We start from the raw sequence: 47,178 nt of genomic DNA, 5'->3' as shown, positions 1-47,178 counted from the left end.
ATCCTGCACGACCCACCAATGTAAAAAGGCGCCCTAAAGGCGCCTTTTTGCTATGCGCCGAACTCAACGATTCGAACCTGCAGCAGGTTCGGGTCGAACGCAGTGAGACAACGGAGCCGCTTGCGGCGACGGCCCGAAGGGCGAGGCCAAGCCGAGTCATCCTGCACGACCCACCAATGTAAAAAGGCGCCCTAAAGGCGCCTTTTTGCTATGCGCAGTTTGCGGTCTTGCCGCGAGTTCCCCCGCAGCACTCCCCCTGTCAGCGCTGATACAGCGGATCTTCCACCCTCGCAGCGGTTAAATTTGCCCCTTCTTCACGCACAATTTCCCATAACGCCTGAGCGGCGGTCGACAGCGAGCGATTTTTCCGGCATGCCAGCATCAGTTGCCGCTCCATCACCGGGGTCAGCCGCTTCACCGTCAGATGGCTCCCCTGCGGTAACGGCAGCGCCAGCGCCGGCAGAACGCTGATGCCAATTCCCGATTCTACCATCGGAAACAGCGTTGCCGGGTGACCAATCTCCTGCACAATGTTCGCCCGGATAGCCAGCCGGCTAAGGGCCGCATCAATCAGCGGACGGCTGCCGGAGGCATAGTCCTGCAGGATCAGTCTCTCATCCTGCAGCGCTTGCCACGGCACCTCCGTCAGGCCGGCAAAAGGATGATCCTCCCGGCAGAGCAGCAAAAAAGGTTCCGCCAGGACCACTTCACACTGCAGATCTGCCGCCGGGCCGGGGTCGATCACAATGCCGAAATCCACTTCCCCATGGCGAATACTCTCCAGCACCCACTGCTGGGGCCGATCGTGCAACACAAAATCGATATCTGGATAACGACGGTTGCTGTGAGCAATACACTGCGGAATCAGGTGAGCGGAAATCGTCTGACTGGCGGCGACCTTGACGGTACCGCTCATCTGCTGGCCGACGCGCCCGGCGTCGCGCAGGGTAATCGTCAACTCATCGAGCAAACGCTCCAGCCGCCCCGCCAGCTGCTGACCCGCTTCGGTGAGCACGACTTCGCGAGTGGTACGGTCGAGTAGCCGGACGCCGGTCTGATGCTCCAGCTCCTTAACGCTATGGCTGACGGCCGACTGACTTAAGCCAATCATCTCCCCTGCCCGGCTGAAGCTTCTGGCCCGGGCGACGGTGACGAATACTTTTAACTGACGCAGAGAGTAATTCATCTTTTTTATTCATGAATAGATGCAATAAATCAATTTTATTTCTCAAATGAAAAAAAGCACAATAGCGCATCTCTTTTCAGGAGCGTTTATGAAACTTTTCCGCATTCTCGATCCGTTTACGGCAACCCTGGTCACCGTTGTCCTGCTGGCCTCATTCTTCCCCGCCCGTGGCGCTTTCGTTCCCTTCTTTGAACATCTGACCACCGCCGCCATTGCCCTGCTGTTTTTTATGCACGGCGCTAAACTCTCCCGGGAAGCGATTATCGCCGGCGGCAGCCACTGGCGTTTGCATCTGTGGGTGATGTGCAGCACCTTTATACTCTTCCCGGTACTCGGGGTTCTGTTTGCCTGGTGGGCGCCGGTGAATGTCGATCCGATGCTCTACAGCGGCTTTATCTATCTGTGCATTCTGCCGGCCACCGTGCAATCCGCTATCGCCTTTACTTCGCTGGCCGGAGGCAACGTCGCGGCGGCGGTGTGCTCAGCCTCGGCCTCCAGCCTGCTGGGGATCTTTGTTTCACCGCTGCTGGTGGGCGTCCTGATGAACCTTCATGGCGCAGGCGGCAGCCTGGAGCAGGTCGGTAAAATCATGCTGCAGCTGCTGCTGCCTTTCGTACTCGGTCACTTATCACGGCCGTGGATCGGCAACTGGGTGGCGAAGCATAAGAAGTGGATTGGTAAGACCGACCAGACCTCGATTCTGCTGGTGGTTTACTCCGCCTTTAGCGAGGCAGTGGTGAATGGCATCTGGCATAAAGTCGGTCTGGGATCGCTGCTGTTTATCGTGGTGGTCAGCCTGGTGCTGCTGGCCATTGTCATCGCTGTTAACGTGTTCGTCGCCCGCCGCTGCGGCTTTAACAAAGCCGATGAGATTACCATCGTCTTCTGCGGTTCGAAAAAGAGTCTGGCCAACGGCATCCCGATGGCCAATATTCTCTTCCCGACCTCCATCCTCGGCATCATGGTGCTGCCGCTGATGATCTTCCACCAAATCCAGCTGATGGTCTGCGCGGTGCTGGCGCGGCGCTACAAGCAGCAAACCGATGCGCGTCTCGCTGAGGAAAAGGCCAACGCCGCCAAAGCTTAACGCGCTTTCTTCAGGGGCTGAACCAGATCGCTCAGCCCCTCGGTTTTAATCAGCAGGGTCAACGCCATCAGCTCGCCGAGATGGCCGGCAGGAAACTGATCCTTACGCGCAAACCACAGTAAATACTCTTCCGGGACATCGATTAAACGACGTCCCTTGTATTTACCGAACGGCATCTCAGTATTGGCTATTTCGACCAGCTGCGCTTTATCCACGTTATTCTCCCAGCAGACGCATCATTTCGGCTTCGTCAATCACCTCAATGCCCAGCTCCTGCGCTTTCGCCAGCTTAGAACCCGCCGCTTCGCCGGCAATCACCAGGTCAGTTTTCTTCGACACACTGCCTGCCACCTTCGCCCCCAGCGCGACGAGACGCGCTTTGGCGTCATCCCGCGATAGCTGACTCAGGCTGCCGGTCAGGACCACGGTTTTACCCGCAAACGGGCTATCAATCTCTTCCGCCTTCACCACGACTGGCGCCGGCCAGTGAACGCCTTCGGCCAGCAGCTGCGCGATGACATCGCGGTTACTCTCTTCGGCAAAGAAGTTGAAGGTATGGGTGGCAACCACGATGCCAACATCAGGGACCTTTTGCAGCTCCTCAATGGAAGCCTGCTCCAGGGCTTCAAGAGTGCCGAAATGCGCCGCCAGGGCCGCCGCTGTCGCTTCGCCTACCTCGCGAATACCCAGAGCGTAGAGGAAGCGTGCGAAGGTCGTCTCTTTGGCTTTTTCCAAAGCATTGACCACATTTTGCGCGGACTTCGGCCCCATCCGATCCAGCCCGGTGAGTTTCCCGGCGCTCAGGCGGAACAGATCCGCCGGCGTATGGACATACTCTTTCTCCACCAGTTGGTCGATGATCTTGTCACCCATGCCGTCAACGTCGAGCGCGCGACGGGAGACGAAGTGCTTAAGCGACTCTTTACGCTGCGCGCCGCAGATAAGGCCGCCCGTACAGCGGGCTACCGCCTCGCCCTCCACTCGCTCAACGTCGGACTGACATACCGGGCAGTGGGTCGGGAAGACAACATCCCGGGCATCCGCCGGACGCTCGGAAAGCACCACATTGACCACCTGCGGGATCACATCGCCTGCCCGACGAATCACTACCTTGTCGCCGATTTTCAGACCTAAGCGTTCGATTTCATCGGCGTTATGTAGGGTGGCATTGCTCACCAGCACGCCGGCGACATGGACCGGCTCCAGGCGCGCCACTGGCGTGATCGCCCCGGTGCGCCCTACCTGGAACTCCACATCCCGGACGAAAGTCATCTGCTCCTGTGCCGGGAACTTAAAGGCCACGGCCCAGCGCGGCGCGCGGGCCACAAAACCCAACTGCTCCTGCAGCGCCAGCGAATCGACTTTGATCACCACGCCATCAATGTCAAAGCCCAGATGAGGACGATCTTCCTCGACTTTACGATAGTAAGTGAGCACTTCCTCGGGAGTATGACACAGGGTGACGCGATCGCTCACCGGCAGTCCCCATGCTTTGAACTGCTGCAAACGGGCCGAGTGGCTGGCCGGCAGCTCACCGCCCTCCAGCACGCCAACGCCGTAGCAGAAGAAAGTAAGCGGTCGCTTCGCCGTGATGCGCGGATCGAGCTGGCGCAGCGAACCCGCCGCCGCATTACGCGGGTTAGCAAACACTTTTCCGCCGGTGCGGCGCGCTTCTTCATTGATTTTTTCAAACCCGGCCTGCGGAAGGAAAACCTCACCACGCACCTCAAGACGTGCCGGGATATTCTCGCCATGCAGCTTGAGGGGGATAGTGCGAATGGTTCGCACATTGGAGGTAATATCCTCGCCGGTGGTACCGTCGCCGCGGGTCGCGGCCTGCATCAGTACGCCGTTTTCGTAGAGAATACTCACCGCGAGGCCGTCGAGCTTAAGCTCGCAGCAGTAGGTGAGATCGTCAGTGCTTTTCAGGCGATCCTGTACCCGCTTGTTGAAGGCGAGAAAGCTCTCTTCATCAAACACGTTGTCCAGCGACAGCATCGGCACTTCATGGCGGATCTGGCTGAAGGCAGTTAGTGGCGCCGCCCCCACCCGCTGAGTCGGCGAGTCCGGGGTAATCAGCTCCGGATGTTGACTCTCCAGCTCGCGCAGCTCGCGCATCAGGCGGTCATATTCCGCATCGGGCACTTCCGGCGCGTCCATAACGTGGTACAGATATTCATGATGGCGAAGCGTGGTTCGCAGTTCAGTCAGTTGTTGTTCGATCGGTTCCATATCACACCATCAATGATAAAAAACCCCCGACAGGCGGGGGTTGAGAAGGAGTTGAGATAACGCGGGACGTCAGGCGTTCGCGTCTTTCACTTCGCGAATACGATCCTGGTATTCACGCAGTTTTTGCGGCGTCATCATGCGACGCTGATCGTCAAGCACCACGCCGCCCACTTCATCGGCGATATACTGCGCAGACTGCAGCATCAGCTTGAAGTTCTGCAGTTCATCACCGTAGGAAGGGACCTGCATAAAAATAGTCACCCCAGGGGTCATCATATCCGCCATGCTGTCCGGATTGAAGGTCCCCGGCTTCACCATGTTGGCCAGGCTGAACAGCACCGGACCGCTGCCATCCGGGCTCAGATGGCGGTGGAAAATATTCATTTCACCAAACTTGAAGCCGGCCTGCTGGATGCTGTTGATCAGCACCTCGCCGTTAAGCTGTGCGCCGTGATGGGCGGCGACGTTCATCACAATGACCGTCTCTTTACGCTCTTTCGGCTGCGGCGCGGCAGGCTGCGGCGGCTCTACCGGCTGCGGCTCGACCACGGCGGGCTGCGGCGCGGCAACAGGCTGCTGCGGGGCGGCTGGCTGCGGCTGGGCAACGGTCGGCGTCACCGGCTGCGGTGCGACGGGCTGCTGCACAACGGGCTGCGGCTGATGTTGGGGTTGCACGGACGGCTGCGCGGGCTGCGGCTGTTGCCAGCCAGGCTGCGGAGCCGCATGCGGCACAGGCTGCTGTCCCTGCGGTTGAACCGGGGCCTGGCGCGGCGATTGCTGCGGCTGGCGAACCGGTTCATCAGGACGCACAGGCTGCTGCATCTGGCGCTCGTAAGGCGGCTGGTACTGGTGCTGCGGCGCCTGACGAGGGGCTTCATGCTCCCCATGCGCGCCGTGCGGGGCGTGAGTGACCGGATGAACGCGGACTTCACCTACGCCTTCAACATTATCATCAAAGTCTTCGTTTTCCGACTCATCGTCGCGCGACTTCATACGTTTCAGTGGGCGATCGCGAAACATCGAAGAACGTTCTTTACGGCTGGTCCAAAAACCATGTACCAGTAAAGCGATTATGGCGATCGCGCCAACAATGATTAATATCAGACGCAAATCCTGCATCATTATATTCTCTGTTGTTCTAACACCTTGCCACCACGGCAAACATTTACTCACTAAGAGTATTTGCCGATTACCTCAAGTGCAAGTGCGTCGGTCGCTTTCACCACATAAAGATGAACTAAATCGTGCTTTTTGCTGTTTTTTCGAACATTTCCTAACTGGTTATTGTCTGGCGACCCGATAAAATAAGCGAGCATTCACACTGGATGTTAAAAAAGGAGCATTGCCTGGCTATGGTTTCATCATCCGCACCGACCCCGCGTAGCGGCGTTTATTATTTTTCGCAGGGCTGGAAACTCATCGGGCTGCCTGGCATACGGCGTTATGTCTTTTTGCCTTTGCTGGTTAACGTGCTGCTGATGGGCGGAGCCTTCTGGTGGCTATTTACCCGTCTCGACAGCTGGATCCCCTCGCTGATGAGCCATGTGCCGGACTGGCTGCAGTGGCTAAATTACCTGCTGTGGCCGGTGGTGGTGCTCTCGATTCTGCTGGTGTTTGGTTACTTCTTTTCGACTATCGCCAACTGGATAGCTGCGCCGTTCAGCGGCCTGCTGGCGGAACAACTTGAAGCGCGTCTGACTGGCGCCACCCCGCCGGACGTCGGCGTCTTTGGCATCATGAAGGATATTCCGCGCATCATGAAACGTGAGTGGCAGAAGCTGGCCTGGTACCTGCCCCGCGCCATCGTGCTGTTGCTGCTCTACTTTATACCCGGCGTTGGCCAGACGGTGGCCCCGGTACTCTGGTTCCTGTTCAGCGCATGGATGCTGGCGATTCAATACTGCGATTACCCCTTTGATAATCACAAGGTCCCCTTCAGGACCATGCGCGAAGCGCTGCGCAGCCGCAAAGTGATGAATATGCAGTTTGGGGCGCTCACCAGTCTGTTTACCATGATCCCGGTGTTAAACCTGGTGATCCTGCCAGTGGCCATCTGCGGCGCCACCGCAATGTGGGTCGATTGTTATCGCGATAAACACGCGGTCTGGAAATAGCCCCAACATGTTCACCCCGGGAGCGGCTGAGGCCGCTCCTTATATCTCGCTTATTCCTTCTCGCTTATCATTATTTCCCTTCCGCATATAGATATGCTAAATCCTTACTTCCGCATATTCTTTAAGCGGGTATGCTGATGCCGTACCCCCAAATTTCATACAGTTAAGGACGGGCCATGAGTAAGATTTTTGAAGACAACTCCCTGACTATCGGTCACACGCCGCTGGTACGACTGAACCGCATTGGTAACGGCCGTATCCTGGCAAAGGTAGAATCTCGTAACCCGAGCTTTAGCGTAAAATGCCGTATCGGCGCCAATATGATCTGGGATGCTGAAAAGCGCGGCGTTCTGAAACCTGGCGTGGAACTGGTCGAACCGACCAGCGGCAACACCGGTATCGCCCTCGCCTACGTGGCGGCGGCCCGCGGCTACAAGCTAACGCTAACCATGCCGGAAACCATGAGCATTGAGCGCCGCAAACTGCTGAAAGCGCTGGGCGCCAACCTGGTACTGACCGAAGGCGCAAAAGGCATGAAAGGCGCTATTCAGAAAGCGGAAGAGATCGTCGCCAGCAACCCGGAAAAATTCCTGCTGCTGCAGCAGTTCAGCAACCCGGCTAACCCGGAAATCCACGAAAAGACCACCGGCCCGGAAATCTGGGAAGACACCGATGGTCAGGTGGACGTCTTTATCTCTGGCGTAGGCACCGGCGGTACGCTGACCGGCGTCAGCCGCTACATTAAAAACACTAAGGGCAAAAAAGATCTGATCACCGTCGCGGTCGAACCGACCGATTCGCCGGTCATCTCCCAGGCGCTGGCGGGTGAAGAGCTCAAGCCGGGCCCGCACAAAATTCAGGGTATCGGCGCCGGCTTCATTCCTGGCAACCTGGATCTGAAGCTGGTGGACAAAGTGATCGGCATTACCAACGAGGAAGCTATCTCCACGGCGCGCCGTCTGATGGAAGAAGAAGGCATCCTGGCGGGTATCTCTTCCGGGGCCGCCGTTGCCGCCGCGTTGAAGCTGCAGCAAGATGAGGCCTTTACCAATAAGAATATTGTGGTTATCCTGCCTTCCTCAGGTGAGCGTTATTTAAGCACCGCGCTGTTCGCCGATCTCTTCACTGAGAAAGAACTGCAACAGTAGTGCCAGCTTGTAAATAATGTGTAAAAAAGCACCTTTTCAGGTGCTTTTTTGTGGCATACGTCAAAGTTTTACCCCTCCTGGCATTGATTCACCTCGTAGGGTCTGGTATTTAACCAGCACATTTATTTTGATGCGCGAAATTATTCAGAAGAGGATTTCCGCCAGCTGAATCGATTTTATGATTTGGTTCAAGTCTTCCTTTCGCGGCATAATGTTTAATGACGTGCTAGACGTCAATGGCCCGCAGGTCTTCGCAGCGCCAGGCGCTGCCGACGCCAAGGCCGGAAACGTAACGCCGGCGCTAACAATACAGGCTAAAGTCGAGTCGTTAGACTAGACTTTAGGTCCACAACACTAAACCTATAAGTTGGGGAAATATAATGTTCCAGCAAGAAGTTACCATTACCGCTCCGAACGGTCTGCACACCCGCCCTGCTGCTCAGTTTGTTAAAGAAGCTAAAGGCTTCACTTCTGAGATCACTGTAACCTCCAACGGCAAAAGCGCCAGCGCCAAAAGCCTGTTCAAACTGCAGACTCTGGGCCTGACCCAGGGAACCGTAGTGACCCTCTCCGCTGAAGGCGAAGATGAGCAGAAAGCTGTTGAGCATCTGGTTAAACTGATGGCTGAACTCGAGTAAGTTCACGGGTTCTTTTTCATATCAGTCACAAGTAAGGTAGGGTTATGATTTCAGGCATTTTAGCATCCCCGGGTATCGCCTTCGGCAAAGCACTGCTGCTGAAGGAAGATGAAATTGTCATCGACCGGAAGAAAATTTCTGCCGATAAGGTTGATCAGGAAGTCGAACGTTTCCTGAGCGGCCGCGCCAAGGCCTCCGCCCAGCTGGAGGTCATCAAAACCAAAGCTGGTGAAACTTTCGGTGAAGAAAAAGAAGCCATCTTCGAAGGGCATATCATGCTGCTGGAAGATGAGGAGCTTGAGCAGGAAATCATAGCCCTGATTAAAGATAAGCACATGACTGCCGACGCGGCAGCCAATGAAGTTATCGAAGGTCAGGCCACTGCCCTGGAAGAGCTGGACGATGAATACCTGAAAGAACGTGCGGCTGACGTACGCGACATCGGTAAGCGCCTGCTGCGCAACATCCTTGGTCTGTCGATTATCGATCTGAGCGCGATTCAGGATGAAGTCATCCTCGTCGCCGCCGATCTGACCCCGTCTGAAACCGCACAGCTGAACCTGAAAAAAGTGCTGGGCTTCATCACCGACGCGGGCGGCCGTACCTCTCACACCTCCATCATGGCGCGTTCCCTGGAACTGCCGGCCATCGTGGGCACCGGCAGCATCACGGCGCAGGTGAAAAACGGCGATTATCTGATTCTCGACGCGGTGAACAACCAGGTTCTGGTCAACCCGTCTAACGAGCAAATTGAAGCGCTGCGTAATCTGCAGGCTCAGGTTGCGGAAGAAAAAGCCGAACTGGCGAAACTGAAAGATCTGCCGGCGATTACCCTCGACGGCCATCAGGTTGAAGTCTGCGCCAACATTGGTACCGTTCGCGATGTCGAAGGTGCTGAGCGCAACGGCGCCGAAGGCGTTGGCCTGTATCGTACCGAATTCCTGTTCATGGACCGTGACGCGCTGCCAACTGAAGAAGAGCAGTTTGCGGCCTATAAAGCGGTGGCTGAAGCCTGTGGCTCTCAGGCCGTTATCGTGCGTACCATGGACATTGGCGGCGACAAAGAGCTGCCGTACATGAACTTCCCGAAAGAAGAGAACCCGTTCCTCGGCTGGCGTGCCGTGCGTATCGCGATGGATCGTAAAGAAATCCTGCGCGATCAGGTGCGCGCCATCCTGCGTGCCTCCGCTTTCGGTAAACTGCGCATTATGTTCCCGATGATCATCTCTGTTGAAGAAGTGCGTGCGCTGAAGAAAGAGATCGAAATCTACAAACAGGAACTGCGTGACGAAGGTAAAGCATTTGACGAATCCATTGAGATCGGCGTGATGGTGGAAACACCGGCTGCGGCGACCATTGCTCGTCATCTGGCCAAAGAAGTTGATTTCTTTAGTATCGGCACCAATGATTTAACGCAATATACTCTGGCAGTTGACCGTGGTAATGATATGATTTCACATCTTTACCAGCCGATGTCACCGTCTGTACTGAATCTGATTAAGCAAGTTATTGATGCTTCTCACGCTGAAGGTAAATGGACTGGCATGTGCGGTGAGCTTGCGGGCGATGAACGTGCTACACTTCTGTTGCTGGGTATGGGGCTGGACGAATTCTCTATGAGCGCCATTTCCATCCCGCGCATCAAGAAGATTATTCGTAATACGAACTTCGAAGATGCGAAAGTATTAGCAGAGCAGGCTCTTGCTCAACCGACAACGGACGAGTTAATGACGCTGGTTAACAAGTTCATTGAAGAAAAAACAATCTGCTAATCCAAGAGATGCGCGGCCCAAATTACTGCTTAGGAGAAGATCATGGGTTTGTTTGATAAATTGAAATCTCTGGTTTCTGATGACAAGAAAGACACCGGAACTATTGAGATTATTGCTCCCCTCTCCGGTGAGATCGTCAACATCGAAGACGTGCCGGATGTGGTTTTTGCGGAAAAAATTGTGGGCGATGGGATTGCCATCAAACCGACCGGCAACAAAATGGTCGCGCCGGTAGACGGTACCATTGGTAAAATTTTCGAAACCAACCATGCGTTCTCTATTGAATCTGATAGCGGCATCGAGCTGTTCGTTCACTTCGGTATTGATACCGTTGAACTGAAAGGCGAAGGCTTCAAGCGTATCGCTGAAGAAGGCCAGCGCGTGAAAGTCGGCGACCCGGTTATCGAATTCGATCTGCCGCTGCTGGAAGAGAAAGCCAAGTCTACCCTGACGCCGGTGGTTATCTCCAACATGGACGAGATCAAAGAGCTGATCAAACTGTCCGGTAGCGTGACTGTGGGTGAAACCCCGGTTATCCGCATCAAGAAGTAATGCTTGCTGCATAAAAATGGCGCCGAAAGGCGCCATTTTTTTATATCGCGCTGGTCACCGGCTGATAGCACTTCTCCCGGGACAAGATGCGCAATCCCTCCGGCGTGCTCTCCAGAATACGACGCTCACTGTCAGAGACCAGCAGATCGCACTGGTACCCTCCGGCCAGGCCGAACAGCGACCGCGCTACGCAGGCATCCTCCAGCGCCGCCTCCCCTGTGGTATCAAAATGACCGACAATACGCCCCTGTTGGCGGATCACTAACCGATAGCTTTTCATCAGTTTTTCTCCCGTGGCGGCAGGATCAGTTCGTCACACCCCTGCGCGGCAGTCCAGTTCATGACCTCCAGCACGCGCCGGGCGGCAGCCTGCGTCGCCGCCCCCAGCGCCAGGCCGGTGAGCAGACCGCTCACCAGCTCTGCACAGAACAGATCGCCCGTTCCCTTCAGGTCCGTTTCCACCCGCGGGTGGGCCACCACCTCCACCGCATCGGCCGTCACCACCAGCACATTTATCGTCGAACGCGCCTCTCCCGGCGCGCTGGTGATCACCACCCATTTGAGGGTATCTGACAGCAGGCTTCGCGCCGCGGCGACCGCCTCCTGCTGATTGCGACAGCGCTGGCCGCTCAGCGTTTCCAGCTCAAACAGATTGGGGGTGATCCCTTGCGCCAGTGGCAGAAGATGCTGACGATAGGCATCCGGGATCTCAGCCTTAACGTAGATGCCGCTGTCGACATCGCCGATGACCGGATCCACCAGAATGCACAGCCCGGGATGGCGGGCCCGCACCCGCGTCAGCCACTGCGCCAGACGTTCGATTTGCACGGCGTTGCCCATATAGCCGGTGGTCACTGCACGCAGTTCGCGCAACGCGTCGCGTTCCTCCAGCGCCTGCAGATACCCAACAAACCACTCCTCCGGAATAATGCCGCCATAGAACGTCTCATAATGGGGCGTATTGCTGAACAGTACCGTCGGCACCGCCAGCACGCGCAAACCGTGCTGTTTAATGGCCGGAACCGCGATGCTGTTGCCAACGCTGCCATAGACTACCTGGGACTGCACAGCGACGATATCGACTTCCGACGCCCGGCTTGTGTCGTGAAAGAGCACTGATTGTATGTCATCTTGCTGGCCCATCTTTTCTCCCCCCGCTGGACAGCGGGTCACGCACTGATTATGATTCGTCCTATGCTAAATTTCATTTTGTCATAGGTCAATAATGTTTACCGGAAAAACCGCCAGCGATATCTTCGATCATATCCGCCATCTGGTGCAAAGCGGTGGGTTGCGGCCCGGAGAGGTTCTGCCACCGGTACGCGAGCTCGCCAGCCAGCTGGAGGTGAATCGCAATACCGTCGCCGCCGCCTATAAACGGCTGGTCACCTCCGGGCTGGCCGTCAGCCAGGGACGAAACGGCACGGCCATTAAAGCACGGGATCCGCTGCCGGCGCTGGAGGGCGGTGACCCAACGACGCCGCTGAACGATATCTCCAGCGGCAATCCGGACCCCGCCAGACTGCCTGAATTAACCCGTTATCTGGGCCAGCTTGCCCGCACACCACGCCTGTATGGCGATGCTCCCATCGAGCCGCGGCTTGGTCAATGGGCCGAGGCGTGGTTTGCCAAAGAGATAGCGGTTCCCTTTGCGGTGAATCTCGCCAGCGGAGCGATTGACGCCCTGGAGCGTCTGCTGAGCGCTCTGCTGCTGCCCGGCGACGGCGTGGTGGTCGAAGATCCCTGTTTTCTCAGCAGCATCAATATGGTGCGTTACGCCGGCTTTACCCCCTGCCCGGTGGCGGTGGATGCTGAGGGGATGGATCCTGACGGCCTGGAGGAGGCGTTACGCAACGGCGCACGGGCGGTGATCTTAACCCCGCGCGCGCATAATCCTACCGGCTGTAGCCTGACGGAAACCCGGGCGCATGCCCTGCGGGAGGTGCTGGCCCGCTATCCGCAGGTACTGGCGATTGTTGATGACCATTTTGCCCTGCTGTCGGCCACGCCATGGCACTCCCCTCTTCCTGCAAGTACGCAACGCTGGGCGCTGGTGCGCTCAATGTCAAAAACCCTCGGGCCAGACCTGCGGCTGGCCTTTATCGCCAGCGATGCCGATACCTCAGCGGCGCTGCGCCTGCGGCTTAACGCCGGCAGCCAGTGGGTCAGCCATCTGCTGCAGGACCTGACGCTGGCCTGTCTGACCGATGAGGCGTTTATCGCCTCGATGACGGAGACCCGTCGTCATTATCGCCAGCAGAATGAGAAACTGGCGGCGGCGCTGGCCCGGCACGGCCACAGCCATGCTACGCCTGGCGATGGACTCAATTTCTGGCTGCCGCTGCCAGCGGCGAGCCAGCCCTACGCCTTACGCCTGGCCCGCGCCGGCTGGCTGGTCCGGGAGGGGGAAATATTTGGTGTCCGAACGCCTGCGCACGGGCTGCGCCTGTCGCTGGGCCGTCTGAGTGACGCTGAGATTTCCCGCCTGGCGGCTGATATTGCGCTGGTCTTAAACCAACCCTGATGCAGGCCGTATCATTCGGCATGTTGAAGCATCTGCCGCACAGGTGAGTGATGGCAGCTGCCGATAAACTAATGAAAAAGTAAACGAAAGCAGGCACAGTCTTACCTGCATACCCTGCTCGCCCGGACGAATAAAACAGTCCCGGTGGCGGAAAAATCGCTCACAAGAAGGAGCACCAGAGATGCATCACACTGACCTGGCACTGAAGGCGGTCATTGAAGCCTGCGACCGCGCTATCTCACAGGAAGATTACGATACCCTGATGGCCTATTACGCAGAAGACGCCGCGCTGGTCGTCAAACCGGGCATGGTGGTCAGAGGGAAAGAGAATATCCGCAAAGCCTTTATCGCCATTGCCGACTATTTCCAGCACCGACTGGTGGTGACTCAGGGGAAAATGGAGGTTATTGAAGGCGGCGGCAATGCGCTGGTGATTATGGAGACCCGGCTGGATATCCCGACGGCGGACGGGATATCCCAGGTCACACGGCGCGCCACCTATGTCTTTCAGAAGCAGGGCGAGCGCTGGCTGTGTACGGTCGATAACTCCTACGGCACCGACCTGCTTGATGATTAAATGCCAGCCCCCTGGCTAAAATGTTCTTCGCCGAACACGCCGGTGGAAAGGTAACGATCGCCGCGATCGCAGACGATCGCCACCACCACCGCGCCAGGATTTTCACGGGCAATGCGTAACGCGCCCGCCACCGCGCCGCCGGAACTGACCCCGCAGAAAATGCCTTCCCGCACCGCCAGCTGACGCATGGTATTCTCGGCATCCTGCTGATGAATATCCAGCACCGCATCCACCAGCGAAGCGTTAAAGATCCCCGGCATATACTCTGCCGGCCAGCGACGGATCCCGGGAATACTGCTGCCCTCTTCCGGCTGCAGGCCGACAATGGCCACCGGTTTACTCTGTTCGCGCAAAAAGCGCGATACGCCGGTAATGGTGCCGGTGGTCCCCATGCTGGAGACAAAGTGGGTGATACGTCCCGCGGTCTGCTGCCAGATTTCCGGCCCGGTGGTAGTGTAGTGGGCGTAGGGGTTATCCGGGTTGTTAAACTGATCGAGCAGTTTGCCCTCTCCGCGTTGCGCCATCTCAAGAGCCAGGTCGCGGGCCCCCTCCATTCCCTGCTCTTTGGTGACCAGAATCAGCTCGGCGCCGTAGGCACGCATCGCCGCCCGGCGCTCCTGGCTCATGTTGTCGGGCATCAGCAGCTTCATATGATAGCCTTTCAGCGCGGCGATCATCGCCAGCGCAATACCGGTGTTACCGCTGGTCGCTTCGATCAGCACGTCGCCGGGCTGAATTTCGCCGCGCTTTTCCGCTTCGACGATCATCGACAGCGCGGCGCGGTCTTTCACCGAGCCTGCCGGATTATTGCCTTCGAGTTTGACCCAAACTTCACTGCCGTTGTCCGGACCCAGACGCTGAAGCTTGACCAGAGGGGTATTGCCGATGGTGTGTTCGAGTGTATTCACGATTTTTACTCAATAAAAAAGCCGGGTTGCGCTTCGCTTACCCGGCCTACAAGACGCGTAAAAATTCCAGGCCCGGAAAGCGTAGCCTTACCGGGCGATAGACCTGCTCAATAAGCTATCAGGCCGACTCCGCCAGAGCAAGCTCGCCGCGCGGCTCGATACGCTCGGTACCGTTATACAGGCGCGCGTTTTGCAGGCCAACGAACAGCCGTTCGCCGCGGGACGGGGCCTCATCGCCTGCCAGCACCACGCTCAGCGGTTCGTCATACCACCCCAGAGGCTGAACGACTAATTGGGTGTAGTGCCCTTTCGGGCTGGCTTCCAGCACCTGCACCGGCAGCGGGGAATCCAGGCTGGTCCGGCGGCTGATGTCCACTTCCCACGGACGCAGGAACAGATCCACCGGCCCCTGGTATGTTGGGGTATAGCCTAACGGCCAGCGGTGCGCGCCAACGTGGAACTGTCCACCGCGGATAATGCCCTGTAGGCGGTTTACTTCGCCCATAAACTCCAGTACGAAACGGGTCGACGGTTCACGCCACACGCGCTCCGGGGCATCGGCTTGTTCGATGTTGCCCTGACTCATCACCACCACCCGGTCAGCAACTTCCAGCGCCTCTTCCTGATCGTGGGTGACGAACACGCTGGTAAATTTTAACTCTTCATGCAGCTGACGCAGCCAGCGGCGCAGCTCTTTACGCACCTGCGCATCCAGCGCGCCGAAGGGTTCATCCAGCAACAGAATTTGCGGCTCCACCGCCAGGGCGCGCGCCAGCGCCACACGCTGCTTCTGGCCGCCGGACAGCTGCGCCGGATAGCGATCCGCCAGATGGGCTAGCTGCACCATCTCCAGCAGTTTGGTCACTTTGGCTTTAATCGCCGCCGCATTGGGTCGTTCACGGCGCGGCAGCACGGTCAGGCCAAAGGCGATGTTATCGAACACCGTCATATGACGGAACAGCGCATAGTGCTGGAAGACGAAACCCACTTTACGGTCGCGGGCGTGCATCCGGCTGACGTCGGTGCCGTGGAAGCGGATATGACCGCTGGTCTGATGCTCCAGCCCGGCGATAATTCGCAGCAAGGTGGTTTTTCCGGAGCCCGAGGGCCCCAGCAGCGCAACCATTTGTCCGGAAGGGATATCCAGCGAGATATCATTCAGCACCTGGGTGCGACCAAACGATTTCTTAATATTGGCAATCTCAATGCTCATGATTTCCCTCCTGTTGCGCGCGTTCTTTCTGATTGGCCAGACGCCATTGCAACATACTCTTTAAAAACAGGGTCAGAATAGCCATTAACGTCAGCAGGGCCGCAGCGGTAAACGAGCCGACGGTATTGTAATCCTGCTCCAGTAGTTCAATTTGCAGCGGCAGCGACAGCGTTTCTCCACGAATCGAACCGGAGACTACCGACACTGCGCCAAATTCGCCGATGGCGCGGGCGTTGGTCAATACCACGCCGTACAGCAGCGCCCAGCGAATATTCGGCAACGTCACCCGGCGGAACATCTGCCAGCCGGAAGCGCCCAGCAGCACCGCGGCTTCATCTTCATGACTGCCCTGGCTCATCATCACCGGCACCAGCTCGCGCACCACAAACGGACAAGTGACAAAGATGGTCGCCAGCACCATGCCCGGCCAGGCGAACATGATCTGCAGGTTATGCGCATCAAGCCAACCGCCCAGCGGGCCGTTAGAGCCATAAAACAGCAGATACACCAGACCGGCCACCACCGGCGAGACGGCGAACGGGATATCCAGTAACGTCAGCAGCAGCTGGCGGCCGGGAAAAGTAAAACGTGTCACCAGCCAGGCCAGCAGCGTACCGAACACCAGGTTCACCGGTACGGTAATCAACGCAATCATCACCGTCAGCCAGATGGCATGCAGCATGTCCGGGTTGGCCAGGTTTTCCAGCACCGGCATCAGCCCTTTGCTGAAGGCCTGGATAAAGATATAGAGCATCGGCACCACGAGGATGAAGGCGGAGACCACCATCCCGACGCCAATCAGAAACCATTTCCCCCAGTTGATGCGGGGCGCGTCGTAGCGTTTCAATTGAGTAACTTCCGCCATTAGTGACCTACCACGCGTCGACCAAAGCGACTCTGCAGGGTATTGATGGAAAAGAGCAGCAGCAGTGAGGCAGCCAGGATCACCGAGGCGATCGCGCTCGCCGCCGGATAGTCAAACTCCTGCAGACGAATAAAGATCATCAGCGAGGTCACCTCTGTCTTCCACGCGATGTTGCCAGCGATAAAAATCACCGCGCCAAACTCGCCGAGGCTACGGGTAAACGACAGGGCAATGCCCGCCAGCAGCGCCGGCGACAGCTCCGGCAGCACCACTTTGCGGAAACTCTGCCAGCGCGTGGCGCCCAGCGTTTCCGCCGCTTCCTCATACTCGGGTCCCAGCTCCTCCAGCACCGGCTGCACGGTTCGTACCACGAACGGGATGCTGGTGAAGGCCATCGCCACGGCGATGCCGAGCCAGGTATAGGTCACTTTAATATCGAACTTCGCCAGCCATTCACCGTAAATTCCGTTAACGGAAAACAGCGAAGCCAGCGTCAGGCCGGCCACCGCCGTCGGCAGCGCAAACGGCAGATCCATTAAGGCATCCAGCAGCGTGCGGCCCGGAAAACGATAGCGAGTGAGGATCCAGGCCATCAGCAGACCAAAGACGCCGTTAAAAATCGAGGCCACAAACGCCGACAGCAGCGTCACCTTATAGGCCGCCACCACCTGCGGATTGGTGATCACATCCCAGTATTGCGCCCAGCTCATCTGCGCCAGCTGCATCACCAGCGCGCTGAGCGGTAATAACAAAATCAGACAGACAAACAGCAGGCTGGTGCCGAGGCTCAGGGTAAAGCCCGGCAGCACGCGCTTGGACGACACAGCAAACATTACTTACGCCCCGCCGCCAGCAGTTTGTCCAGTTCGCCGCCGCTGGCGAAGTGGGTTTTCATCACCTCAGGCCAGGAGCCAAACTTGTCCTCTACGCGGAACAGCTCGGTCTGCGGGAATTTATCCTTCTGGGCGTCCATCACTTTCGGGTTGTTTACCCGGTAGTAGTAGTCGGTAATGATGGTTTGCGCCTGCGGGCTGTAGAGCCAGTTCAGGTAGGCTTTCGCCGCCTTTTCCGTGCCATTGGCTTTGACGTTTTTATCCACCCATGCCACCGGGAACTCCGCCAGAATGTTGGTTTTCGGGATCACCACTTCAAATCCCTGCGCCTCATACTGCTTACGAATATTGTTCACTTCCGATTCGAAGCTAATCAGCACATCGCCCAGGCCGCGTTCAGCAAAAGTGGTGGTCGCCCCGCGTCCGCCGGTATCAAAGACTTCGACGTTCTTCAGAAACTGGGTCATAAACTGTTCGGTTTTGGCTTTATCGCCGCCGTCGGCTTTATCCGCCGCGCCCCATGCCGCGAGGTAGGTGTATCGGGCGTTACCCGAGGTTTTCGGGTTCGGGAAAATCAGCTTGACGTCAGAGCGAACCAGATCGTTCCAGTCATGAATGTTTTTCGGGTTGCCTTTACGCACCAGGAAACCCATCGTCGAATAGAATGGTGAACTGTTGTTCGGCAGGCGGCTTTGCCAGTCGGCCGGGATCAGGTTGCCTTTGTCATGCAGGATCTGCACGTCCGTCACCTGGTTGTAGGTGACCACGTCCGCCTTCAGGCCCTGCAAAATAGCCAGCGCCTGCTTGGATGAACCGGCATGCGACTGCTTAATCGTCAGCGTGTCCCCGCCATTGTCCTTCGCCCACTGCTGCTCAAAAGGCGGGTTAAGGGCGGCAAACAGCTCGCGGGAGACATCATAGGAGCTGTTCAGCAGCTCCGTCGCCTGCGCCTGCGCGGCCAGCAGCATGGAAGCCGCCAGCGCCAGATATCCTTTTTTCAGTGATTTAACGGCCATTGCGCACCCTTATCAACGTTGAACATTTTCTGATGATCATCATATTTATAACGGGTACGAAAGGAGTAACGGTTTTATATACCGTTTGGCGATTTGGAAGTCGAAAAGAGAATAAGCAACTGGCAAAGCTTTGCTGAAAGCGGCTCGCAGATTAGACGTGTCATTGTGACAAACGGCAGCCAGGCGTGCACTGTGTTTATATGAAAAACACACAGATATTTGCTCATCAGCTCAGACGTAGCTTAACGCCCGCAGAACGTCGACCAGGGTACTGACTGCGCAACCGCCATTTTGCTTGCTATAAGTTTCGCCGCCAGCATCCCGTGGGTCCCTATATTCTCGATTTTGCCTGCTGCGCAACACGGCTGGCGATTGAACTGGACGGCGGCCAATACGATGGAGGCGTGCCTACGATGTTCGCCGCACCCGCTGGCTACAGAGCCAGGGATGGCGGGTTTTACGCTTCTGGAATAATGAGTTTGAAGAGTATGAAGATGCGGTGATGCAGAGAATACTTGAAGCGCTTGAGTCGCCGATGCCCTCACCCCGCCCCTCTCCCTGAGGGAGAGGGAGAAAAAGAGTCCGCACGCAGAATCCATAACCGTACCGTACCGTCCCCTCTCCCCCCTGGGGAGAGGGTTAGGGTGAGGGGAAAAAATTACAGCGCCTGAATACGCTCCAGGGATGGCGCGAAGTAATAGCCGCCAGTCACCGGTTTAGTGAAGCGCAGCATCGCGTCGCGTTTGCCGTCGGTATCGCCGAACATGCTCAGCAGCTGCTGCTCGATGTTATACAGGCGCGCGCAGTAGGCGCAGAAATAGAGACCATGGGTGCCGCTGGCGGTGCCGTACGGCAGGCTCTGACGGACGATTTTCAGCCCTTTGCCATCTTCTTTTAAGTCCACGCGGCTCAGGTGCGACGTGACCGGACGCTCGTCGCCATCGATCTCTTCGTTGGCTTCTTTGGTACGGCCGATCATCATCTCCTGATCCGGTACGCTCATGCGGTTCAGCTGTTTGAGATTATGCTCCCAGCGCTGGACGAACACGTAGCTGCCGCCCGCGTCCACACCGTCTTTAATGACTGCCACTTCGCGGCGGGTTTCTTCCCCCGCCGGGTTTTCGGTGCCGTCGACGAAGCCGCTGAGATCACGCTCTTCCACCCAACGGAAACCGTGGATCTCTTCTTTCACGTCGATAGCGTCGCCAAAGGCGGCCATCGCGGCCTGCGCCACCGAGAAGTTAACTTCATGACGGGCGGATAAAATATGAATCAGCAGGTCATACTGGGTGGACGGCGCCAGCCCTTTGCCATAGACCGGGAAATCTTTTAACTCTTCCGCCCCTTCGCCGCCGCTCAGCTGACGCCAGACGTTATTGCCGAACGCCACCACCGCCCCGAGTTTGGCGTCGGGGAATTTAGCCTGGAAGGTGGCCACGTTATCGACAAAATTTTTGCTCGCTTCGCGCAGGGCGTTAACGTCCCCTTTGACATTGGCTTCAATCCAAATCGCCGCGCGGCAATGTTCCGGCAAAATGCCGCTCTGAACCTGAGACATCGCTCCTCCTGAAATGATGCAACTACAACGCTATCGCGTTGCTAACGCGCCATTGTAACCGTTTTTCAGGGCCGTCGTGTCTCTTCAGATCAATTTAGCGACGCCAGATAATTTTGCTGACCTTCCAGTTTTTCAGCGTATCGTCGGAGGGCATCAGCTCGTCCGGGCCGCTCCAGTGGCCGGTAAAGGCATAGCTGATATGCTGGCTCCCCTCGGCCTGACACTCGACGACCGCGCCATTGTCATTGCTGCCTTTCTGGCAGTTGCCGAAAGCTTTGCTGTACAGGTCGCTAAACGGTGTGCCGATTTTCACGCCGCTGGCGGTTTTGATTTCGGCATCACGCACGTCAATCCGGCTGATGGTACCGTTGTCGCCATTGATGGTCAGCGCCACGCTGTTGTCTTTCAGCGCTTCAAAATAGTGGACGATATTGCCCTTATCGGTCTTCATCCCGCTGCGTAAACGGTAGTCGCTCCCCAGCGCATCGCTAATAGCCTGTTCATTGAGCGGCGTGGAAGCCGTCAGTTTACCCACCCCCTGCTCGGTCACCTCGGTAGAAGCGCCAAACCAGTTCCACGGATAGGCCGCCGACCAGTTGACTGCGCTCATCGTGGAGCAGCCGGTCAGCGCCAGCGTAAGCGCACAGAGCATTAAACGTAGCGATTTCATATCACAATCCTTTCTGAGTCATTCAACGCATGTTGGAGTTCACGATCGGCAAAAAGTGCCCTTAAAAGGTGGTCTGGCGAAAACAGGCGCCCAGGCGACGGCTGGTTAACAGCCACCACAGGGCATAACCATCCGCCACCAGCAGCCCGATGGTCAGCGAGGAGGGAGATTCGCCGCTCAGCCATAGCATCGGCTGCCACAGCAACAGCAGCAATTGCGATAGCACCAGCAGCCAGCGCATCGCCCGCCACGCGCGCGGCAGGCGCTGACGGTAGCCGCTAAGCAGAAAGGCCAGCACCGCCGGCACGCCGGGGAGTAAACCGAGCCAGAAGCGGTCGTGATCGGGATAGAACAGATTAAGAATCGCGTCGCCCTGCTGGCGCGATGCGCCGGCCATCAAAAACAGCACCCACGTGCGGGCCTGCAACAACAGCACGCACCAGAAGAGCAAAGGCAGGCGCAGACGGCCATGGGCATCAAAATCGGCGGGGATAAACTCAGTATTCTTCATCTTCGATCAGACGCTTGCCCAGGGTCAGGACATCGGCGTATTCATAGCCCAGCCGCTCATACATTCCCTGCACCACGTCGTTGTCTTCACGAACCATAATGTTGATTTTCGGGCAGCCGCGGGCAATCAGCTTTTTCTCGAGCCGGTTGAGCAGCGCGTTCGCGATACCCCGGCCACGATATTCCGGATGGACGCCGAGATAATAGGCCGATCCGCGATGACCGTCATATCCGCCCATCACCGTGCCGACCACTTCGCCATTCACTTCCGCCACCAGAAACAGGCTGACGTCATGATTCAGCTTGCGCTCAATATCCATCTCCGGATCGTTCCACGGGCGCAGCAGATCGCAGCGCTCCCACAGCGTCACAACCTCTTCGAAATCCTGCTGGCGAAAAACGCGAATCTCCATGGTATTCCCCACCATTGACGGTTAAAAACAGTGATTATGGCGCGAATATAACTGATAGCCAATATCAGGCGAAATCAGCGACAAAAAATGGCATAATATGACTTTGTCATGTATTGAAATGAAAAGTAAAACAATTCTTATTTTGAATGGTCGTAACGGCAAACGCGATACGATATAACATTGGACATCACTTGTTTACAATTCAGGCCGAATGAGCACTTTTAAACCCTTAAAAATACTTGCTTCGCGCCGTCAGGTGCTGAAAGCCGGGCTGGCTGCGATGACGCTGAGTGGCGTCGCCGCACAGGTCAGCGCAAAAGAGCAGCCACTGAAAACATCAAATGGACACAGCAAACCCGCCGCTAAAAAGGCCGGCGCCCGCCGCGTTGTGATGCTCGACCCGGGCCACGGCGGTATCGACACCGGGGCTATCGGCCATAACGGTTCGAAAGAGAAGCATGTAGTGCTGGCGATCGCTAAGAACGTGCGCAGCATTTTGCGCAGCAACGGCATCGACGCCCGCCTGACCCGCACCGGCGATACCTTTATCCCGCTGTACGACCGCGTGGAGATTGCCCATCAGCACGGCGCCGATCTGTTTATGTCGATCCATGCCGACGGCTTCACCAACCCGAGCGCCGCCGGCGCCTCGGTGTTTGCGCTGTCAAACCGCGGCGCCAGTAGCGCCATGGCAAAATACCTCTCCGACCGCGAAAACCGCGCCGATGAAGTTGCCGGTAAGAAAGCGACCGATAAAGATCATCTGCTGCAGCAGGTGCTGTTCGATCTGGTGCAGACCGACACCATTAAAAACAGCCTGACGCTGGGCTCGCATATCCTGAAAAAGATCAAACCGGTGCATAAGCTGCACAGCCGCAATACCGAGCAGGCGGCGTTCGTGGTGCTGAAGTCGCCGTCCATTCCGTCCGTGCTGGTGGAAACCTCGTTTATCACCAACCCGAACGAGGAGAAACTGCTCGGCACCACCGCTTTCCGGCAGAAAATCGCCACCGCGATTGCCAACGGCATTATCAGCTATTTCCACTGGTTCGATAACCAGAAAGCCCATTCGAAGAGACGTTAATGAAACCCGATGCCGCGCAGGTTAAAACTTTTCTGCTCCAGCTCCAGGACAACCTTTGCCAGCAGCTGAGCGCTGTCGATGGCGCACCGTTTATTGAAGACGCCTGGCAGCGGGAAGGCGGTGGCGGCGGGCGCAGCCGGGTGTTGCGCGACGGCAACGTGTTCGAACAGGCCGGGGTTAACTTTTCTCACGTCCATGGCGATGCGATGCCCGCCTCGGCAACGGCCCATCGCCCGGAGCTGGCCGGACGCAGCTTTGAAGCCATGGGCGTCTCGCTGGTGGTTCATCCGCTTAACCCCTATGTGCCCACCAGCCATGCCAACGTGCGGTTCTTTATTGCCGAAAAGCCTGGCGCCGACCCGGTGTGGTGGTTCGGCGGCGGCTTCGATTTAACCCCTTACTATGGCTTTGAAGAGGATGCCGTCCACTGGCATCGTACCGCCCGCGATCTGTGTCTGCCGTTCGGCGAAAAAGTCTATCCGCGCTATAAAAAATGGTGCGATGATTACTTCTATCTGAAGCACCGCCAGGAGCAGCGCGGTATCGGCGGTCTGTTCTTTGACGACCTGAATACCCCGGATTTTGACCACTGCTTCGCCTTTATGCAGGCGGTCGGGAACGGCTATGCTGACGCCTATTTACCCATCGTCGAACGCCGAAAAGCCATGCCGTACGGCGAGCGCGAGCGCCACTTTCAGCTCTATCGCCGCGGCCGCTACGTCGAGTTCAATCTGGTCTGGGACCGCGGCACCCTGTTCGGCCTGCAGACCGGCGGGCGTACGGAGTCGATTCTGATGTCGATGCCGCCGCTGGTGCGCTGGGAATATGATTATCAGCCCGAGCCCGGCAGTCCCGAGGCGGCGCTGAGCGAGTTTATTCAGGTGCGCGACTGGCTGTAACGGCCGGATGGCGGCTGGCCACCCGGCAGCGGCGTCGCTTCGCTCACACCCACTGGCGCAGGCGATGGTGCAGCGTCATCGACGGTTTCTCAGCAAACAGCTGCTGATAGTCGGTGGCGAACTGCCCCAGATGCCAGAATCCCCACTGCATGGCCGCCTCCTTGACCGTCTCCCGCTCTGACCAGGGACTTATCAGCTCCCGGCGTACGGCGTTCAGACGGATCCGTTTGAGCCAGGCGTTGGGGCCAATCCCCAGAATCGCATGGAAGGCGTTTTGCAGGGTGCGACGGCTGACGTACAGCTGCTGGCACAGGTCGAGAACGGTTAGCGGCTCCGCGCTGTTTTCCAGCACATATTCGCGGGCCTGCGCCAGCAGGCGGCGGTAGCTCTGGTGGCTGATACTCTCCGCGCTCACCATCGGCTGCGCCTCTTCCAGCATCGTCCCCATCGCCAGCAACAGATTATCCCGCAGCACCTTGCGCACCGCAGGCTGATGAAGGGTATCCGGATGCTCGCTGAAGGTGGCCAGCGCCTGCTGCACAAACCCCCACAGCGCGGCCTTATGCGGCTCCCGAACTGCCAGCGCTGACTGGTTGCGTAGCATATGCAGCACTCGCTCCGGGTGGTGCAGGAAACTGGCATGGCGAGAAATCACCTCCTCTGAAATCACCACACCGAGGATGGTGTAATCATCCGGTGTGCTGAGCTCGAACTCCGTACCGCCGGGACGGGTGGCGATTTCTGCCCGGCCCAGGCACTGCGAACCGATAAACCCCTGCTCTCCCCGCGCCGCCGGAATACCAAACCAAAAGGAGTTCGGCCAGACCACGCAGGACTGGCGCAGCGCCAGCCCGGTATATTCGCGAAAGACCTGGATCTCATCGAGCAGAATTTCGGTAAACTCGCCGCGAAACTGCCCCGGATGCAGCTGATCGTAAATCTGTTGCCAGGCGGTAATGGTCAGGGCGTGCTCATACACATCCGTAGTGTGTCGTTGATGAATATTGTCAATTTCAACCTGGGGCGTCAGCCGGGTATTTTCAGGTAACGCCTCGCAACAGAGATGGTGCAAATTTGCAGAACGACGCTTTTTCATGATCGTTAAAGCCGGGGACAAGCCGCTCCCGGCACCTCCGACAGGTTATGGATTTTTGAGACGATAGCGGCTACTGCGTTTGCGTAGCGTCCCTGCGGAAAAGAGTTGATCCAGCGCCTGGCGGGCCTTATCCAGCGGCCAGGCAAAATGCGCGGCGACCTCGCCGGCCGTCATGCCCTGACGAACTGATGCCAGCAGCGTCAGTAACGCTTCCGATGATGCCGGGTCAGCAGGCGGCAGGGGCGCTGGCGGCGGTGGCTGAAAACCGCCGATCAGCCACTGGGTATCCTCTTCCGGACGGCCGATTTCCCGACGGCTGATCACGCAGCCGGTCCGCCGGGCGGCGGCGGCCCCGGCGTCCAGCGCAGCGCGGCAGGCCGCCAGATCCCCCTCCACCACCAGCGTCAATCTGCCGGGGTCGAGCACTTCATGACTGAGCAGGCGCACATTGGCCGCCTTGAGCATGGCATCCGCGGCGTCTACAGCGGCGACCATGCCCTCCACTTCCAGCAATCCCAGCGCATTGATCATCGCTCCCTCCGTTACGCACGCTGAACAGGATGACGGGCAATATCGAGAACGGCATCGGTAAAGGCGTTGCAGGCGGCTTTACAGGCGGCCTGACTTCCCGTCAAAAAGGCGGCCGAATAGTTGGTTTCCGACGGCGGCGGGACGTAGGTCACCAGCTGAACGTCGGCAGACTTCATCGCCGCATCGATGCCGTACGTCGCCTCCAGCGGCGGCGCCACCAGATAAGCAATCGGATCGCCCAACGCGATGCCAGCGGTCGATGAAAGATAAGAGCCGGTACGCGACACCACGTGCGCCAGAAACGCGGTATCTTGCGCGTCGTTAGCCCACTGGAACGCCGCCCCGCTTTCAATATGCGCCATCATGGCATCCAGCCCGGCGCGAACTTCCGCCGGGTTCGGGCCGCCGAGCATAATCAGCACTTCACCGGCGGTAGGCGACGGGCCGTGAGCCGCTCCGGCATACAGGGAGCGGCCATAGACCACCTCCACCCTCGCCTGCTTTGTCGCTTCATCGGCGGCAATATAGGTCACGTCATCAGAATCTGCCGTGATGAGTCCGAGGCTACGTATATGTGGCGGTAATTTAAGCTCCCGGGCAAAACCGTCATTCACCGAGGCAATTACGCGCACGGCAGTGACCGAGGGTCGAATCAAATCTAATGCGGGCATGATGCCTCCTTAACGGCTCATGTTGATACCGGAGGCTTTCTGCTCCAGCATGCGTTTGGCTAAATCCACGATCACCGCGGCGGCTTCTACCGGCGGGGTGCCGCCCTGGTGAATATTGGAGATACAGGTCCGGTCGGCCTCGACGGTGGTCGCCACCCGCGGGGAGTACACCGCGTAGCAGGAGAGGCTCTCTGACTGGCCAAGTCCCGGGCGCTCGCCAACCAGCAGGATCACCACCTTCGCGCCGAGGATCTCGCCGATCTGATCTTCAATCTTGACGCGGCCATAGCGCACGAAGAACGGCGTCCCGACCTTCAGACCCGCCTGTTTCAGGCCGGCAAGCAGCGGCGGCAGGATCTCTTCGTAGTTGGCGGTGATGGCATCCGTCGACAGGCCATCGGACACCACCACCTGCACATCCGGATCCATCACGCACTGCGCCTTCAGCGCATCGATGGCCTCCGGACTGAGACGGCGTCCCAGATCGGGGCGCGTCAGGTAGCGATTTTTGTCGCTGATTTCCGAACGCACTTCCAGCAGCCCCTGCGCTTTCACCCACGCCTCCGGCACCTCTTTGAGCACCGTATCTTTCGAGCGCGAGTGATCCGCCAGGAAGCGCAGCAACGCGAGGGTGCGCGGACGCGGACCGGCGCGACCGGTGCAGACGCGCGCCGCGGTGCTGCGTTTCAGTTCGGTCAGCACTTCGGCGCGGTGCGGATGTTGTACGCCAATCCAGGCTTTCGCTTCCGCAGAGCCCAGATCCAGCGCGCAGCTTTCCACTGTTGCGTCGGTGGCGCACGCGGCAGCGTGGCAGGCCGGCGTCGTCGCTACGGGGGCCTCTGGCTGTGTCTGTGGCTGTCCCATTGACGCCATTACGCTGCGTACAATGTCTTCAATCTGTTTTTGATCCATGATGTGTCATCCCCGCGTCATCAGAAGAACAGTGACGGATCGCCCGCCCGTTTGGTCAGACGACCATTTGCCATAATGCCCATCCGTTCCAGCCAGCCTTCGAACTCCGGTGACGGACGCAGACCCAGCAGCTGGCGCACGGTCGCGGTATCGTGGAAGGCGGTAGTCTGGTAGTTGAGCATGATGTCGTCGCCGAGCGGCATGCCCATGATGTAGTTGCAGCCAGCGGTCGCCAGCAGGATCATCAGGTTTTCGTTGAGGTTCTGATCGGCATCGGCATGGTTGGTGTAGCAGCAGTCGCAGCCCATCGAGATGCCGCTCAGCTTGCCCATAAAGTGGTCTTCCAGCCCGGCGCGAATAATTTGTCGGTCGTTATAGAGGTACTCCGGCCCGATAAAGCCCACCACGGTGTTGACGAGGAACGGATCGTAGTGCCGCGCCAGGCCATAGTTACGCGCTTCCATCGTCACCTGGTCGGCGCCGAAGTTAGCGCCCGCGGAGAGCGCCGAGCCCTGCCCGGTTTCAAAGTAAAGACAGTTCTCCCCGGCGATGCGGTTAAACTCCGCTCCCACCGCCCGCGCTTCATCGAGCATCGCCAGTTCGACGCCGAACTCTTTTAGCCCTTTTTCGCTGCCGCAGATGCTCTGGAAGATAAGCCCCCCCGGCGCGCCGCGGCGGATAGCTTCGATCTGGGTGGTGACGTGCGCCAGCACGCAGCCCTGGGTCGGGATGGAAAACTTGTCGATCACCCCGTACACCGTATCCAGCACGCGACTCAGGTTCTCCACGTCGTCAGTGACCGGGTTGACGCCAATCACCGCGTCGCCCGCACCGAAGGAGAGCCCTTCGTAGATTTGCGCGGCAATACTCTGCACGTCGTCGCGGGTATCGTTCGGCTGCAGGCGGCAGCTAAAGGTCCCCGGCAGACCGATGGTGGTATTGGCTTTTTTGATCACCGGCATTTTTTTGCCGCCATAGATCAGATCGGCGTTGGAGCAGATCTTGGCCACCGCCGCCACCACCTCGGAGGTCAGCCCTTTGCGGACAAAGGCGATATCGTCGCTGGTGACCTCGTCGTTGAGCACGTATTCGCGCAGGTCGCTGATGGTCCAGTGTTTGATCCGCTGATAGGCGGTTTCGTTCACGTCATCCTGGATCAGGCGCGTCACGCAATCCTCCTCATAGGGGATCACCGGGTTATTGCGGATATCGGCCACCGTCATATCGGAGAGCACCTGCTTGGCGGCCACGCGCTGCTGCGAACTCTCCGCTGCCACGCCCGCCAGCACATCCCCCGAACGCAGTTCGTTGGCTTTCGCCAGCACCTCTTTAACATCCTTAAACTGATAAACATTGCCGAACAATGTGGTCTTTAGTTTCATAAGTCGTTCCCTCAGGAAGGAAATGCGAGTGATTTCACCGTCACCGGCACAACCGATCCGCCAAAAAGAGGCGTACCAATGTCGATATAGTCCCCCGCCCGGACGCTCACCTCATCGATGACCGCCAGCGGAAGGTGTGGAAGCTGCGGCCGCAGCAGCATGCCCAGCGCTTTGCCAAAATCCTGCTCGGCCACCAGCAGCAGCGGACGCGGATTGGGAAAGCGGGCGACAAACGCCAGCAGGGCGTCAATTACGGTCAGTAAGGTGGCGTAGCGCACCGGAAGTGAAGCGGGAAGCGCCAGCACGTAAGCGTCCGCCTCGGGGGCCAGATCGAGCTGCGTCAGCGCCTGCCGCCAGGCGTTCGGCAGATCGGCGGCCTCCTGCGGGATAGCCACCGGCAGATTGCGCAGCGGCAGTTGAACCCTCTCCAGCCAGATGGTGCTCCCGGACAGGGACAGCGTATGCGCCCCGGCGCCAATCACCGTGGCGCGCACGGTTTGCGTCGGAAACTGCACGTTCATTTCACGCAGGCGCGGATGCTCGTGCAGGGCCGTGGCCAGCAGCGGCCCGATATCGGAAAAACAGAAAGGATCGGCGGGTTGATGGCGGTAGCACTCCCCCACTCCGCCGGAAAGAGTAATCACCTCCGGCTGAACACCCGCAGGCAGTACTTCGGTTTGCATCAGCCCCTGCGCCAGCGGTGAGAGCCTGCCGTCGATCACCTCAACGATCAGCCCCGCCATCCGGCGCGCCACCTGCGCCAGCTGACCCGCAGTCAACGATAAAGCATCGGTTCCCGGGCCGAATACCGCATCGACAATCCGCTGTCCTGGCGAGTGCGCGTGGACCACGCGCCCCTGAGCGTCGGTTTCCAGCAGGCGGCCGCCGACGTTGAGGCAGGCGGTGGCGCTGAGGTTACCGGCGTCAAACAGGGCATAGTTCGAGGTACCGCCGCCAATATCGATATTAAGCACCCGGCACATCCGCTGCCGGGACAAGGTCTGCGCCCCGGCGCCGTGTCCGGCAATGACCGACTCCAGGTGCGACCCGGCGCTGGCGACGACAAAATCGCCCAGCGACTGCGAGAGCGCCATCACCGCCGGGCGGGCATTGCGGGTTTTCGCGCTTTCACCAGTGATGATGATCGCCCCGGAGTCCACCGCTTGCGGGGCAATCCCGGCGGCCCGGTACTGAGCCAGAATCAGCGCCTCAAGCTCGGCCTCTTTCAGTTCTCCCTGCTTATCAACCGGCGTAAAAAAGACCGGGCTTTGCCAGCTAATGTCGCGTTTGATGAATTCGTAGCGCGGCACCTGGGAGACCGCCGCGCGGTTCACCAGCTCGAGGCGCGAGAAGATCACCTGCGTGGTGGTGGTGCCGATATCAATACCGACGCTCAACAGCTGGCGCGTGTTCACGAGTGCGCCTCCGCTTCGGTGTTGGCAGGCGCCGGTACGTTTTCATCTTTTGGCACCAGCAGCATCGCCACGCCAATCGCGGTAACGCCGCCGACCAGCTTGCCGACGATCATCGGGAAGATCATGGCGTTCATGTTGGCCGCCGCAAAACCGAGATGGTCGCCGAGGGCGAACGCCGCTGACACTGAGAAGGCGCAGTTGATCACTTTCCCGCGGGTATCCATCTGCTTCATCATGCCGAACATCGGGATATTGTTCGCGAGGGTAGCGACCATGCCGCCGGCAGCCATATTGTTGATTTTGAGGAGATTACCGACACGCATCAGCGGCTTTTCAAACCAGCGGGTCAGCAGGAGCACCATCGGGTAAGCGCCGAGCAGCACGCAGGAGATAGAGCCAATGACTTCGATGGCGCGCATCACCTCGCCGGGCTGGTCACCAGGCGCCATAAAGATCGGGTCGAGTCCTGGGATCAGCTCCCAGCCGAGCAGGAACTTGATCACCGCCGCCGCCAGGCCGATGGTGATCAGCGCCACGAGGAATTTGGCGAAGATCTGGAAGCCGTTGATCATTTTTTCCGGAATGAACTTCAGCCCCAGCGCCACCAGCACGGCGACGATGATCACCGGGATCATATTCATCAGGATCAGCGCGAAGGTAAACGCTACCGGCTGGCCGTTGATCTCCACCCCGGAATACATCGCCACCAGACCGCCGGCGATACAGCCGATAGGAATAGTGACAATGCCCGCCAGCACGCCGAGCGCCAGCCAGCGGCGATCGGCAGGTTCGATAATGCCGAGCGCCACCGGAATGGAGAACACAATGGTCGGCCCCATCATGGAGCCGAGGATCAGGCCCGAGTACATCCAGGCCGCCACGTCGCCGCCCGCCAGCTCTTTGGCGAGGAAGAAACCGCCCATGTCGCACGCCAGCAGCGTGCCGGCAAACATCGACGGGTTGGCGCCGAGCATCTCATACAGCGGGATAATCACCGGACCGAGCAGATGGGCCAGCACCGGCGCCAGGGCGGTCATCCCGACCATCGCCAGGCCCAGCGCGCCCATCGCCATAAACCCTTCTTCAAACTGACCGCCGGATCCCTCAATGCTTTTCCCCAGTTTGCCGAGAAAGCGCGCCGAGCCGCCGAACTGCGACAGGATCCTGTCCACGGCGGCAATCAGCATAAAGAACATCATGATGTACATGATGATTTCGTTAATTCCCATAGCCCTTACTCCCTGTCATTTATGATTGGTAGATACTGTGAATACGGGGACATTAGCCGCACTCGGGGAACTTTCCCGGGTCGCGGCGTGAACGCCTTACCCGGGCTACGGCATAGCAGACGGCTGTGATCCTGTAGCCCGGCTAAGCGCAGCGCGAGCCGGGAAAGCCACAGCCACACGCCTCCGGGAAAATCCGCATTTATTGCGCCGCCGCGTACAGCTCGATAATCTGCTCCCGGGTGGCGGTGCGTGGATTGGTGCGCAGACAGATGTCGTCCTGCGCCGCCTGTGCCCAGGTGGCGTAGTGCGCGGGCGTCGCGCCGGCATCCGACAGCCGCATCGTCAGACCGACTTCCGCAATCAGTTCGCGCACGGCGGCGATTGCCTCAAGGTCATCGGTTTTCCTGCCGGTCAGCGCCCGGCCGATCTGGCTGAAGCGCCCCCGGCACACCATACGGTTGAAGCCCATCACCGTTGGCAGCAGCATGGCGTTGGCCAGACCGTGCGGAATATGCAGCGCCGCCCCCGGCTGATGCGCCATGGCATGGCATAGCCCCAGCCCGGCGCTGGAAAACGCCATCCCCGCCATGCAGGAGGCCAGCAGCATGTTCTCCCGCGCCGCCAGATCCTGGCCGCAGCCCACCGCTTTCGGCAGCGCTTCGCCGATCATGGCTATCGCCCCCATCGCCAGACTGTCGGTAAACGGCGTGGCGTGACGGGCGCTGTAGGCCTCGACGGCGTGGGTCAGCGCATCAATCCCGGTCATCGCCGTGACAGGCGGGGGAACGCCCTCAGTTAGGGCGGCGTCGAGGATCGCCACATCCGGCATCAGCGAGGCATGCGCCAGCACCTGTTTGCGTCCACTCACCGCATCGATAATCACCGTCACGTTGGTGGTTTCTGACCCGGTGCCGGCGGTGGTCGGCACCGCAATCAGCGGCAGACGTGGCTGTAATTCGCTGTGCTCCGTCATCTCCCCCAGCGTCTGCTCAGGGTTGGCGACCAGCAGCGCCACCGCTTTCGCCGCATCCAGCACCGAGCCGCCGCCGAAGGCCACCACGCCGTCGCAGCGCGCGTCCCGCAGCTGGGCGACCGCAGCGCAGACATCGGTGACGCAGGGTTCGCCGGCGGGACAGGGCCAGAGGGTCATGGCAACCCCTTTCATCGCCAGGCTACGCTCCAGCCCGGCGGTCATTCCCGCCTGATGGAGAAAACGGTCAACCATGACAAACAGATGCTTCAGGCCCCGGGCCTGCGCTTGCGGGCCGCAGGCCGCCAGCGCGCCGACGCCGTGCAGCGTCACCGGCGGAACGTTGAAGCTTTTCACTTGCTGAAGATTCAGCGTATCGAAGGCGTGGAACAGCGCCGTCTGCAGTTCAGCTTGCATAGATCCCCTCCGCTTTTTCCCTCCCGCTGTTGGCGATTGCCAGCGGGGTCATAAACAGGCTGTGCCGGGGTAAATGCACCTTCAGCGTCGGGAAACATTGGCAAAAAAGCGCCCTGACGCCCGGCTGCATGCAGGCGCCGCCTGCCAGCCACAAATCACCAATCCCTTGTCCGGTAATATGTCGGGCGACAATCTCAGCCATCTTCTCGTACACCGGTTTCACTACCGGCCAGATCTCTCCGGCATGGCGGCGCTTGTACTGCTCAGCCTCTTCCAGCCCGATGCCGCGATTCCCGGCCAGAGTCAGGGAGATATGGTGTCCGCCGGTGGCTTCATCCGCCGAATACGTCACCCTGCCCTGTTTAACGATGGCGATCCCGGTGGTGCCGCCGCCGATGTCCACCACCCCGGCATTATCGAGCTGCAGCAGATCCGCCACCGCGGTGGGCTCATCCAGCACATGACTGATCTCCAGCCCGGCGGACTCCAGGACGTTGATCGAAATGCGCGGATCGGTGCCGGGCGGAAACGAGGTCGCCGCATGCGTAAAGCGGCAGCCCAGCTGCTGTTCGAGGGTCGCGAGATGACGGCGCACGAGGGTGACGGCGCCGAAGAAGTCCCAGACGATGCCGTCGCGCACCACATCGGCCCAGTCAAGACATACCGCAACCGGCTGGCCATCACGGTCGACCACCATCGACACCACGTCGCAGGTACCTAAATCGATACCCAGCCACAGCGGCGATTCGCTGGCAGCGGGTGCCTGGTTACACAGAGCAGCGGCTTTTTGCAGTCTCGGCGAAAGCCAGCGTTGTTCGTCGTGCGCCATGTTCATCCCTTATACGATTCGAAACGCATCCACCAGCACGCAGCGGCGCAGACGAACGAAGGTCCGCGCGCTGGTTACCCCTTCCCCGGTTGGGGTGGTGATGGTCATGGTGGTCCAGCCCTCGCCGCCCAGCCCAAGCCCGGCGATGCACGGTCCGTTTTTGACAAAGATGCTGGTGTCGATGGCGTTCGCCATCTGGTTCATGTTGTCGATGTTGCGCGAGTGCATCGCCGCGGTGTGGTGGCAGCCGCCTTCCAGTTGCACCGCCAGGGCGATGGCCTCCTCGACGTTCGCCACCCGCACCACCGGCAGCACCGGCATCATCAGTTCAGTAACAGCAAACGGATGGCTGGCAGGCGTTTCCACGAACAGCAGGCGGGTTGACGCCGGCACCTGCAGGCCAATCGCCGCGGCGATTTTGCCCGCGTCGCGGCCGACCCAGTCGCGGCTGACCGTGCCTTTGCCGCGCTCGTCGATATGTTTCAGCAGCAGCGGCTGGAGCTGTTCGGCCTGCGCCGCCGTGAGCTTCACCGCCTGCTGGCCTTCCATCAGGCGCATCAGTTCGTCGGCGACGCTATCGACCACGATCAGCACCTTCTCGTCGGCGCAGATAATGTTGTTATCGAATGAGGCGCCTTTAACGATCGCCTGCGCGGCGCGCGGCAGATCGGCGGTCTCATCCACCACCACCGGCGGGTTGCCGGCCCCGGCGGCTATTAGCCGTTTGTTGGTATGTTTGCGCGCCGCCTCGACCACCGCTTCGCCGCCGGTCACCACCAGCAGGCCGATGCCGGGGTACTTAAACAGCCGCTGGGCGGTGTCGATATCCGGGTTCGCCACGGTCACCAGCAGGTTGGCCGGGCCGCCAGCGGCCACTACCGCCTGGTTAAGCAGGGTAATTGCCCGCTGCGAGACCTGTTTCGCCGCCGGATGGGGGGCGAAGACCACGCTGTTGCCGGCGGCAATCAGGCTGATGGCGTTGTTAATCACCGTCGCCGCCGGATTGGTCGAGGGCGTGACCGAGGCCACCACGCCCCAGGGCGCGTTTTCAATCAGCGTCAGGCCGTTATCGCCGGTCAGCACCTGCGGAGTCAGACACTCCACGCCTGGCGTACCCCGTGCCTGCGCCACGTTTTTGGCAAACTTATCTTCAACGCGTCCCATGCCGGTCTCCGTCACCGCAAGCTCCGCCAGTTCACGGGCATGCTTTTCACCCGCCTCACGAATGGCCTGAATCACCTGCTGACGCATCGCCACCCGCTTTAATCCCTGCTGGGCCGCCGTTGCCGCCGCGACAGCGTCATCCAGTGAGGCAAAAACGCCCCTATCATGAACGGCGTCAGCAGGCTGACTGCTGTCTTTCATTTTCAGCAGTACCGCTTTCACTACCTGTTCAATGTCCTGTTGATTCATGATTTTTCACCCTACTTATGGAAGAGCACCTGACCATCGGCCGCAGCCTCATCCACGATGCCAATCACGCACAGATCGACCGGAGAGGCGCCCTGTGCGTGCGCCTGTCGCGCCGAGCTGCCGCTGACCAGCAGCACCCACTCCCCGCATCCCGCGCCGATGTTGTCGATGGCGACCGCGCATTGCCCGTCGGGTTCGCCGCGGGCATTGAGCATCTCCACCATCAGCAGTTTGTCGTGGGCCAGCCCTTCATGGCGTACGGTGCAGACCACATATCCGGTTACGACAGCCAGCTTCATGTCCATCTCCGCGTGTGATGTGCAGGCCGGAAAAGCGCAGCGCCATCCGGCATTCATGCCTTTTCATGGCCGGATAGCGACGCGCTGACGTCTCATCCGGCCCGAACTTTCCGGCACCCCCTCCCCCGTTAGATGTTGCTGTCACCCTTGAAGCTGATCGGGAAGACCTCTTCCAGATCGCCATGCGGGCGCGGGATGACATGTACAGAGACCAGCTCACCGATACGCTGAGCCGCCGCCGCCCCGGCATCCGTGGCGGCTTTGCACGCCGCGACATCGCCGCGCACCATGGCGGTCACCAGGCCGCCGCCGATCTGTTTCACGCCTACCAGCTTGACGCGGGCCGCTTTGACCATGGCGTCGGAGGCCTCAATCAGTGCAACCAGGCCCCGGGTTTCAATCATTCCTAATGCTTCCATTGTGTTTTCCTCTCATAAGGGGTCCTGAAGGGGACCATTCATTCAACCAGCGTGGACGAGTCGGGGATCCGGCTTGCGTCCGTCTGGCGCGGTACCGACGCCACCAGCGCCAGTTCGATAATTTCCTCTACGCTACAGCCTCGCGAGAGGTCGTGAAGCGGGGCGGCGAGGCCCTGGATCAGCGGCCCGATGGCGCGATATCCACCCAATCGCTGGGCGATTTTGTAGCCGATGTTGCCCGCCTCCAGCGATGGGAAGACCAGCACATTGGCCCGCCCCCGCAGCGGGCTGCCGGGCGCTTTGTGCGCAGCGACGTCCGGTACAAAGGCGGCGTCAAACTGCAGTTCGCCATCGACCATCAGCTGCGGCGCCCGCTGACGCACGATCTCCGTGGCCTGCTGGACGTTAGCCACACAGGGATGCCGGGCGCTGCCGTGTGTCGAGAAGGAGAGCATTGCCACCCGCGGCGCTTCGCCAGCGATCGCTTGCCAGGTCTCGGCGCTGGCAATCGCGATATCCGCCAGCTGCGCCGCCGTCGGCTGCGGCACCACGCTGCAGTCGGCAAACCCCAGCGGCTGGCCGGCATACTGCGGCAACATCAGAAACAGCGAAGAGAGCGTTTTACACCCCGGCTGCAGGCCGATAAGGCGCAGACCGGCGCGCAGCACGCTGGCGGTTGACGAGAGATTCCCGGCGATACACACCTCGGCCTCACCGCCGCTGACCATCGCCGCGGCGAACATCAGCGGGTCGGCCAGCTTGTCGACGGCGTCAGCGGGCGCTTTATCGCCGGCGCGCGCCTGCCAGGCGGCGGCAAACGCCTCGCGCATCGCCAGGTTGCTGTGCGGATCAATGATCTGCACTCCGGTCAGCGGCAGACGTTCGCCAAGGGCGAACTGCCGCAGCGCGAAGGGACTGGCGACGAGGATCGGACGCGCCAGGCCCTGCTGCTGCAGATAATGCGCCGCCTTCAGCACACGGACGTCCAGCGCATCCGGGAACACCACTCGGGCGGGGGCGCGCAGCGCCAGTTTGCGGCATTGGTCAATGATCATCTTCACCTCCCAGGTGCTGCTGCAGCTGGCTGAGGGTTGGCGGCGAATCCGTCACGCCCAGGATCATCATCACGTAGACCGCGCTGGAGAGACGGTTGAGCGCTTGCATAATATCGGCGCGCCGGACCGCAAATTGCGGCGTGATAAACACCTGCGCCGCGGTCACCTCCGCCTCGCGGACTTTGCCGCGCAGCAGATTAAGCAGCGCGACCTCGCGCCCATGGCGGGCCTCCGGCACCAGGTGATCGTGGCCCAGGAAGCGCAGCGGCTGATGGGACAGACGGTGTAACTGTCCCTCGCTGAATCCGGCTATCGACTGCGCCGCCAGCGGCTCCTCCAGCGCGTCGGCGCGCATGATGTTGCCCAGCCGCGAACGGATATCCATCAGCCACGGCTGCCAGGACTCCGCCAGTTCAATTTGCAGCCACACCGTCAGAGCGATGGTGCTGTCCAGCACCGCACGGAAGGCCAGCCGCGGATCGTTTTTCGCCACCAGGGTATCGGCCGTCAGGTGGGTCAGGGTGTCCGGCTTTTTATCCACCGGCTGGTGACAGAGCTCGCAGCAGGCCTGGGGCGGATGGTCGCGGCTGGTCAGGACATGCACCGGCTGCGGCGTCTGTTCGTCATCCTCGACAAACAGGCGCCCCTGGCGGTCGAGAAATTTGACCCGCAGATGCCGACTTTCCAGCAGCTCCCTCGCCGAGGGCGTCAGGCGAGCGTTGGCAGGAAGATGGATTTCACCGCCTTCGCTGAGCGTATGATTCGCTCTGAGCCACGCTTCGGTAATGAAATCGTTCATAGCGATTGCCAGTTTGCCGGCCAGGCGACGTACAGGAAGCGCACCGTCGACGGGGTACCGAATTCGATGCTGGCGCCTTTCGGGATAAACATGACGTCCCCTGCTTTGGCAATCAGCGTTTCCCCCTGATGGCGCACATGCAGCTCGCCCTCCAGCACCATATCGATTTCGTCGTAGTTCAGCGTCCACGGGAAGAAGGCGTTCTCCCACTGCATAAATCCGGCGGCCATGCTGCTGCCATCCTGGTCGGTCACCAGGTCCGTTAAGCCGACGCAGTGCGGCTGGGCGCCGTCGAAGCGGCCAAACTTCACGCTGCTGCCGTCGATCACTTTGATGCCGCCTTTGCCGGTCACGGAGTCAAATCCTGGCTGCATCGCCTCCTGCTCCAGGGACTGCTTCTCCTTCATCACCTTTTCCATCAGCTGCGCCACCAGGCTTTCGGTAAACTGGCCTTCCGGCAACTGCGCCAGGATGGTTTCGCGGATCCGCTGGCTTTCCGTTTTGTCGCTGTCCGCCGCTGTCGCCGCCGGCGCGGCGCCATCATCCTCGGTGATAGTGAATCCCAGCAGCTCGGCGACTTCGCGCGCTTCCGGGGTGATAATGCTGGCGCGCCGAACAACTGACATCGCCTGTTCGCCGCGCGCGTGGGCGGCACGAATATCGTTAGCGGTAATGAGTTTCTTCACCTGGCCCTTCCTCCTTTTGGCTGAGCTCACTCAAATAATTTTCCAGCGACGCGACGCTTTGCGGATCGCAACCGTTGAGGGCGAAAACCGGCGCCTGAAACCCCATCCCGTCCAGCAGCTGCCGCACCGCGGCGACGTTGGCATCCGGCAGATCCGTTTTGCTGATCGCCACGATAAGGTGCTTTCGGCTGCCAATATCCAGTAACCCGGGAGGCAGGCGACTTTCGATATCATTGGCCGCATGGACATAAATCAGGGTGTCCACATCCTGCAGGGTGGTAATTAAGGCGTGATACCAGCGAGGATGGCTGAAATATTCCCCGGGTGTATCGATGTCGCCACGATCGTTAAATTCCAGCGCCTGCGTTTTTCTGGCGAGGGAATAATTTCCCTGCAGGGCATTAAATAATGTGGTTTTTCCTGCACCGACGGCGCCGACAATGGCAATACGCTTCATGGTCGCTCTCAATTAACTTTTCGTTAATTCGCACAAGGTATAATTTAATAAGCGGCCTAACCCGCCGATGGTCTGCAGGAGCGCCTCCTCCACCGCGCCGACCGAACCGTAGATCACCAGCGCGCCGCTAAACCGGTCGAGAAAACCGATGTGCACATCGGCGGCCTTCATCGCCAGATCGCCGGCGATCATCGCTGTTTCCCCCGGTGTCAGCGTCATAATGCCGATCGCGCCGGATTCGGGTACGCCGATCTTTTTCGCCAGCTCCGCTCCCGGGTGGGCAATCAGATGCGCCAGTGTGACCTGTTTGCCTGGTACGAATTCCTGAATAATGCGTTCTTTATCCATGACTGATTGCCCCCCTGAAATCTGTCCTCATGGTGACGGTATTTCAGCGCGGCAAATAACAAATTTCGGCAAGTGGGGTTAAAAGGTGAAGTGGATCACTCAGGAGAGAAAATAATAATGCGGCGGAATTAAAAAGGCAGGCTCAGCGTTTTTACTCGCCGGCCTGCCTGATATTGTGCGCGGAAAACTCTCCGCGCGTTAATGGGAAAAAAACGAGATTACAGCGGTTCGGTTTGCGCTTCGACAACCGCCAGCGCCACCATATTCACAATGCGGCGTACGGAGGCGATCGGCGTCAGAATATGCACCGGCTTCGCCACCCCCATTAGCACTGGCCCGACGGTCACCCCTTCCGAACTGGAGACACGCAGCAGGTTATAGCTGATCCGGGCGGCTTCCATATTCGGCATCACCAGAATATTGGCCGATCCCTTCAGTGGGCTGTCCGGCATGCGGTCGTTGCGGATGCTTTCCACCAGCGCGGCGTCGCCATGCATTTCGCCATCGATCATCAGCTCCGGGGCGCTCGCCTTCACCAGTTCAAGGGTTTTGCGCATCTTGCTGGCTGACGGGCAGTCGGCGGAACCAAAGTTGGAGTGCGACAGCAATGCCACCCGCGGCTCAATACCGAAGCGACGCACGCTTTCCGCCGCCATCAGGGTGATCTCCGCCAGCTCTTCCGGGGAGGGATCGTGATTGACATAGGTGTCGGCGATAAAGGTGTTGCCGCTCGGCAGCAGCAGCGCATTCATCGCCCCGGCGGTGCTGACGCCGTCGCGATAGCCAAACAGCGGCTGCACCACGCGGTAGTGGTCGTGGTACTCGCCGATAGTCCCGCAGATCATCGCATCCGCTTCACCGCGATGAACCATGATGGCGCCAATCACCGTGGTGTTGCTAATCACCGCCCGCTGCGCCTGCTCCTGGGTAATGCCGCGGCGCTTCATCAGCTGGTAGTACTCGCTCCAGTACTCTTTAAACCGCGGGTCGGATTCATTATTGACGATCTCAAAGTCAACGCCGGCCTTGATCTGCAGACCCAGCTTCTGGATGCGCATTTCAATCACGCTAGGGCGCCCCACCAGAATCGGTTTGGCCAGCCCCAGCGACACCAGCTCCTGAGTGGCGTGCAGCACCCGGGTCTCCTCCCCTTCCGCCAACACCACGCGCTTCGGCTCTTTGCGCGCCTGAGAGAAGATAGGCTTCATAAACAGGTTGGTTTTATAGACGAACTCGCTCAGCTTCTCGATATAGGCGTCAAAATCAGCGATGGGGCGCGTTGCCACGCCGGAATCCATTGCCGCCTTCGCCACCGCAGGGGCAATCTTGACGATCAGCCGCGGGTCGAACGGTTTCGGAATGATGTAGTCCGGACCAAAGCTTAAATCCTGATCGCCATAGGCGGAGGCCACCACTTCGCTCTGCTCGGCATGGGCCAGCTCGGCAATGGCGTGCACCGCCGCCAGCTTCATCTCTTCGTTGATCGCCGTCGCGCCGACGTCCAGCGCGCCGCGGAAGATGAACGGGAAGCAGAGCACATTGTTGACCTGGTTAGGGTAGTCGGAGCGACCGGTACAGATGATGGCGTCATCGCGGACCTGCTTCGCCAGCGGCGGCAGAATTTCCGGCTCCGGGTTGGCCAGGGCAAGGATCAGCGGCGCGCGCGCCATCTTCTTCACCATCTCCGGAGTCAGCACTTTCGGGCCAGAGCAGCCGAGGAAAATGTCGGCGCCGTCGATCACATCATCAAGCGTACGTTTGCCGTCGTCTTCCACTGCGTAGGCGGCTTTGGTTTCCGCCATGTTCGGTTCACGGTCTTTATAGATGACGCCTTTCGAATCGCAGACCACGATGTTGTGCTTTTGCATCCCCAGCGCCACCAGCAGGTTCATGCAGGCGATCGCCGCCGCGCCCGCGCCGGAGACCACCATCCGCACGTCGGACAGATTCTTCTCGACGACGCGCAGACCGTTGAGGATCGCCGCGGTGCTGATGATCGCCGTGCCATGCTGATCGTCATGGAAAACCGGAATATTCATCCGCTCGCGCAGCTGCTGCTCGATGTAGAAACACTCCGGCGCTTTAATATCTTCCAGGTTGATACCGCCGAAGGTCGGCTCGAGGGCGGCGACGACGTTAATGAATTTGTCCGGATCCAGCTCATCGACTTCGATATCAAACACATCGATGCCGGCGAATTTCTTAAACAGGACGCCTTTGCCCTCCATCACCGGCTTGCCGGCCAGCGCGCCGATATTCCCCAGCCCCAGCACCGCGGTGCCGTTGGAGACGACCGCCACCAGGTTGCCGCGGGCAGTGTATTTGTAGGCGGCCAGCGGATCTTTTTCGATTTCCAGACAGGGGGCCGCGACGCCCGGCGAGTAGGCCAGCGCCAAATCGCGCTGGGTGGCGAGAGGTTTGGTCGGCGAGACCTGGATTTTTCCGGGAACCGGAAATTCGTGGAAGTCGAGGGCGCTCTGTTTTAACTGCTCATCCATTTTCTATTCCTTTCTTTCACGTATCGTTCGTAGGGGAAAAGCGTGATGACCATCCTGTCGTTCACCTTTCAGTGGCAGACAGTATCCCTCCTGGCGGGGCGATAAACTTTGAACACCGCCAAACTCTGGCCATCGCTATGATCTGGTTGTTATCAATTTATAGCGGTTATGTTACCCGGATTCGCCGCCAATAATAGCCCCGTCTGCTATGCTTTTTGGTTATGTACCTCATCACTATTTATACCGCATACCGGCAAGCACTCATGTAACACCTTGTTCCAGGAGGACTTATCTATGAATCAGCTAGACAGCATCAAGCAGTTCACCACCGTGGTCGCCGACAGCGGCGACATCGAATCCATTCGCCACTATCATCCGGAAGATGCCACCACTAACCCCTCCCTGCTGCTGAAGGCCGCCGGCCTGGCGTCCTATAGCGGACTCATTGACGACGCCATCGCCTGGGCGAAAAAGCAAGGAGGCGGCCGTGAAGCGCAGGTGACTCACGCCTGCGATAAGCTGGCGGTCAATTTTGGCGCGGAGATCCTCAAAAGCATTCCGGGCCGGGTCTCCACCGAGGTGGACGCCCGGCTCTCCTTCAACCGGGAGAAGAGCATCGAGAAGGCGCGCCATCTGGTGGCGCTGTATCAGGAGATGGGCATTGATAAGTCGCGGATCCTGATCAAACTGGCATCCACCTGGGAGGGGATCCGCGCCGCCGAGACGCTGGAAAAAGAAGGCATCCACTGCAACCTGACGCTGCTGTTTTCCTTCGCCCAGGCCCGGGCCTGCGCCGAAGCCGGGGTCTATCTGATCTCCCCTTTCGTCGGGCGTATTTATGACTGGTATCAGGCGCGTAAGCCGCTGGATCCTTACGTGGTGGAGGAAGATCCGGGGGTGAAATCGGTGCGCAATATCTATGACTACTTCAAACAGCATAAATACACCACCATCGTGATGGGCGCCAGCTTCCGCCGCACCGAACAGATCCTCGCCCTGGTCGGCTGCGACCGGCTGACCATCGCCCCGCCCTTGTTAAAAGAGCTGCAGGCCAGCGACGCCCCGGTGGTGCGCAAACTGATCCCTGCCAGCCAGATCCTGCCGCGCCCGGTGCCGCTCAGCGAGGCGGAGTTCCGCTGGGAACATAATCAGGACCCGATGGCGGTCGAAAAGCTGGCGGAGGGGATCCGCCTGTTCGCCGTCGATCAGCGCAAACTGGAAGATCTGCTTGCCGCCAAACTTTCACTTTAGTCTCACGGAGAAAACTATGTCCCGAAGAGAGCTTGCCAACGCCATCCGCGCCCTGAGTATGGACGCGGTGCAGAAAGCCAATTCCGGCCACCCCGGTGCGCCAATGGGGATGGCAGACATTGCCGAAGTGCTGTGGAACGATTTTCTCAAGCACAATCCGCAGAACCCTGGCTGGGTGGACCGCGACCGCTTTATTCTGTCCAACGGCCACGCGTCGATGCTGCTCTACAGCCTGTTGCACCTGACCGGCTACGATCTGCCGCTGTCAGAACTCAAGCAGTTCCGTCAGTTGCACTCAAAAACGCCGGGCCACCCGGAGCATGGCTATACCCCCGGGGTGGAGACCACCACCGGCCCGCTGGGCCAGGGGCTGGCGAATGCCGTCGGCATGGCCATCGCCGAACGCACCCTGGCGGCACAGTTTAACCGCCCCGGTCATGAGATTATCGACCATCACACCTGGGTTTTCATGGGCGATGGCTGTCTGATGGAGGGGATCTCCCATGAGGCCTGTTCGCTGGCCGGTACGCTCGGACTGGGTAAGCTGATCGGTTTTTACGATCACAACGGCATCTCCATCGACGGCAAAACTGAAGGCTGGTTTTCCGATGATACGGCCGAACGCTTCCGCGCCTATCACTGGCATGTGATCGGTGACATTGATGGTCACGATCCGCAGGCCATTAAACAGGCCATTGCGGAAGCGCAGGCGGTGAAAGATAAGCCGTCGCTGATTATCTGTCGGACCATCATCGGCTTCGGTTCGCCCAACAAAGCGGGGTCGGAAGAGTCTCACGGCGCGGCGCTGGGCGAAAAAGAGGTGGCCCTGGCCCGCCAGCAGCTGGGCTGGAAATATCCGCCCTTCGAGATCCCGAAAGAGATCTATCAGGGCTGGGATGCGCGTCCGCGCGGCGAAAAAGCCGAGCACGCCTGGAACGAGAAATTCGCCGCCTACCAGCAGCAGTTTCCGGAGCTGGCCGCTGAGCTGACTCGCCGCATGGATGGCACCCTGCCGGAAGACTTTGCCGCGACCGCCCGCGACTACGTGGCGAAACTGCAGGCCGAGCCGGCGAAAATCGCCAGCCGCAAGGCCTCGCAAAACGCGCTGAACGCCTACGGCCCGCATCTCCCGGAACTGCTGGGCGGTTCGGCGGATCTTGCGCCGAGTAACCTGACCATCTGGTCTGGCTCGACATCGATTAAAGACGATCCTGCGGGCAACTATATCCACTACGGCGTGCGCGAATTTGGCATGACCGCGGTGGCCAACGGCATCGCCCTGCACGGGGGCTTCATTCCGTATACCTCTACCTTCCTGATGTTCGTGGAGTACGCCCGCAACGCCGCGCGCATGGCGGCCCTGATGAAGGCCCGGCAGATCATGGTCTATACCCATGACTCCATCGGTCTCGGGGAAGATGGCCCGACGCACCAGGCGGTGGAACAGCTGGCCAGTCTGCGTCTGACGCCGAACTTCAGCACCTGGCGCCCCTGCGACCAGGTGGAGACCGCCGTCGCCTGGCAGGCGGCCATTGCGCGCCAGAACGGACCAACGGCGCTGATCCTGTCGCGGCAAAACCTGGCGCAGATGCCGCGCACCCCGGAACAGGTGCAGGCTATTGCCCGGGGAGGCTACGTGCTGAAAGATGCCGGCGGGAAGCCCGACCTGATCCTCATCGCCACCGGCTCGGAAGTGGAGATCACTGTGCTGGCCGCAGAAAAACTGTTGGCGAACGGGGTGAATGTGCGGGTCGTCTCGCTCCCTTCCACCGATGTGTTTGATGCCCAGGATGAGGCCTGGCGCGAGTCGGTGCTGCCGTCGGACGTTAGCGCCCGGGTGGCGGTCGAGGCCGGGATAGCGGACTACTGGTATAAATATGTCGGCTTAAAAGGCAAGATCGTCGGCATGACCGGCTATGGCGAATCCGCCCCGGCAGAGCAGCTGTTTCCGTTCTTTGGCTTTACGGTCGACCATATCGTCGCCACCGCAGAGCAGGTGCTTAACGGGTGATCCACAGCGTGGGCCAGGCGTCTGGCCCCTGCCAGTTATCACACGTCGGCTGCTGCGCGTAGCGGGAGAGACTGAACCGCTGGCCGTCAAAACGCCAGCGGGTCTGGATCCCGCAATCGCCGGCCTCGCGGCCTTTATCCAGGGTCACCAGCTCATGGCGGCGATCATCGTAGCTGGCGTTGATAAGCTCGATCTCCCGCGGTGCCTCGCCCGGTGGCTGAAACGGCAGCGTCAGCCGCACCTGACGGGCGACATAGGGCCGCTGGCGGGAGACCAGCCAGGCCAGCCAGACGGTGTTGTACGCGCCGGATTCGCAGCTGGTCATCAGCAGCACTTTGTCATCCGTCAGCGCAGTAACGCGAATTTCACGGCGGAAGGGATCGAGGGAGCAGTTGCTGTTGGTCATCCGCTCATTACCGTAGTCCATCAGATCGTTGAGCTCCTCACGCCCCAGCGGCGACTGCGCTGTTTCCGCGGTCGCCACCGCGCGCAGCGCCGGGGCCGGCGGTACGCTGAGCGGCGGCTCTTCCCCTTTGCCGACCCAGGCCGTTTCACTGCCTACCCGCTTTTGCCGATCGTCGATAAAAAACAGAGCCGCTTTCAACCCCTGCAGGGAGATGCTCTGCAGGCCATTGGCCAGCGAGAGAGCTTTCCCCTCCTGAACCTGCTGGAGAAATGCATCGATCGTCACGCTGTCGGCGGTTTTAATGAGCTTATCTTCAATGTGCCAGCGCTTGTCGGTCAGGGACACCGGTTTGCCATCCAGCAGCAGGCGCGGCGCTATCGGCGCGAGCGTCGCCACCGGATTACCGGTGCCCCCCAGTTCGATACGCAGGCTGGCGTCAGTCACTGCTCCGGCGCTGCGGCTGAGGGTCATCACCAGCCCATAATGCAGCCCCACGTTACGGGTGACGCAGAAATTTTGGTTGTTACAGGTGACCTGCCAGTCGTTGAAGCGCTGCTGCGTCGGTGCCGACCATGCCTGCGAGCAAGGCAGCACCGCCAGAAAGAGGAAAAAAATGATGCGAAAAAGCATGAACCGCCCGACCCCAGATAAACCCGACCACGGCGCCTATCCTGGACAACGGCAGCCGCTTACTCAATCGGATTTGTCAGAGTTCCCCGACATCAGGCCGGAGGTTTGCAGATACTGCAGCAGGATGACCGCCTTACCGTCGCGGATCTCACCGTCAGCGACCATCTGCAGCGCCTGGCTAAAAGGCAGCTCCAGCACCTCGATGGCTTCATCATCCACCCCGCCGCCGCTGGTGGTTCGCTGCGCGTCGCTGTACTCGGCGATAAAGAAATGCACCACTTCGGTGACGCCCCCTGGCGACATAAACAGCTCAAACAGCTTACGCACCTCGCCCACTTCGTAGCCGGTCTCTTCCACCGCCTCTTTACGAATGCAGGCTTCCGGCTCATCGTTGTCCAGCAGCCCGGCGCAGGTTTCAATCAGCATGCCGTCATGATTGCCATTGACCCAGGTGGCGACCCGGAACTGCCGCACCAGGACCACCGTCTGCTTATGGCGGTTATACAGCAGTACGGTGGCGCCATTGCCGCGATCGTAGACTTCGCGCTTATGGCGCACGACGCTGCCGTCCGCCCGCGTTAGCTCATAAGTCATGTTGCGTAGTACGAACCAGTTCTCAGAGAGGATTTTATCTTTAATGACGTGAATATTGAGTGACATACCGACCCCACAGCGTAAAAGGACTCCCTCATACTACGCTGCGGGGCCGGGTTTGTCGTCAGTGAAGCGGCGTCGTTTTCAGCGCCAGATAGTCCAAAATCCCCTGCGCCGCGTGACGGCCTTCCGCCATCGCCGTCACTACAAGGTCTGCGCCGCGCACGGCATCGCCGCCGGCAAAGATCTTCTCCTGACTGGTCTGGTAACGGTAACGGCTCTCGACGCCGGCTTTGATGCGCCCCTGACTGTCCAGCGCCACGCCCGCCGCTTCCAGCCAGGGCATGCGGTGCGGGTGGAAGCCAAAGGCCATGATCACCGCATCCGCCGGCATAACAAACTCACTGCCGGGGATCGGCGTCGGGCGGCGTCTTCCTCCCGCGTCCGGGGCGCCCAGCTCGGTGCGCAAAAAGCGTACCCCGTTCACTCGCCCGCTTTCGTCCAGCTCCAGGGTCACTGGCTGGACGTTAAACTCAAAGACCGCCCCCTCTTCGCGGGCGTTTTTGACCTCTTTTTTCGAGCCCGGCATGTTGGCTTCATCCCGCCGATAGGCGCAGGTCACCTGGCGGGCGCCGTGACGCAGCGCGGTGCGCACGCAGTCCATCGCTGTATCGCCGCCGCCCAGCACGACGACGTTCAGCCCGGCGGTGTTGATATAAGGCTCCTGAGCCGATGCCGCCAGCCCCATCACCTGTTTGGTGTTGGCAATGAGGAACGGCAGCGCATCGTAAACGCCGGGGGCCTCTTCGTTCGGCAGCCCCGCCTTCATGGAGCGATAGGTTCCGGCGCCGACGAACACCGCGTCATAGTCGGCCAGCAGCGTCGCCAGGGGGATATCTTTCCCCACCTCGCAATTGAGTTCAAAGCGGATACCCATCTCGCTGAAAATGGCCCGCCGCCGGGCCAGCAGCGATTTATCCAGCTTGAACGCCGGGATGCCGAAGGTCAGCAGACCGCCGATCTCCGGATGACGGTCAAAAACCACCGGCTGGACGCCGTGA

General features: G+C 59.5%; 48 protein-coding genes, 1 other RNA gene and 1 pseudogene (1 of these 50 cut by a window edge). 14 read left to right on the top strand and 36 right to left on the bottom strand.

The window, feature by feature from the left end; translation table 11 throughout:
- Window positions 1-40: 40 nt before the first annotated feature.
- Window positions 41-176, top strand: a non-coding RNA gene (locus NKJ21_RS23810) — RtT sRNA.
- Window positions 177-259: 83 nt separating this feature from the next.
- Here the strand turns inward: NKJ21_RS23810 and NKJ21_RS23805 are convergent.
- Entirely contained in the window at window positions 260-1,186 is a 927-nt protein-coding gene (locus NKJ21_RS23805) for a LysR family transcriptional regulator (protein ID WP_008803880.1), read from the bottom strand.
- Between the two features lie 88 nt (window positions 1,187-1,274).
- On the opposite strand from NKJ21_RS23805, the gene NKJ21_RS23800 reads away from it, so the two are divergent.
- Window positions 1,275-2,273, top strand: coding sequence for a bile acid:sodium symporter family protein (locus NKJ21_RS23800; RefSeq protein ID WP_008803879.1), 999 nt, complete (start codon window positions 1,275-1,277; stop codon window positions 2,271-2,273).
- Here NKJ21_RS23800 and NKJ21_RS23795 read toward each other — a convergent pair.
- The 3 genes from NKJ21_RS23795 to zipA all read right to left on the bottom strand — a co-directional run bounded on the left by NKJ21_RS23795 (window position 2,270) and on the right by zipA (window position 5,627).
- Entirely contained in the window at window positions 2,270-2,488 is a 219-nt protein-coding gene (locus NKJ21_RS23795) for a DUF3820 family protein (protein ID WP_002913440.1), read from the bottom strand. The genes NKJ21_RS23800 and NKJ21_RS23795 overlap by 4 nt on opposite strands.
- Window position 2,489: 1 nt before the next feature.
- On the bottom strand, window positions 2,490-4,505 hold the full coding sequence (ligA, locus tag NKJ21_RS23790) for an NAD-dependent DNA ligase LigA (protein WP_012540946.1): 2,016 nt from the start codon (window positions 4,503-4,505) through the stop codon (window positions 2,490-2,492).
- Between the two features lie 69 nt (window positions 4,506-4,574).
- Complete coding sequence (gene zipA, locus NKJ21_RS23785) at window positions 4,575-5,627, bottom strand: cell division protein ZipA (RefSeq protein WP_162542806.1); 1,053 nt, start codon at window positions 5,625-5,627, stop codon at window positions 4,575-4,577.
- Window positions 5,628-5,857: 230 nt separating this feature from the next.
- On the opposite strand from zipA, the gene cysZ reads away from it, so the two are divergent.
- From cysZ to crr, 5 genes are all read left to right on the top strand, one after another.
- Window positions 5,858-6,619: a sulfate transporter CysZ gene (cysZ, locus tag NKJ21_RS23780; protein ID WP_008803876.1), complete on the top strand. Its 762-nt coding sequence runs from the start codon at window positions 5,858-5,860 to the stop codon at window positions 6,617-6,619.
- Window positions 6,620-6,795: 176 nt separating this feature from the next.
- Window positions 6,796-7,767 (top strand): cysteine synthase A, encoded by a 972-nt coding sequence (cysK, locus tag NKJ21_RS23775; RefSeq protein ID WP_012967478.1) that lies wholly within the window; start codon window positions 6,796-6,798, stop codon window positions 7,765-7,767.
- A gap of 380 nt (window positions 7,768-8,147) precedes the next feature.
- Entirely contained in the window at window positions 8,148-8,405 is a 258-nt protein-coding gene (ptsH, locus tag NKJ21_RS23770; RefSeq protein ID WP_002913505.1) for a phosphocarrier protein Hpr, read from the top strand.
- A gap of 44 nt (window positions 8,406-8,449) precedes the next feature.
- The gene (ptsI, locus tag NKJ21_RS23765; RefSeq protein WP_008803874.1) at window positions 8,450-10,177 is read left to right on the top strand and encodes a phosphoenolpyruvate-protein phosphotransferase PtsI; all 1,728 of its coding nucleotides are present in this window, start codon (window positions 8,450-8,452) and stop codon (window positions 10,175-10,177) included.
- 42 nt (window positions 10,178-10,219) lie between these two features.
- Window positions 10,220-10,729, top strand: coding sequence for a PTS glucose transporter subunit IIA (crr, locus tag NKJ21_RS23760; RefSeq protein WP_008803873.1), 510 nt, complete (start codon window positions 10,220-10,222; stop codon window positions 10,727-10,729).
- Window positions 10,730-10,769: 40 nt separating this feature from the next.
- Here crr and NKJ21_RS23755 read toward each other — a convergent pair whose 3' ends face one another.
- Complete coding sequence (locus NKJ21_RS23755; protein WP_012540941.1) at window positions 10,770-11,009, bottom strand: hypothetical protein; 240 nt, start codon at window positions 11,007-11,009, stop codon at window positions 10,770-10,772.
- Window positions 11,009-11,872, bottom strand: coding sequence for a pyridoxine/pyridoxal/pyridoxamine kinase (gene pdxK, locus NKJ21_RS23750; RefSeq protein WP_012540940.1), 864 nt, complete (start codon window positions 11,870-11,872; stop codon window positions 11,009-11,011). Before pdxK ends, NKJ21_RS23755 begins: the two co-directional genes overlap by 1 nt.
- Window positions 11,873-11,954: 82 nt before the next feature.
- Between pdxK and ptsJ the strand changes: the two genes are divergently transcribed.
- Both ptsJ and NKJ21_RS23740 read left to right on the top strand, forming a co-directional pair.
- Window positions 11,955-13,253, top strand: coding sequence for a transcriptional regulator PtsJ (ptsJ, locus tag NKJ21_RS23745; protein ID WP_016161615.1), 1,299 nt, complete (start codon window positions 11,955-11,957; stop codon window positions 13,251-13,253).
- Between the two features lie 181 nt (window positions 13,254-13,434).
- Window positions 13,435-13,830, top strand: coding sequence for a nuclear transport factor 2 family protein (locus tag NKJ21_RS23740; RefSeq protein ID WP_008803870.1), 396 nt, complete (start codon window positions 13,435-13,437; stop codon window positions 13,828-13,830).
- Here NKJ21_RS23740 and cysM read toward each other — a convergent pair.
- The 5 genes from cysM to cysP form a co-directional block, all read right to left on the bottom strand.
- Complete coding sequence (gene cysM / locus NKJ21_RS23735) at window positions 13,827-14,738, bottom strand: cysteine synthase CysM (protein ID WP_012540938.1); 912 nt, start codon at window positions 14,736-14,738, stop codon at window positions 13,827-13,829. The two genes, NKJ21_RS23740 and cysM, sit on opposite strands and share 4 nt — an antisense overlap.
- A 118-nt stretch (window positions 14,739-14,856) precedes the next feature.
- A complete protein-coding gene (gene cysA, locus NKJ21_RS23730) occupies window positions 14,857-15,951 on the bottom strand; it encodes a sulfate/thiosulfate ABC transporter ATP-binding protein CysA (RefSeq protein ID WP_012540937.1) in 1,095 nt (364 codons plus the stop codon).
- Window positions 15,941-16,816 carry a sulfate/thiosulfate ABC transporter permease CysW gene (cysW, locus tag NKJ21_RS23725; RefSeq protein WP_008803867.1) on the bottom strand — a complete coding sequence of 292 codons (876 nt, stop codon included), beginning with the start codon at window positions 16,814-16,816 and terminating at the stop codon, window positions 15,941-15,943. Before cysW ends, cysA begins: the two co-directional genes overlap by 11 nt.
- Complete coding sequence (gene cysT / locus NKJ21_RS23720; RefSeq protein WP_002913626.1) at window positions 16,816-17,649, bottom strand: sulfate/thiosulfate ABC transporter permease CysT; 834 nt, start codon at window positions 17,647-17,649, stop codon at window positions 16,816-16,818. The genes cysW and cysT overlap by 1 nt, the downstream gene beginning before the upstream one ends.
- Window positions 17,649-18,665: a thiosulfate/sulfate ABC transporter substrate-binding protein CysP gene (gene cysP, locus NKJ21_RS23715; RefSeq protein ID WP_117121913.1), complete on the bottom strand. Its 1,017-nt coding sequence runs from the start codon at window positions 18,663-18,665 to the stop codon at window positions 17,649-17,651. Before cysP ends, cysT begins: the two co-directional genes overlap by 1 nt.
- Before the next feature lie 200 nt (window positions 18,666-18,865).
- Between cysP and NKJ21_RS23710 the strand changes: the two are divergent.
- Window positions 18,866-19,227, top strand: a pseudogene (locus NKJ21_RS23710) (endonuclease domain-containing protein).
- A 96-nt stretch (window positions 19,228-19,323) separates the two neighbouring features.
- On the opposite strand, the gene NKJ21_RS23705 reads toward NKJ21_RS23710, so the two are convergent.
- The 4 genes from NKJ21_RS23705 to NKJ21_RS23690 all read right to left on the bottom strand — a co-directional run bounded on the left by NKJ21_RS23705 (window position 19,324) and on the right by NKJ21_RS23690 (window position 21,816).
- Window positions 19,324-20,223: a Dyp-type peroxidase gene (locus tag NKJ21_RS23705; protein ID WP_008803864.1), complete on the bottom strand. Its 900-nt coding sequence runs from the start codon at window positions 20,221-20,223 to the stop codon at window positions 19,324-19,326.
- A 94-nt stretch (window positions 20,224-20,317) separates the two neighbouring features.
- Entirely contained in the window at window positions 20,318-20,893 is a 576-nt protein-coding gene (locus NKJ21_RS23700) for an RpoE-regulated lipoprotein (protein ID WP_131008018.1), read from the bottom strand.
- Window positions 20,894-20,954: 61 nt separating this feature from the next.
- Window positions 20,955-21,404: a DUF2919 domain-containing protein gene (locus tag NKJ21_RS23695; protein ID WP_008803862.1), complete on the bottom strand. Its 450-nt coding sequence runs from the start codon at window positions 21,402-21,404 to the stop codon at window positions 20,955-20,957.
- Window positions 21,391-21,816, bottom strand: a complete 426-nt coding sequence (locus NKJ21_RS23690) for a GNAT family acetyltransferase (protein WP_002913637.1) — start codon at window positions 21,814-21,816, stop codon at window positions 21,391-21,393. Before NKJ21_RS23690 ends, NKJ21_RS23695 begins: the two co-directional genes overlap by 14 nt.
- 211 nt (window positions 21,817-22,027) lie before the next feature.
- Between NKJ21_RS23690 and amiA the strand changes: the two genes are divergently transcribed.
- Window positions 22,028-22,900 carry an N-acetylmuramoyl-L-alanine amidase AmiA gene (gene amiA / locus NKJ21_RS23685; RefSeq protein WP_008803861.1) on the top strand — a complete coding sequence of 291 codons (873 nt, stop codon included), beginning with the start codon at window positions 22,028-22,030 and terminating at the stop codon, window positions 22,898-22,900.
- Complete coding sequence (gene hemF / locus NKJ21_RS23680; protein ID WP_016161616.1) at window positions 22,900-23,799, top strand: oxygen-dependent coproporphyrinogen oxidase; 900 nt, start codon at window positions 22,900-22,902, stop codon at window positions 23,797-23,799. The genes amiA and hemF overlap by 1 nt, the downstream gene beginning before the upstream one ends.
- 43 nt (window positions 23,800-23,842) lie before the next feature.
- Here hemF and eutR read toward each other — a convergent pair whose 3' ends face one another.
- The 18 genes from eutR to maeB form a co-directional block, all read right to left on the bottom strand.
- Complete coding sequence (gene eutR, locus NKJ21_RS23675) at window positions 23,843-24,895, bottom strand: HTH-type transcriptional regulator EutR (RefSeq protein ID WP_016161617.1); 1,053 nt, start codon at window positions 24,893-24,895, stop codon at window positions 23,843-23,845.
- 45 nt (window positions 24,896-24,940) lie between these two features.
- Complete coding sequence (gene eutK / locus NKJ21_RS23670) at window positions 24,941-25,426, bottom strand: ethanolamine utilization microcompartment protein EutK (protein WP_023298050.1); 486 nt, start codon at window positions 25,424-25,426, stop codon at window positions 24,941-24,943.
- A gap of 11 nt (window positions 25,427-25,437) precedes the next feature.
- Window positions 25,438-26,097: an ethanolamine utilization microcompartment protein EutL gene (eutL, locus tag NKJ21_RS23665; RefSeq protein WP_131008015.1), complete on the bottom strand. Its 660-nt coding sequence runs from the start codon at window positions 26,095-26,097 to the stop codon at window positions 25,438-25,440.
- A 9-nt stretch (window positions 26,098-26,106) separates the two neighbouring features.
- A complete protein-coding gene (gene eutC, locus NKJ21_RS23660) occupies window positions 26,107-27,009 on the bottom strand; it encodes an ethanolamine ammonia-lyase subunit EutC (protein ID WP_012967471.1) in 903 nt (300 codons plus the stop codon).
- Window positions 27,010-27,029: 20 nt separating this feature from the next.
- Entirely contained in the window at window positions 27,030-28,391 is a 1,362-nt protein-coding gene (gene eutB / locus NKJ21_RS23655) for an ethanolamine ammonia-lyase subunit alpha (protein WP_012967470.1), read from the bottom strand.
- Between the two features lie 11 nt (window positions 28,392-28,402).
- Window positions 28,403-29,806: an ethanolamine ammonia-lyase reactivating factor EutA gene (gene eutA, locus NKJ21_RS23650; protein WP_239270721.1), complete on the bottom strand. Its 1,404-nt coding sequence runs from the start codon at window positions 29,804-29,806 to the stop codon at window positions 28,403-28,405.
- A complete protein-coding gene (gene eutH / locus NKJ21_RS23645) occupies window positions 29,803-31,035 on the bottom strand; it encodes an ethanolamine utilization protein EutH (protein ID WP_008803853.1) in 1,233 nt (410 codons plus the stop codon). The genes eutA and eutH overlap by 4 nt, the downstream gene beginning before the upstream one ends.
- A gap of 199 nt (window positions 31,036-31,234) precedes the next feature.
- Window positions 31,235-32,422: an ethanolamine utilization ethanol dehydrogenase EutG gene (eutG, locus tag NKJ21_RS23640; protein ID WP_032733408.1), complete on the bottom strand. Its 1,188-nt coding sequence runs from the start codon at window positions 32,420-32,422 to the stop codon at window positions 31,235-31,237.
- Window positions 32,412-33,251 carry an ethanolamine utilization protein EutJ gene (gene eutJ / locus NKJ21_RS23635; RefSeq protein WP_012967467.1) on the bottom strand — a complete coding sequence of 280 codons (840 nt, stop codon included), beginning with the start codon at window positions 33,249-33,251 and terminating at the stop codon, window positions 32,412-32,414. The genes eutG and eutJ overlap by 11 nt, the downstream gene beginning before the upstream one ends.
- Window positions 33,252-33,260: 9 nt before the next feature.
- Entirely contained in the window at window positions 33,261-34,664 is a 1,404-nt protein-coding gene (locus NKJ21_RS23630; RefSeq protein ID WP_087498679.1) for an aldehyde dehydrogenase family protein, read from the bottom strand.
- A gap of 11 nt (window positions 34,665-34,675) precedes the next feature.
- Window positions 34,676-34,963 (bottom strand): ethanolamine utilization microcompartment protein EutN, encoded by a 288-nt coding sequence (gene eutN / locus NKJ21_RS23625; protein ID WP_012540924.1) that lies wholly within the window; start codon window positions 34,961-34,963, stop codon window positions 34,676-34,678.
- A 128-nt stretch (window positions 34,964-35,091) separates the two neighbouring features.
- The gene (eutM, locus tag NKJ21_RS23620) at window positions 35,092-35,382 is read right to left on the bottom strand and encodes an ethanolamine utilization microcompartment protein EutM (protein ID WP_000387720.1); all 291 of its coding nucleotides are present in this window, start codon (window positions 35,380-35,382) and stop codon (window positions 35,092-35,094) included.
- A 38-nt stretch (window positions 35,383-35,420) separates the two neighbouring features.
- A complete protein-coding gene (gene pta, locus NKJ21_RS23615) occupies window positions 35,421-36,437 on the bottom strand; it encodes a phosphate acetyltransferase (protein WP_012540923.1) in 1,017 nt (338 codons plus the stop codon).
- Window positions 36,427-37,236 carry an ethanolamine utilization cob(I)yrinic acid a,c-diamide adenosyltransferase EutT gene (gene eutT, locus NKJ21_RS23610; protein ID WP_012540922.1) on the bottom strand — a complete coding sequence of 270 codons (810 nt, stop codon included), beginning with the start codon at window positions 37,234-37,236 and terminating at the stop codon, window positions 36,427-36,429. Before eutT ends, pta begins: the two co-directional genes overlap by 11 nt.
- Window positions 37,233-37,922: an ethanolamine utilization acetate kinase EutQ gene (gene eutQ, locus NKJ21_RS23605; RefSeq protein ID WP_012540921.1), complete on the bottom strand. Its 690-nt coding sequence runs from the start codon at window positions 37,920-37,922 to the stop codon at window positions 37,233-37,235. The genes eutT and eutQ overlap by 4 nt, the downstream gene beginning before the upstream one ends.
- Window positions 37,900-38,379 carry an ethanolamine utilization acetate kinase EutP gene (gene eutP, locus NKJ21_RS23600; protein WP_023298056.1) on the bottom strand — a complete coding sequence of 160 codons (480 nt, stop codon included), beginning with the start codon at window positions 38,377-38,379 and terminating at the stop codon, window positions 37,900-37,902. The genes eutQ and eutP overlap by 23 nt, the downstream gene beginning before the upstream one ends.
- Before the next feature lie 12 nt (window positions 38,380-38,391).
- Window positions 38,392-38,727, bottom strand: coding sequence for an ethanolamine utilization microcompartment protein EutS (gene eutS / locus NKJ21_RS23595; RefSeq protein WP_002913729.1), 336 nt, complete (start codon window positions 38,725-38,727; stop codon window positions 38,392-38,394).
- Between the two features lie 218 nt (window positions 38,728-38,945).
- Window positions 38,946-41,225 (bottom strand): NADP-dependent oxaloacetate-decarboxylating malate dehydrogenase, encoded by a 2,280-nt coding sequence (gene maeB, locus NKJ21_RS23590; RefSeq protein WP_008803844.1) that lies wholly within the window; start codon window positions 41,223-41,225, stop codon window positions 38,946-38,948.
- A 294-nt stretch (window positions 41,226-41,519) separates the two neighbouring features.
- Here maeB and tal point away from each other — a divergent pair, with 294 nt between their 5' ends.
- A complete protein-coding gene (tal, locus tag NKJ21_RS23585; protein ID WP_008803843.1) occupies window positions 41,520-42,476 on the top strand; it encodes a transaldolase in 957 nt (318 codons plus the stop codon).
- 16 nt (window positions 42,477-42,492) lie between these two features.
- On the top strand, window positions 42,493-44,487 hold the full coding sequence (gene tkt, locus NKJ21_RS23580) for a transketolase (RefSeq protein ID WP_008803842.1): 1,995 nt from the start codon (window positions 42,493-42,495) through the stop codon (window positions 44,485-44,487).
- Here tkt and NKJ21_RS23575 read toward each other — a convergent pair.
- The 3 genes from NKJ21_RS23575 to aegA form a co-directional block, all read right to left on the bottom strand.
- Window positions 44,477-45,523: a DUF1176 domain-containing protein gene (locus tag NKJ21_RS23575; RefSeq protein WP_008803841.1), complete on the bottom strand. Its 1,047-nt coding sequence runs from the start codon at window positions 45,521-45,523 to the stop codon at window positions 44,477-44,479. The two genes, tkt and NKJ21_RS23575, sit on opposite strands and share 11 nt — an antisense overlap.
- 63 nt (window positions 45,524-45,586) lie before the next feature.
- Complete coding sequence (gene nudK, locus NKJ21_RS23570; RefSeq protein ID WP_002913754.1) at window positions 45,587-46,183, bottom strand: GDP-mannose pyrophosphatase NudK; 597 nt, start codon at window positions 46,181-46,183, stop codon at window positions 45,587-45,589.
- Window positions 46,184-46,241: 58 nt separating this feature from the next.
- Window positions 46,242-47,178: the end of a formate-dependent uric acid utilization protein AegA gene (aegA, locus tag NKJ21_RS23565; protein ID WP_064142918.1), read on the bottom strand. The gene runs 1,046 nt beyond the window's last position; only the last 937 of its 1,983 coding nucleotides appear in the window; the start codon falls outside the window, past its right edge; its stop codon occupies window positions 46,242-46,244.

Origin of the sequence: Klebsiella sp. SWET4 (genome assembly GCF_024296565.1) — a bacterium.
GTDB lineage: Bacteria > Pseudomonadota > Gammaproteobacteria > Enterobacterales > Enterobacteriaceae > Klebsiella > Klebsiella variicola.
Note: the sequence above shows the minus strand (reverse complement) of the source record. Positions and strands in the feature narration are given on the sequence as shown.

What these genes read in the sequence shown, in the direction of transcription:
- NKJ21_RS23805 (WP_008803880.1), bottom strand. Translation starts at nt 1,186, where the DNA reads ATGAATTACTCTCTGCGTCAGTTAAAAGTATTCGTCACCGTCGCCCGG.
- NKJ21_RS23800 (WP_008803879.1), top strand. Translation starts at nt 1,275, where the DNA reads ATGAAACTTTTCCGCATTCTCGATCCGTTTACGGCAACCCTGGTCACC.
- ligA (WP_012540946.1), bottom strand. Translation starts at nt 4,505, where the DNA reads ATGGAACCGATCGAACAACAACTGACTGAACTGCGAACCACGCTTCGC.
- zipA (WP_162542806.1), bottom strand. Translation starts at nt 5,627, where the DNA reads ATGATGCAGGATTTGCGTCTGATATTAATCATTGTTGGCGCGATCGCC.
- cysZ (WP_008803876.1), top strand. Translation starts at nt 5,858, where the DNA reads ATGGTTTCATCATCCGCACCGACCCCGCGTAGCGGCGTTTATTATTTT.
- cysK (WP_012967478.1), top strand. Translation starts at nt 6,796, where the DNA reads ATGAGTAAGATTTTTGAAGACAACTCCCTGACTATCGGTCACACGCCG.
- ptsH (WP_002913505.1), top strand. Translation starts at nt 8,148, where the DNA reads ATGTTCCAGCAAGAAGTTACCATTACCGCTCCGAACGGTCTGCACACC.
- ptsI (WP_008803874.1), top strand. Translation starts at nt 8,450, where the DNA reads ATGATTTCAGGCATTTTAGCATCCCCGGGTATCGCCTTCGGCAAAGCA.
- crr (WP_008803873.1), top strand. Translation starts at nt 10,220, where the DNA reads ATGGGTTTGTTTGATAAATTGAAATCTCTGGTTTCTGATGACAAGAAA.
- NKJ21_RS23755 (WP_012540941.1), bottom strand. Translation starts at nt 11,009, where the DNA reads ATGAAAAGCTATCGGTTAGTGATCCGCCAACAGGGGCGTATTGTCGGT.
- pdxK (WP_012540940.1), bottom strand. Translation starts at nt 11,872, where the DNA reads ATGGGCCAGCAAGATGACATACAATCAGTGCTCTTTCACGACACAAGC.
- ptsJ (WP_016161615.1), top strand. Translation starts at nt 11,955, where the DNA reads ATGTTTACCGGAAAAACCGCCAGCGATATCTTCGATCATATCCGCCAT.
- NKJ21_RS23740 (WP_008803870.1), top strand. Translation starts at nt 13,435, where the DNA reads ATGCATCACACTGACCTGGCACTGAAGGCGGTCATTGAAGCCTGCGAC.
- cysA (WP_012540937.1), bottom strand. Translation starts at nt 15,951, where the DNA reads ATGAGCATTGAGATTGCCAATATTAAGAAATCGTTTGGTCGCACCCAG.
- cysW (WP_008803867.1), bottom strand. Translation starts at nt 16,816, where the DNA reads ATGGCGGAAGTTACTCAATTGAAACGCTACGACGCGCCCCGCATCAAC.
- cysT (WP_002913626.1), bottom strand. Translation starts at nt 17,649, where the DNA reads ATGTTTGCTGTGTCGTCCAAGCGCGTGCTGCCGGGCTTTACCCTGAGC.
- cysP (WP_117121913.1), bottom strand. Translation starts at nt 18,665, where the DNA reads ATGGCCGTTAAATCACTGAAAAAAGGATATCTGGCGCTGGCGGCTTCC.
- NKJ21_RS23705 (WP_008803864.1), bottom strand. Translation starts at nt 20,223, where the DNA reads ATGTCTCAGGTTCAGAGCGGCATTTTGCCGGAACATTGCCGCGCGGCG.
- NKJ21_RS23700 (WP_131008018.1), bottom strand. Translation starts at nt 20,893, where the DNA reads ATGAAATCGCTACGTTTAATGCTCTGTGCGCTTACGCTGGCGCTGACC.
- NKJ21_RS23695 (WP_008803862.1), bottom strand. Translation starts at nt 21,404, where the DNA reads ATGAAGAATACTGAGTTTATCCCCGCCGATTTTGATGCCCATGGCCGT.
- NKJ21_RS23690 (WP_002913637.1), bottom strand. Translation starts at nt 21,816, where the DNA reads ATGGAGATTCGCGTTTTTCGCCAGCAGGATTTCGAAGAGGTTGTGACG.
- amiA (WP_008803861.1), top strand. Translation starts at nt 22,028, where the DNA reads ATGAGCACTTTTAAACCCTTAAAAATACTTGCTTCGCGCCGTCAGGTG.
- hemF (WP_016161616.1), top strand. Translation starts at nt 22,900, where the DNA reads ATGAAACCCGATGCCGCGCAGGTTAAAACTTTTCTGCTCCAGCTCCAG.
- eutR (WP_016161617.1), bottom strand. Translation starts at nt 24,895, where the DNA reads ATGAAAAAGCGTCGTTCTGCAAATTTGCACCATCTCTGTTGCGAGGCG.
- eutK (WP_023298050.1), bottom strand. Translation starts at nt 25,426, where the DNA reads ATGATCAATGCGCTGGGATTGCTGGAAGTGGAGGGCATGGTCGCCGCT.
- eutL (WP_131008015.1), bottom strand. Translation starts at nt 26,097, where the DNA reads ATGCCCGCATTAGATTTGATTCGACCCTCGGTCACTGCCGTGCGCGTA.
- eutC (WP_012967471.1), bottom strand. Translation starts at nt 27,009, where the DNA reads ATGGATCAAAAACAGATTGAAGACATTGTACGCAGCGTAATGGCGTCA.
- eutB (WP_012967470.1), bottom strand. Translation starts at nt 28,391, where the DNA reads ATGAAACTAAAGACCACATTGTTCGGCAATGTTTATCAGTTTAAGGAT.
- eutH (WP_008803853.1), bottom strand. Translation starts at nt 31,035, where the DNA reads ATGGGAATTAACGAAATCATCATGTACATCATGATGTTCTTTATGCTG.
- eutG (WP_032733408.1), bottom strand. Translation starts at nt 32,422, where the DNA reads ATGCAAGCTGAACTGCAGACGGCGCTGTTCCACGCCTTCGATACGCTG.
- eutJ (WP_012967467.1), bottom strand. Translation starts at nt 33,251, where the DNA reads ATGGCGCACGACGAACAACGCTGGCTTTCGCCGAGACTGCAAAAAGCC.
- NKJ21_RS23630 (WP_087498679.1), bottom strand. Translation starts at nt 34,664, where the DNA reads ATGAATCAACAGGACATTGAACAGGTAGTGAAAGCGGTACTGCTGAAA.
- eutN (WP_012540924.1), bottom strand. Translation starts at nt 34,963, where the DNA reads ATGAAGCTGGCTGTCGTAACCGGATATGTGGTCTGCACCGTACGCCAT.
- eutM (WP_000387720.1), bottom strand. Translation starts at nt 35,382, where the DNA reads ATGGAAGCATTAGGAATGATTGAAACCCGGGGCCTGGTTGCACTGATT.
- pta (WP_012540923.1), bottom strand. Translation starts at nt 36,437, where the DNA reads ATGATCATTGACCAATGCCGCAAACTGGCGCTGCGCGCCCCCGCCCGA.
- eutT (WP_012540922.1), bottom strand. Translation starts at nt 37,236, where the DNA reads ATGAACGATTTCATTACCGAAGCGTGGCTCAGAGCGAATCATACGCTC.
- eutP (WP_023298056.1), bottom strand. Translation starts at nt 38,379, where the DNA reads ATGAAGCGTATTGCCATTGTCGGCGCCGTCGGTGCAGGAAAAACCACA.
- eutS (WP_002913729.1), bottom strand. Translation starts at nt 38,727, where the DNA reads ATGGATAAAGAACGCATTATTCAGGAATTCGTACCAGGCAAACAGGTC.
- maeB (WP_008803844.1), bottom strand. Translation starts at nt 41,225, where the DNA reads ATGGATGAGCAGTTAAAACAGAGCGCCCTCGACTTCCACGAATTTCCG.
- tal (WP_008803843.1), top strand. Translation starts at nt 41,520, where the DNA reads ATGAATCAGCTAGACAGCATCAAGCAGTTCACCACCGTGGTCGCCGAC.
- tkt (WP_008803842.1), top strand. Translation starts at nt 42,493, where the DNA reads ATGTCCCGAAGAGAGCTTGCCAACGCCATCCGCGCCCTGAGTATGGAC.
- NKJ21_RS23575 (WP_008803841.1), bottom strand. Translation starts at nt 45,523, where the DNA reads ATGCTTTTTCGCATCATTTTTTTCCTCTTTCTGGCGGTGCTGCCTTGC.
- nudK (WP_002913754.1), bottom strand. Translation starts at nt 46,183, where the DNA reads ATGTCACTCAATATTCACGTCATTAAAGATAAAATCCTCTCTGAGAAC.